Origin of the sequence: Streptomyces sp. Je 1-4 4N24, assembly GCF_026239515.1 — a bacterium.
GTDB classification, from domain to species: Bacteria; Actinomycetota; Actinomycetes; order Streptomycetales; family Streptomycetaceae; genus Streptomyces; species Streptomyces nigrescens.
This window is the reverse complement of record NZ_CP110836.1, coordinates 4168992-4226662: the sequence shown is the minus strand read 5'-3', so window position 1 is coordinate 4226662 and position 57671 is coordinate 4168992. Positions and strand designations below refer to the sequence as shown.

52 protein-coding genes, 1 tRNA gene and 1 pseudogene (2 of these 54 cut by a window edge) are annotated in these 57671 nt (G+C 67.7%); 35 read left to right on the top strand and 19 right to left on the bottom strand.

The annotated features are described in order from the left end of the window. From tmk to SLV14N_RS18135, 10 genes are all read left to right on the top strand, one after another. A protein-coding gene (tmk, locus tag SLV14N_RS18180) for a dTMP kinase (protein ID WP_263270195.1) crosses the window boundary here: on the top strand, positions 1-2645 show its 3' portion. The gene continues 673 nt to the left of window position 1, outside the view; the window shows 2645 of its 3318 coding nt (coding positions 674-3318); the start codon falls outside the window, past its left edge; it ends in the stop codon at positions 2643-2645. Between the two features lie 235 nt (positions 2646-2880). Further along, positions 2881-4131 (top strand): DNA polymerase III subunit delta', encoded by a 1251-nt coding sequence (locus SLV14N_RS18175; RefSeq protein WP_208681944.1) that lies wholly within the window; start codon positions 2881-2883, stop codon positions 4129-4131. 403 nt (positions 4132-4534) lie between these two features. Beyond that, on the top strand, positions 4535-6124 hold the full coding sequence (locus SLV14N_RS18170; protein WP_263270194.1) for an alpha/beta hydrolase: 1590 nt from the start codon (positions 4535-4537) through the stop codon (positions 6122-6124). A gap of 103 nt (positions 6125-6227) precedes the next feature. Next, positions 6228-6301, top strand: a tRNA-Thr gene (locus tag SLV14N_RS18165). A 256-nt stretch (positions 6302-6557) separates the two neighbouring features. Beyond that, complete coding sequence (locus tag SLV14N_RS18160; RefSeq protein ID WP_263270193.1) at positions 6558-7196, top strand: hypothetical protein; 639 nt, start codon at positions 6558-6560, stop codon at positions 7194-7196. Positions 7197-7596: 400 nt separating this feature from the next. After that, positions 7597-8574, top strand: coding sequence for an L-threonylcarbamoyladenylate synthase (locus SLV14N_RS18155; protein WP_263270192.1), 978 nt, complete (start codon positions 7597-7599; stop codon positions 8572-8574). Positions 8575-8906: 332 nt separating this feature from the next. After that, positions 8907-9557: a carbonic anhydrase gene (locus SLV14N_RS18150; RefSeq protein WP_263270191.1), complete on the top strand. Its 651-nt coding sequence runs from the start codon at positions 8907-8909 to the stop codon at positions 9555-9557. Positions 9558-10515: 958 nt separating this feature from the next. Further along, positions 10516-11109, top strand: a complete 594-nt coding sequence (locus tag SLV14N_RS18145; protein ID WP_263270190.1) for a carbonic anhydrase — start codon at positions 10516-10518, stop codon at positions 11107-11109. Positions 11110-11182: 73 nt separating this feature from the next. Beyond that, positions 11183-12640 (top strand): SulP family inorganic anion transporter, encoded by a 1458-nt coding sequence (locus SLV14N_RS18140; protein WP_263270189.1) that lies wholly within the window; start codon positions 11183-11185, stop codon positions 12638-12640. Positions 12641-12796: 156 nt separating this feature from the next. Next, the gene (locus SLV14N_RS18135; RefSeq protein ID WP_263270188.1) at positions 12797-12982 is read left to right on the top strand and encodes a hypothetical protein; all 186 of its coding nucleotides are present in this window, start codon (positions 12797-12799) and stop codon (positions 12980-12982) included. 317 nt (positions 12983-13299) lie between these two features. Here SLV14N_RS18135 and SLV14N_RS18130 read toward each other — a convergent pair whose 3' ends face one another. From SLV14N_RS18130 to SLV14N_RS18120, 3 genes are all read right to left on the bottom strand, one after another. Beyond that, positions 13300-14142 (bottom strand): hypothetical protein, encoded by an 843-nt coding sequence (locus SLV14N_RS18130; RefSeq protein ID WP_263270187.1) that lies wholly within the window; start codon positions 14140-14142, stop codon positions 13300-13302. A gap of 136 nt (positions 14143-14278) precedes the next feature. Continuing rightward, on the bottom strand, positions 14279-16414 hold the full coding sequence (locus SLV14N_RS18125; RefSeq protein ID WP_263270186.1) for a toll/interleukin-1 receptor domain-containing protein: 2136 nt from the start codon (positions 16412-16414) through the stop codon (positions 14279-14281). Positions 16415-17678: 1264 nt separating this feature from the next. After that, positions 17679-17858, bottom strand: coding sequence for a hypothetical protein (locus SLV14N_RS18120; RefSeq protein WP_263270185.1), 180 nt, complete (start codon positions 17856-17858; stop codon positions 17679-17681). A gap of 239 nt (positions 17859-18097) precedes the next feature. On the opposite strand from SLV14N_RS18120, the gene SLV14N_RS18115 reads away from it, so the two are divergent. The 4 genes from SLV14N_RS18115 to SLV14N_RS18100 all read left to right on the top strand — a co-directional run bounded on the left by SLV14N_RS18115 (position 18098) and on the right by SLV14N_RS18100 (position 21353). Continuing rightward, positions 18098-18547, top strand: a complete 450-nt coding sequence (locus SLV14N_RS18115) for a hypothetical protein (protein WP_263270184.1) — start codon at positions 18098-18100, stop codon at positions 18545-18547. A 280-nt stretch (positions 18548-18827) separates the two neighbouring features. Continuing rightward, positions 18828-19748, top strand: a complete 921-nt coding sequence (locus tag SLV14N_RS18110) for a DUF6192 family protein (protein ID WP_263273207.1) — start codon at positions 18828-18830, stop codon at positions 19746-19748. A 241-nt stretch (positions 19749-19989) separates the two neighbouring features. Next, entirely contained in the window at positions 19990-20493 is a 504-nt protein-coding gene (locus SLV14N_RS18105) for a hypothetical protein (protein WP_263270182.1), read from the top strand. A gap of 320 nt (positions 20494-20813) precedes the next feature. Next, positions 20814-21353 (top strand): hypothetical protein, encoded by a 540-nt coding sequence (locus SLV14N_RS18100; RefSeq protein WP_263270181.1) that lies wholly within the window; start codon positions 20814-20816, stop codon positions 21351-21353. Between the two features lie 52 nt (positions 21354-21405). On the opposite strand, the gene SLV14N_RS18095 is transcribed toward SLV14N_RS18100, so the two are convergent. From SLV14N_RS18095 to SLV14N_RS18065, 8 genes and pseudogenes are all read right to left on the bottom strand, one after another. Then, complete coding sequence (locus SLV14N_RS18095; protein ID WP_263270180.1) at positions 21406-21876, bottom strand: hypothetical protein; 471 nt, start codon at positions 21874-21876, stop codon at positions 21406-21408. A gap of 195 nt (positions 21877-22071) precedes the next feature. Further along, complete coding sequence (locus tag SLV14N_RS18090; RefSeq protein ID WP_263270179.1) at positions 22072-22953, bottom strand: DUF6192 family protein; 882 nt, start codon at positions 22951-22953, stop codon at positions 22072-22074. Between the two features lie 304 nt (positions 22954-23257). Continuing rightward, a complete protein-coding gene (locus SLV14N_RS18085) occupies positions 23258-23419 on the bottom strand; it encodes a DUF397 domain-containing protein (RefSeq protein ID WP_317633735.1) in 162 nt (53 codons plus the stop codon). Beyond that, positions 23409-23459 (bottom strand): annotated as a pseudogene (locus SLV14N_RS38820) (hypothetical protein); the annotation flags it as partial. The gene SLV14N_RS18085 and the pseudogene SLV14N_RS38820, both read right to left, overlap by 11 nt. Before the next feature lie 31 nt (positions 23460-23490). Next, entirely contained in the window at positions 23491-25827 is a 2337-nt protein-coding gene (locus SLV14N_RS18080; protein ID WP_263270177.1) for a tetratricopeptide repeat protein, read from the bottom strand. Between the two features lie 8 nt (positions 25828-25835). Then, entirely contained in the window at positions 25836-26261 is a 426-nt protein-coding gene (locus SLV14N_RS18075; RefSeq protein ID WP_263270176.1) for a hypothetical protein, read from the bottom strand. 111 nt (positions 26262-26372) lie between these two features. Beyond that, positions 26373-28028 carry a site-specific integrase gene (locus SLV14N_RS18070; RefSeq protein WP_263270175.1) on the bottom strand — a complete coding sequence of 552 codons (1656 nt, stop codon included), beginning with the start codon at positions 28026-28028 and terminating at the stop codon, positions 26373-26375. Positions 28029-28030: 2 nt separating this feature from the next. Next, positions 28031-28669, bottom strand: coding sequence for a helix-turn-helix domain-containing protein (locus tag SLV14N_RS18065; RefSeq protein ID WP_263270174.1), 639 nt, complete (start codon positions 28667-28669; stop codon positions 28031-28033). A 116-nt stretch (positions 28670-28785) separates the two neighbouring features. Here SLV14N_RS18065 and SLV14N_RS18060 point away from each other — a divergent pair, with 116 nt between their 5' ends. Then, positions 28786-29013: an integrase gene (locus SLV14N_RS18060; protein WP_263270172.1), complete on the top strand. Its 228-nt coding sequence runs from the start codon at positions 28786-28788 to the stop codon at positions 29011-29013. A 136-nt stretch (positions 29014-29149) separates the two neighbouring features. On the opposite strand, the gene SLV14N_RS18055 is transcribed toward SLV14N_RS18060, so the two are convergent. After that, complete coding sequence (locus SLV14N_RS18055) at positions 29150-29368, bottom strand: helix-turn-helix transcriptional regulator (protein ID WP_263270171.1); 219 nt, start codon at positions 29366-29368, stop codon at positions 29150-29152. A gap of 421 nt (positions 29369-29789) precedes the next feature. Here SLV14N_RS18055 and SLV14N_RS18050 point away from each other — a divergent pair, with 421 nt between their 5' ends. Next, a complete protein-coding gene (locus SLV14N_RS18050; RefSeq protein ID WP_078969834.1) occupies positions 29790-30830 on the top strand; it encodes an AAA family ATPase in 1041 nt (346 codons plus the stop codon). Next, complete coding sequence (locus SLV14N_RS18045; RefSeq protein WP_263270169.1) at positions 30827-31378, top strand: guanylate kinase; 552 nt, start codon at positions 30827-30829, stop codon at positions 31376-31378. Before SLV14N_RS18050 ends, SLV14N_RS18045 begins: the two co-directional genes overlap by 4 nt. 24 nt (positions 31379-31402) lie before the next feature. Here the strand turns inward: SLV14N_RS18045 and SLV14N_RS18040 are convergent, their stop codons facing one another. Then, positions 31403-32272, bottom strand: coding sequence for an NAD(P)-dependent oxidoreductase (locus tag SLV14N_RS18040; protein ID WP_263270168.1), 870 nt, complete (start codon positions 32270-32272; stop codon positions 31403-31405). A 12-nt stretch (positions 32273-32284) separates the two neighbouring features. Continuing rightward, positions 32285-32935: an HAD family hydrolase gene (locus tag SLV14N_RS18035; RefSeq protein WP_263270167.1), complete on the bottom strand. Its 651-nt coding sequence runs from the start codon at positions 32933-32935 to the stop codon at positions 32285-32287. Positions 32936-33412: 477 nt separating this feature from the next. On the opposite strand from SLV14N_RS18035, the gene SLV14N_RS18030 reads away from it, so the two are divergent. From SLV14N_RS18030 to tyrS, 6 genes are all read left to right on the top strand, one after another. Then, the gene (locus SLV14N_RS18030) at positions 33413-33874 is read left to right on the top strand and encodes a DUF4254 domain-containing protein (RefSeq protein WP_265873739.1); all 462 of its coding nucleotides are present in this window, start codon (positions 33413-33415) and stop codon (positions 33872-33874) included. Positions 33875-33913: 39 nt separating this feature from the next. Further along, positions 33914-35596, top strand: coding sequence for a pyridoxal-dependent decarboxylase (locus SLV14N_RS18025; RefSeq protein ID WP_263270164.1), 1683 nt, complete (start codon positions 33914-33916; stop codon positions 35594-35596). After that, a complete protein-coding gene (locus SLV14N_RS18020) occupies positions 35593-36657 on the top strand; it encodes a hypothetical protein (RefSeq protein WP_263270163.1) in 1065 nt (354 codons plus the stop codon). The genes SLV14N_RS18025 and SLV14N_RS18020 overlap by 4 nt, the downstream gene beginning before the upstream one ends. Next, complete coding sequence (locus tag SLV14N_RS18015) at positions 36654-37607, top strand: phosphotransferase family protein (protein ID WP_263270162.1); 954 nt, start codon at positions 36654-36656, stop codon at positions 37605-37607. The genes SLV14N_RS18020 and SLV14N_RS18015 overlap by 4 nt, the downstream gene beginning before the upstream one ends. Positions 37608-37611: 4 nt before the next feature. Beyond that, a complete protein-coding gene (locus SLV14N_RS18010) occupies positions 37612-38754 on the top strand; it encodes a glycosyltransferase family 4 protein (RefSeq protein ID WP_263270161.1) in 1143 nt (380 codons plus the stop codon). A gap of 135 nt (positions 38755-38889) precedes the next feature. Further along, positions 38890-40158 carry a tyrosine--tRNA ligase gene (tyrS, locus tag SLV14N_RS18005; protein WP_263270159.1) on the top strand — a complete coding sequence of 423 codons (1269 nt, stop codon included), beginning with the start codon at positions 38890-38892 and terminating at the stop codon, positions 40156-40158. Positions 40159-40323: 165 nt separating this feature from the next. Here the strand turns inward: tyrS and SLV14N_RS18000 are convergent, their stop codons facing one another. From SLV14N_RS18000 to SLV14N_RS17990, 3 genes are all read right to left on the bottom strand, one after another. Next, positions 40324-40983 carry an HAD family phosphatase gene (locus SLV14N_RS18000; RefSeq protein ID WP_263270158.1) on the bottom strand — a complete coding sequence of 220 codons (660 nt, stop codon included), beginning with the start codon at positions 40981-40983 and terminating at the stop codon, positions 40324-40326. A gap of 69 nt (positions 40984-41052) precedes the next feature. Further along, positions 41053-41772, bottom strand: coding sequence for an HAD family hydrolase (locus SLV14N_RS17995; RefSeq protein ID WP_263270157.1), 720 nt, complete (start codon positions 41770-41772; stop codon positions 41053-41055). Next, on the bottom strand, positions 41769-43274 hold the full coding sequence (locus SLV14N_RS17990) for a helix-turn-helix transcriptional regulator (RefSeq protein ID WP_263270155.1): 1506 nt from the start codon (positions 43272-43274) through the stop codon (positions 41769-41771). Before SLV14N_RS17990 ends, SLV14N_RS17995 begins: the two co-directional genes overlap by 4 nt. A 348-nt stretch (positions 43275-43622) precedes the next feature. Here SLV14N_RS17990 and SLV14N_RS17985 point away from each other — a divergent pair, with 348 nt between their 5' ends. From SLV14N_RS17985 to SLV14N_RS17970, 4 genes are all read left to right on the top strand, one after another. Next, positions 43623-43817 (top strand): hypothetical protein, encoded by a 195-nt coding sequence (locus SLV14N_RS17985; protein WP_263270154.1) that lies wholly within the window; start codon positions 43623-43625, stop codon positions 43815-43817. A gap of 164 nt (positions 43818-43981) precedes the next feature. Beyond that, positions 43982-44926: a hypothetical protein gene (locus SLV14N_RS17980; protein ID WP_263270153.1), complete on the top strand. Its 945-nt coding sequence runs from the start codon at positions 43982-43984 to the stop codon at positions 44924-44926. Between the two features lie 79 nt (positions 44927-45005). Then, positions 45006-46532 carry an amino acid permease gene (locus tag SLV14N_RS17975; RefSeq protein ID WP_263270152.1) on the top strand — a complete coding sequence of 509 codons (1527 nt, stop codon included), beginning with the start codon at positions 45006-45008 and terminating at the stop codon, positions 46530-46532. Positions 46533-46820: 288 nt separating this feature from the next. After that, positions 46821-47873: a phosphotransferase enzyme family protein gene (locus SLV14N_RS17970; RefSeq protein ID WP_263270151.1), complete on the top strand. Its 1053-nt coding sequence runs from the start codon at positions 46821-46823 to the stop codon at positions 47871-47873. A gap of 454 nt (positions 47874-48327) precedes the next feature. Here the strand turns inward: SLV14N_RS17970 and SLV14N_RS17965 are convergent, their stop codons facing one another. Next, a complete protein-coding gene (locus SLV14N_RS17965) occupies positions 48328-48741 on the bottom strand; it encodes a pyridoxamine 5'-phosphate oxidase family protein (RefSeq protein ID WP_263270149.1) in 414 nt (137 codons plus the stop codon). A gap of 95 nt (positions 48742-48836) precedes the next feature. Continuing rightward, positions 48837-50222 carry a helix-turn-helix transcriptional regulator gene (locus tag SLV14N_RS17960; protein WP_263270148.1) on the bottom strand — a complete coding sequence of 462 codons (1386 nt, stop codon included), beginning with the start codon at positions 50220-50222 and terminating at the stop codon, positions 48837-48839. A gap of 1104 nt (positions 50223-51326) precedes the next feature. On the opposite strand from SLV14N_RS17960, the gene SLV14N_RS17955 reads away from it, so the two are divergent. The 8 genes from SLV14N_RS17955 to SLV14N_RS17920 form a co-directional block, all read left to right on the top strand. Next, positions 51327-51581 (top strand): hypothetical protein, encoded by a 255-nt coding sequence (locus tag SLV14N_RS17955; RefSeq protein ID WP_263270146.1) that lies wholly within the window; start codon positions 51327-51329, stop codon positions 51579-51581. A gap of 2 nt (positions 51582-51583) precedes the next feature. Beyond that, the gene (locus SLV14N_RS17950; protein WP_263270144.1) at positions 51584-52603 is read left to right on the top strand and encodes a hypothetical protein; all 1020 of its coding nucleotides are present in this window, start codon (positions 51584-51586) and stop codon (positions 52601-52603) included. Further along, positions 52603-53388 (top strand): ATP-binding protein, encoded by a 786-nt coding sequence (locus SLV14N_RS17945; protein WP_263270142.1) that lies wholly within the window; start codon positions 52603-52605, stop codon positions 53386-53388. The genes SLV14N_RS17950 and SLV14N_RS17945 overlap by 1 nt, the downstream gene beginning before the upstream one ends. A gap of 102 nt (positions 53389-53490) precedes the next feature. After that, the gene (locus SLV14N_RS17940; RefSeq protein ID WP_263270141.1) at positions 53491-54090 is read left to right on the top strand and encodes a WhiB family transcriptional regulator; all 600 of its coding nucleotides are present in this window, start codon (positions 53491-53493) and stop codon (positions 54088-54090) included. Beyond that, a complete protein-coding gene (locus SLV14N_RS17935) occupies positions 54087-55097 on the top strand; it encodes a DUF2637 domain-containing protein (RefSeq protein ID WP_263270139.1) in 1011 nt (336 codons plus the stop codon). The genes SLV14N_RS17940 and SLV14N_RS17935 overlap by 4 nt, the downstream gene beginning before the upstream one ends. 103 nt (positions 55098-55200) lie before the next feature. Further along, positions 55201-55425: a hypothetical protein gene (locus SLV14N_RS17930; protein WP_263270137.1), complete on the top strand. Its 225-nt coding sequence runs from the start codon at positions 55201-55203 to the stop codon at positions 55423-55425. A 269-nt stretch (positions 55426-55694) separates the two neighbouring features. Further along, positions 55695-56045, top strand: a complete 351-nt coding sequence (locus SLV14N_RS17925) for a MobC family plasmid mobilization relaxosome protein (RefSeq protein WP_263270136.1) — start codon at positions 55695-55697, stop codon at positions 56043-56045. A gap of 2 nt (positions 56046-56047) precedes the next feature. Beyond that, positions 56048-57671 carry the 5' portion of a relaxase/mobilization nuclease domain-containing protein gene (locus SLV14N_RS17920; protein WP_263270134.1) on the top strand. Its footprint extends 125 nt past the window's final position, so only the first 1624 of its 1749 coding nucleotides appear in the window; its start codon is at positions 56048-56050; the stop codon falls past the right edge of the window.

Below are 57671 nucleotides of genomic sequence, written 5' to 3'. Positions count from 1 at the left end.
GCAAGCTGCTGGGCACCGGCATCGACTGGTTCCACCTCCACCAGGCCGCGCTCGGCTCGTACGTCGCCGCCGGGCTGTTCGCCGCCTCCGTATCGATCCTCTACTTCATCGAATTCCCCGGTGTGCCGACGCCGCGGCCGCGCTCCCCTCTGGAGGGGCTGCGCCGGCCCAAGGCCGCAGGAGCGAAAACCGGACAGCCGGCACCGGGCGAGAAGGCGGAGAACGGCACCGCCCGCCCGGCCGTCGACAAGGGCCGTACGGGCGCGATCCCGCTGCTGGTGGCGGCCTGCGCCGCGGTGGCCGCGGCCCTCGCCGCGGCCGTCTCGCTCGCTGTCCTGCACGGCTACGACCTGGCCGGCGGGCCGGCCGCCTTCGCGCTGCTGGTGCTCGCGCTGACCGGTGGCACGGCCGTCGGTATCCGCGGCGCCCACCGGGTGCTGCCGACCCTCTCCCGGCGCCGGCTGCTCGCCCTCGCGGTGGCCGCCACGGGCCTGGCGCTGCTGGCCATGGGCCTGGTCCCGGACCCGACGACGGTGCTGGTGCTCGCGCTGCTGGCCGGTATCAGTGCCGGGATCGCCGCCAATACGGGGCACGTCCTGCTGGACCAGGAGTCCGAGGAATCCCGTACCGCCCGTACGACCGAGCATCTGCACGCCGTCGTCCGGCTCTCCATCGCGCTGGCCGCCATCGTCGCGCCGCTGCTCGCGGCCGTCATCGGCCCGCACCACGTCGGCGACGGCCCCTTCAGCTTCGCGTACGGCGGCGCCGCCTACACGCTGATGCTGGCCGGTGCGCTGCTGCTGCCGGTCGCCGCCCTGGTGCTCGGCAAGGCCGACGACCGGCAGGGCGTACCGCTGCGGCGTGATCTGCGGGAGGCGCTGCGCGGCGGCGACCCGGCGCAGGCACCCGCCCCCACCGGCTTCTTCATCGCCCTGGAAGGCGGCGACGGCGCCGGCAAGTCCACCCAGGTCGAGGCGCTCGCGGAGTGGATCCGCAGCAAGGGCCACGAGGTCGTGGTGACCCGCGAGCCGGGCGCCACCGCCATCGGCAAGCGGCTGCGCTCGATCATCCTGGACGTCTCGACGTCCGGGCTCTCGGACCGTGCGGAGGCGCTGATGTTCGCCGCCGACCGGGCCGAGCACGTCAGCAGCGTCATCCGGCCGGCCCTGGAGCGCGGCGCGGTCGTCATCACCGACCGGTACATCGACTCCTCCGTCGCCTACCAGGGCGCCGGGCGCAACCTCGCCCCCACGGAGATCGCCCGGATCTCGCGCTGGGCCACCGACGGTCTCGTCCCCCATCTGACGGTGCTGCTCGACATCTCCCCGGAGACCGCACGGGAGCGCTTCACCGAGGCACCGGACCGGCTGGAGTCCGAGCCCGCCGCGTTCCACCAGCGGGTACGGGCCGGCTTCCTCACCCTGGCCGCCGCCGACCCCGCGCGCTATCTGGTCGTCGACGCCGGCCAGGAACCGGAAGCCGTCACCACCGTCGTCCGGCACCGCCTCGACCAGGTGCTCCCGCTGTCCGAGCCCGAGCTCCAGGCGCAGGCCGAGGCCCGTAAGGCCGCCGAGGAAGAGGCCCGCCGCAAGGCCGAGGAAGAGGCCGCGCGCAAGGCGGAGGAGGAGCGCCAGGAGCGCGAGCGCCAGGAGCAGCTCGCCAGGCTGCGCGCCGAGGAGGAAGAGCGCAAGCGCCAGGAGGCCGAGGCGGCCAGGGCGCGCGAGGAGGCCCGCCAGGCCGAGGAGGCCCGCAAGCGCGCCGAGGAGGCCCGGCAGGCCGCGGAGGCGGAGCGGGCCCGCCGCGAGGCGGAGGAACGGGCCCGCCAGGCCGAGCAGGAGCGGCTGCGCAAGCAGCACGAGGAGGAGGCTCGGCTGCGCAAGGAGGCCGAGGAGCGCCGCCTGGAGAAGCAGCGCAAGGCCGAGGCGGCCCTGGTGCGCGCCGAGGAGGCGCGGAAGGCGGCGGCCGAGGCGGCTGCCGCGGCGGAGGCCAAGGCCGCGGCCGAGGCGGCGGAGGCGGCCGACGCTCCCACGGCGGAGACCTACGTCGCGGATCTGCGCAAGCGGTTCGGCGAGAGCGCGCCCGACGACGCGTCCCCGTCCGCCGGTTCCGGCTCGGACAGCGAGCGGACCGAGGAGTCGCTGCCGCGGCCCGGGACACCGGGCGGTGACGTTCACCGTGCGGCGGACGAGACGGCGGTGCTGCCTCCGGTGCGTGACGCGCAGGACGCCTGGCACGGTCATGGCGCCGACGTGGAGGAGACCGCGGTGCTGCCGCCCGTACGGGGCGACGTACGCGGTGACGACGGGCGCAGCGGTGACCCCGCCGACCGCGTGCCGCCGTGGATGTTCCGCAAGGAGACACCGGACGCGGCGGCCGGCGGGAACGGCCCGGGGTCGGGACAGCAGTCCGCCCCCGCGGAGTCTCGCGTCGAGCGCACCCGCGAACTCCCGCAGATCGACCCGGCGACGGGCCACCCCGTGGAGATCCCGCAGCGCAGCCGCCCCCGCCCCGAATGGGCGGAGGAGACCCCGCTGGATGATCTGCCCACGCTCGCCGACGAGCTGCTGGGCCCGCGCGGGGACGAGGACGCGGACGACGGCAGGGGCGAGGACGGCCGTCGCGGCGGCCAGGGACGGCGCGGCTAGCCGGCCGGGACGCCCGTACGACCGGCCGTGGCCGCAGCGGAAAAGCTGCGGCCACGGCCGTTCTCCGTTTCCGGAGGGGGCGTCCGGCCACCCGGCGCCGGCTTCCGGATTCGTTTGTCAGTGGGTTGCACCACAATGGGTCAGGCGCGGAGCGCTGCGCGGTGTGCGAGGCCGGGCGCACCCGCACGCCGCGCGGCACGGGCAGGACGGAACGGCACAGGAACGGCGGACAGCGATGGCGGTATGGGACGACGTGGTCGGCCAGGACCGGGTGACGGCGCAGCTGGCCGCGGCCGCGCGCGATGCGGACGCCCTGGTCTCCGCGGAGCGGGCCGGGCAGGAGCCCCCGCCCGGTGAGCGGCCGGAGCCGCCGTCCGCGGACAGCGGCGGCGCCTCCCAGATGACGCACGCCTGGCTGTTCACGGGCCCGCCCGGCTCCGGACGCTCCACCGCTGCCCGTGCCTTCGCCGCCGCCCTGCAGTGCGTCAGCCCGGACCGCGCCCTCGGCGGCGCCCCCGGCTGCGGCTTCTGCGACGGCTGCCACACCGCCCTGATCGGCACCCACGCCGATGTCGAGATCGTCCGTACGGACCTGTTGTCCATCGGTGTCAAGGAGACCCGCGACCTGGTCCGCCGGTCCTCGCTCTCCCCGTCCGGCGGCCGCTGGCAGGTGATCGTCCTGGAGGACGCCGACCGCCTCACCGAAGGCGCCGGCAATGTCCTCCTCAAGGCCGTCGAGGAGCCCGCGCCCCGTACGGTCTGGCTGCTCTGCGCCCCCTCCGTGGAGGACGTCCTCCCCACCATCCGCTCGCGCTGCCGCCTGCTCTCCCTGCGTACACCGCCGGTCGACGCGGTCGCCGATGTCCTCGTCCGCCGGGACGGCATCGAACCGGAGGCCGCCGGCCGGGCCGCCCGCGCCACCCAGGGACACATCGGCCGGGCCCGCCGCCTCGCCACCGACGAGCGCGCCCGTGCCCGCCGGACGGCCGTACTGAAACTCCCCCTCCGCGTCGACGACATCGGCGGCTGCCTCAAGGCCGCCCAGGAGCTGATCGACGCCGCGGGGGAGGACGCCAAGCAGGTCGCCGAGGAGGTCGACACCAAGGAGACCGAGGAGCTGCGCGCCGCGCTCGGCGCCGCCGCCGGCACCAACGGACGGCTGCCGCGCGGCACGGCCGGCGCCATGAAGGAACTCCAGGACAAGCAGAAGCGCCGCTCGACCCGTACCCAGCGCGACAGCCTCGATCTGGCCCTGGTCGACCTCACCGGCTTCTACCGCGACGTCCTCGCCCTCCAGATGGGTGCATCGGTACCCCTCGCCAACGACGAGGTACGCGACAGCGTCCAGCGCATCGCCACCGCCTCGACCCCCGAGCGCACCCTGCGCCGTATAGAAGCCGTCATCGCCTGCCGTGAGGCCCTGGACCGCAATGTGGCCCCCCTCCTCGCGGTCGAGGCGATGACGGTGGCGCTCCGCGCCGGCTGACCACCACCCACCCAGGGCACCGGCCCCCGCCGGTCACCCGGCCACCTACTCCAGGAGCCGCACACACCACGTCCTCACCCGGATACTCTCCGTGCGGGAGTGTTCACGTCACCCGCCCACAGCCATCCGCCCTACCGGCCGAAGTTCGGCTCTCTGCCCGAAAACGCGCCCCCGGACCGCCCCTACCGCTCACCGCTCCACCCCCGCACGGCACGCCGTACCGAAGTACCTGCACTCCATCCACCGCACTCCATCCACCGCACTCCATCCACCGGACTCCATCCACCGCACTTCATCCACCGCACTTCATTCACCGGACTCCACCGCACTCCACATCCAGGGACCGACTCCGCACTCCACACCCCACACTCCACTCCCAGGGACCGAGACCAAGGGACCGCCCATGGCCACCAGCCGCCTGCTCCGCACCTCTGCCGCCGTTCTCGCGGCCACCGCTCTGCTGATCTCCGGCTGCTCCTCGGGGAGTTCGTCCCCCGGCAGCGAGGCGTCCCCGGGCCACAGGACGGAGGCCGGTGTCCAGCGCCCCGCCGAGGCCGCCTCCCTCGCGCCCCTCCCGGCTGCCACCCCATCCGGCCTTCGCCCGTATTACGACCAGAAGCTGAGCTGGCATCCCTGTAAGGTGGCGGGCTTCGAGTGCGCCACGATGAAGGCGCCCCTCGACTACGCCAAGCCCAGCGCGGACACCGACCTCAAGCTCGCGGTGGCCCGCAAGAAGGCCACCGGCCCCGGCAGCCGGATCGGCTCCCTCCAGGTCAATCCGGGCGGCCCCGGCGGCTCGGCCATCGACTACCTCCAGCAGTACGCGCCCCAGCCCGCCTCGGTCCGCGCGCGCTACGACCTGGTGGCGATGGACCCGCGCGGTGTGGACCACAGCGAACCGGTCGAGTGCCTGACCGACAAGCAGATGGACCGCTACACCCAGACCGATGTGACCCCGGACTCACCGGCCGAGGTGAACAAGCTCATCAGCGCCTACCGCAGCTTCGCCAAGGGCTGCGCATCCCGCGCCGGCAAGCTGCTCTCCCATGTCTCCACCATCGAGGCCGCCCGCGACATGGACGTGCTGCGCGCCGTCCTGGGCGACAAGAAGCTCACCTACGTGGGCGCCTCCTACGGCACCTTCCTCGGCGCGACCTACGCCGGCCTCTACCCCTCCCGCGTCGGCCGCATGGTCCTGGACGGCGCCATGAACCCGACGCTTGACTCCCGCACCGTCAACCTCAACCAGACCGCCGGCTTCAACACCGCCTTCAGCGCCTTCGCCGCGGACTGCACCAAGCACAAGGACTGCCCGCTCGGGACCACCAGCGTCGAGGACGCCGGCCGGCAGCTCTCCGCCCTCTTCAAAAAGCTGGACGCCCATCCGGCGAAAACGGGCGAGGAGCGCAAGCTCACCGAATCCCTCGCCACTACGGGCGTCGTCGCCGCCATGTACGACGAGCGTGCCTGGCCCGTCCTGCGCGAATACCTGGCCCAGGCCAAGGCCGGCAACGGCCGCGGGCTGCTCGCCCTCTCCGACAGCTACTACGAGCGCGACCCGAACGGCACCTACGCCAACCAGATGTACGCCAACCCCGCCGTCAACTGCCTCGACCTCGCCTCCGCCTTCACCGGCCCCGACCAGGTCCGCGCCGCCCTGCCCAGCTTCCGCAAGGCCTCCCCGGTCTTCGGCGAAAACTTCGCCTGGGCCGCCCTGAACTGCGCGTACTGGCCGGTCAAGCCCACCGGCACGGCCCACCGCATCGAGGCCAAGGGCGCCGCCCCGATCCTCGTCGTCGGCACCACCCGCGACCCGGCCACCCCCTACACCTGGGCCAAGGCCCTCGCCGCCCAGCTCTCCAGCGCCACCCTCCTCACCTACGAGGGCGACGGCCACACCGCCTACGGCCGCGGCAGCAAGTGCATCGACACCGCGATCAACAACTACCTCCTCAAGGGCACCGTCCCCCCGAAGGGCAAACGCTGCAAGTGACCCGCACCACACCCGTCCCCCTCTCCCCCCGCCGCCCTCTGACCAGCCCCTGAACGCGTTACAGAGCACCCCTCCGCGATGTGTAGACTGGGCCGCGCACCACGCCGCCTTAGCTCAGTTGGCCAGAGCAACGCACTCGTAATGCGTAGGTCTCGGGTTCGAATCCCGAAGGCGGCTCCGACGAGAAGCCAGGTCAGACCCCCTCTGACCTGGCTTTTCTCTTACCGGAGGGGTTCACCTTGGCCGGTGGCGGCGCTTCGATTCGTGCCGCCAAATCCAAGGGGAGCGCAAGGGGAGCGCATGAGCGCAGAGCTTGTGCAGAGGGGTGCGCGAGAAAAACCGTCGCCGGGCCGCCGAACGGGCCGGCGAGGTTCCTTGGCGATCAAACCGGTTTTGTAGAAACGCTCCAACGACGGCTTCTAGGCTGGGCAACGTGGCAGACCCAATGGACACCCTCCCGTTCAAGACGCTCGTGGCGCAGGCGAGCGCCGTGCTGCTGACCCACGGAGTCGAGGTGGAGCCGACGGCCGTGCAGGGTGTCGCGACCCACCTCGTCGAGACCATGGCCAAGCAATCGGGCATGGATTACGAGGAAGTTGTCCACCTGGTGACCGCAGAAGCAGTGGCCGAGGTCATCATGCAGGCGGCTGCTGCGGATGATCAGAGAGCTGCGCCACCGCATGCCATTCGCCCGGTACGGATCGAGGACAGCGCGGTCAGCGTGCCCGTCGAGGTGCTCGGCCACCTGGTCATGGCCGCCTCGCAGGCCGGCAAATACGCCAGCGTGAATGACGACGGTCCAGCCGCGGCCCACCTCCTGGACCTTGCCACCGAGATCGGTGCCGCCCTCGTGAAGCGCCACGCGGACGGCTCGGCGGACATCCCGGTCGGAATCCTCGACGAACTGGCCGAACTGGTGGACACGGTGGCCGAACGGATCGAGGAGGACGGCTGGAGCATTTGCCCCTGTGGCGAGGACCACGACCAGAATGAGGTGGACGCTGGCACCGTGCCGGTCATGCGACATCACGCCGCGCTCGCCCGTGGTCTCCGCGAACAGGCTGCCGGATAGGCTCGGCCGACCGGGGAGGGGCAGACGGAGCAGTGGCAGCGCGGACCGGCTGTGCGAGCGCGGATGTGAGAGCGCGGCGAATTCTGTTCGCTGAGAGACCTATCTGAGATCAGGCAGGCAGGGCCCGAGAGGTGGCGCCCGGCGGCAGGCGTAGCGCCCCACAGTGTCATGAGACCGGGGCCGGCGAAAGCGTGCACGGTGACACGTGCAACTGAGCTGTCACGCGATCGAGCAGCAGCCAGGAACGGCGCACCACCTGCTGCGTAGCTCCGCGCCGGGGCAACGACCAGGACAGGGCCGCTACTTGAGCAAGTTCGGCCACCGTCGAGCGGCTCGGCGAGGCTCGGCCGTCGACGCGACCACGGAATGTGGAGAGCGGCACAGTGAGAGGATTGTGAGCGTGACGGCAAGGACGACGAGTGACATCGAGAAGGCGGCCGGTGTGCTGCGCGCCGGCGGCTTGGTGGCCCTCCCGACCGAAACGGTCTACGGTCTGGGCGCCAACGCCGAGGATCCCGCTGCTGTCGCGCGCATCTTCCAGGTCAAGGGGCGTCCGCCCTCCCACCCGCTGATCGTCCACATCGGCGGCGCGGAGCAGCTGGACGACTGGGTTGAGGACGTGCCCGCGGCGGCGCGCGTTCTGGCCGAGCGCTTCTGGCCGGGGCCGCTCACGCTGGTCCTTCGGCGCGGTCCCCGCGTGCCCCTGGAGGCGACCGGCGGCCTTCAGACGGTGGCTGTGCGGGTGCCCGACCATCCCGTCGCGCTCGCGCTGCTGGCGGCCTTCGGTGGTGGTGTCGCGGCCCCGTCCGCCAACCGCTTCGGCTCGGTCAGCCCCACAACGGCGGACCACGTTCGTGCGGAGCTCGGTGATGCCGTCGACTTCGTGCTGGACGGCGGCCCCTGCGAGGTCGGCGTCGAGTCGACCATCGTCGACGCCACGGGCGAGATCCCGAGCGTCCTTCGGCCCGGCGGGGTGACGCGCGAGGACCTCGAAGCGGTGCTGGGGTTCCCCCTCGCGGTCCCCTCGACCAGCCGGGTCCGGGTGCCGGGCCAGCATCCGTCGCACTACGCGCCGCGGGCACGGGTCGTCCTCGTCGAACCCGAGAAGGTCATCGCCCAAGCGGAATTCTCGCAGGAGCTCGGTCACCAGGTGGGCGTCTTCCTTCCCCCTTCGCTCGCCGACGCTCCGGTCAAGGCGCACGCCGTGGTGGCGGTCCCCGATTCGATGGCCGCCTACGCGCACGGGCTGTACGGGTTCCTGCGCGAGCTCGACCAGCAGGGGTGCGACCTCATCGTCGCGTCCTTGCCGGTGGAGGAGGGGCTGGGACTGGCGATCGCCAACCGGCTCCGCCGCGCCGCGGGCCCCCGGCCCTCTTAAGTAACCAGCACCACGGCACAACAACCTGCTCCAGCCCACCCGTTCAGCGGGCTTCATGATCGCAATGCTGTCGTTGTGCACTGCATGGCGGTGCACAACGAACAGCGCCTCCGTGGCACGGCGCCGGACGATGCGCAGGTGACCGGTAGCTACTGGCCCTATCGGGGAGACCGGGCCCGCCACGCGCTCAGACTCCTGCTCGAAGCCGCCGTCGCCCAGCGCCTGGGGATGCCCGACGACACGAGGGCGCTCAGTCCGCAGCCGCCGCGTCCTCGGCTGCGTCAGTGGCCCCCGACCTAGCGGTGAGCTGGGCTCGGCCGTACCCTGCGGCCATGACTGACGCACCGCCCCTGACTCCCTCCGAAGCCTTCGAACTGCTTCTGGCCGGCAACCAACGCTTCGTTGCCGGCACACCGGAACACCCGAACCAGGACGCCGCCCGCCGCGCCGCAACCGCACCCGGCCAGCGCCCCTTCGCCGCGCTCTTCGGCTGCTCCGACTCCCGCCTGGCCGCCGAGATCGTCTTCGACCGGGGCCTGGGTGACCTGTTCGTCGTCCGCACCGCAGGCCACGTGGCAGGGGCCGAGGTGCTCGGCAGCATCGAGTACGGAATCAGCGTGCTCGAATGCCCGCTGGTCGTGGTGCTGGGCCACGACTCGTGCGGCGCGGTCGCGGCCACCCGCGCCGCCCTGACCGACGGCCTCGGCACCACCGGGTACGTACGCGACGTCGTCGAGCGCGTCACGACCAGCGTTCTGGCCGCCCGCGCCGCCGGACTCACCGAGGACGACGACATCATCGACGAGCACATACGGCACACCGTCGACCTCCTCCTGGACCGCTCCCGAGTGCTCGCCGACCAGGTCACCGCCGGAAAGACAGCCGTGGTGGGCCTGTCCTACCGGCTGGCCGACGGCAGCGCCCGACTCGTCACGTCCCGCGGCCTGCCGGAGGAAGCAGCCGCCCCAGGCACGGCCGCCTGAACCATGCACATGCAGACGACGACAGCGACCAACTCCACAGCGTGACATCCCTAACGCTGAGTGATCGCACGAATTCCATGGCCGCCCCTGTGGCCGCACTCGCCGTCCTGGGGATGGCCTGAAATCTCGGCCTCGTCAGCGGCACCGCCCCGTCACCGGCGCGGTGCCGCCCGCCATCCGCGCTTCAATCCAGGGCCTGATCGACGTTGGCACAGCGTTCATCCGTGTCACCGGCGGGGATGACCTCGGGCATGGCTGCCGCATCCGTCAGACACTCCGCCACTGGCAGCCGGAACAGCATCAGCGCTGGTAACTCTTGCCCCTCGCCCTGGCCACTCGGCCGCATACCGCCCCGACACACATGCCGCTGAGCCCGCTTAGCACAAGCGAACGATAAGCGAGCAGGGCGTGCCAATTTGATGAAACCTGATTCCGAAGAGTCGGGGCACTCGTGGAAGCCCGCTTCCGCTCTCGCCTTATAGGGCGTACGCCTGGGCACATCACAGTCGGCAATGCGCCAATCACCCGTATGGTCCGTTGCTTGACCGTGACTTGACCTTCAGTCGTGAGGTAATCTCCGTGCAAAGAGGTGTTCGCGGTTGCACCAAGCGAAACGGCCTTGACGCAGTGGCAGGCATGTGGCCTGGCCAACGGCCACGTTATCCGGGGGGAGATGTGCTGATGGAGAGACGACGGGTTCCATGCGATTCCGGCCACTGGTCGGCATGGTCCCTCCCCGACCACAGACGTCCCCGCTCCTGCCGCTAGCGGCGGTGACGCGTTCCGCCCTGTAGGCGCGGGCGCCATCCCGTCTCGGATTACCTCTTCGCGTCGACGACGACGCACCAACCCACCGGCTGTCCCGCTCTTCGGGCACGCCGACGTACATCCCATCGACTGATGACCTGAACACACCGCTCCCACAAGCATCGCTTGTGGGCGCAGGAGAAAGGCCACCATGAAGTCCCTGGTTGACAACGCACGTTCCTTCACGACGCATGTGGCAGAGCGCGCTGAGGAGTTCAGCGCCCTTGAGGCCGGGCAGAGCCCCGAGGTCCTGTTCATCACGTGCTCCGACTCGCGCGTGGTGCCGTCCCTGATTACCGGCGCACGCCCCGGTGAACTGTTCGAGCTGCGAACGGCGGGCAACATCGTGCCCGAGTACAGCAGCGACCACCCCGCCGCCGAGACCGCCACCATCGAGTACGCGGTGCGCGTGCTCGGCGTCCGCGACATCATCGTGTGCGGCCACTCCCACTGCGGCGCGGTCAACGCCCTGGTCAGCGGAGGCGATCTTTCCAACCTGCCTGCCGTGCAAGGCTGGTTGGAGCGGGCGGCATCGCAGCCCGAGACGACCGCACCTCTCTCCCCGGACGTTGCAGAGGCGGTCCAGCTCCACGCGGTCGCCCAACTGGAGCGGCTGCACTCCCACCCTTGCATCGCGGAACGGGTCGCGGAGGGCACCTTGGCGGTGCACGCCTGGTACTACGAGGTGCACACCGGAGCCGTGCAGCAGTACGGGCCGGACGACAAGTCTTTCCGACCGCTGTGACCCGCATCCGCCCGCCTCACGGGCCGCCGAGTACCTCTCCCCTTCCGCTTCCGCTGTGCGAGGAAGTCCACTGATGCTCTCCACCCTCACCAAACCCGCCCACCTGCGGCGTGACCTCCTAGCCTCCCTCGTCGTCTTCCTGGTCGCCCTACCCCTGTGCGTGGGAGTGGCCGTAGCCTCCGGAGTGCCCGCCGAACTCGGCCTGATAACCGGCATCGTGGGCGGCCTGGTCGTCGGCTTCCTGCCCGGCAGCAGCCTCCAGGTCAGCGGCCCGGCCGCCGGCCTGACCGTCCTGGTCTTCGAGGCCGTCCAGGAATTCGGCCTCGGCGTTCTGGGCGCCATCGTCCTGATCGCCGGCCTGGTCCAAATCGCGCTGGGAGCAATGCGGTTCGGTCGCTTCTTCCGCGCGATCACGGTCGCCGTCGTCCAGGGCATGCTCGCCGGCATCGGACTCGTTCTGATCTTCGGCCAGCTCTACACCATGGCCGACGTCAAGCAACCCCGCTCCGGCCTCGACAAGATCGCGGGACTCCCGCACCTGGTCACCGAGATCGCCACCTCCAGCACTGCCCTGACCGCGTTCGCCATCGGGGCAGCCACCATCGCCATTCTGGTCCTGTGGAAGAAACTCCCGGCCAAGGCCCAGATGGTGCCCGCGCCGCTTGCCGCGGTCGCCCTGGTCACCGCCGCCACTGCGGCATTCGGCTGGTCCGTGCCCCGCGTCGAAGTCCAAGGGCTCCTCTCGGCCATCCAGCCGCCGGGGATGTCTGACTTCGCCTCGCTGGGCAGCCTCGCCGCCCTGGGCACGGTCCTCGCCTTCGCCCTCATCGCCTCGGCTGAAAGCCTCTTCAGTGCCGCCGCCGTCGACCGCATGCACGACGGGCCACGCACCGACTACGACAAGGAACTGATGGCCCAGGGCGTGGGCAACACCATCTGCGGTGTCCTCGGTGCCCTGCCGCTGACCGCGGTCATCGTGCGTAGCTCGGCCAACGTCCAGGCCGGGGCCAAGACGAAGCTGTCCCGCATCCTGCACGGTCTGTGGCTCGTGCTGTTCGCCGCGCTCCTGCCGGCCGCGATCGGCATCATCCCGCTGGCCGCGCTCGCCGGGGTACTCGTCCACGCCGGATGCAAACTCATCCCGGTCAAGGACCTCCTGCCTCTGTGGCGCGAGCACCGCGGCGAGGCCGTTGTCCTGGCCATCACCGCGATCGCCATCATCGCCACCAACATGTTCGAAGGTGTCCTCCTGGGCATCGTCCTCGCCGTGGTCAAGTGCGCCTGGGAAACCTCCCACGTCCACATCGACACCCATGAGACGACCGACGGGCGGCTGCTCGTCACCCTCACCGGGTCCGCGACGTTCCTCCGGCTGCCCCGCATGCTCGAAACCCTCGAAGCGCTCCCGCACGACAGGCCCGTCGAACTCGACCTCTCCGAGGTGCGCCACCTCGACCACGCCTGCCGCCTCACCCTGGAGAACTGGGCACAACAGCGGGGAACCACCATCAAGGCGCTCGCGAAAGCCTGACCGGTCCCTCATCGAACGCGCGACCTGCGATGGCTCACATTCACAGCAGGAGCGCATGACTCATCCACTGCCGCCCCTCGCCCGATGCCGGGCGAGGGGCATCACCCAAGACACTCCTGCATCGTCCGAGGCGCGGAACACTCAAAGGGGGCAACGATGTTCGATCTCAGGACAGAGGCAGAAATGCGGCTGTACTCGGAAAAGCTGGCCAAGGAACTCGCCCTGAAAAAGCTCCGTGAGAAGGGCAGCGACAGCAACACCGACACCCCAAAACCGCCTCCGGCCGACGAAGGACACTCGCAGGGCACCGAGGCCCCGGATACCGAGCTGAAGCCCATGTAGAAGCAGCACTGCGAGGCGCGAGCCACCCGCCGATACCTGACTGGGAGCGGAGAGAAGCAGCCTGCACTTCAGAGCGGTGAACAGCGGTCAATCGGCACAACTCGCGAGGTTCGAGTGGTGACTGTGGCGCAGCCGGGAGGGGTTGCGTCGATACCCAGCGCCCGGACGGGGCACCCGTATGGCGCTCCTGCTGTGGCCGACACTGCGCGCGTCAGCGCAGTATTACGTGCGCAACACCGGCCGGCGAGGACAAGGACGGGCGACGATGGCCGAGGCCGCCGGCCCTGAGGGTGACGGTTCCGCGATGGCTTCCTACGTCAGTTTTCTGTCCCGGATTCGGGGGAAGTGGTGGCTGGTCGTGGGACAGTTCCTGGCTGCTGGCCTGTGACTTCCCTGGGGGAGGTACCCGGTGGGGCGATGCGTGCTGGGTTTTCGTGCCAGGGGACGTGAGTATCGGGCAGGGGCGCGGGACGGGATGGGGGCGGGCCCAAGAATGCCTGCGGGTTGCTCACCCCGGCGACCTTGGCAAGGCCCTCGAGATAGGGGCGTGCCTGGTACTGGAGCACTTTGAGGTCGTAACGGAATTCGTCGTTGAAGGGCCACAGGGCTTCGTGTTGTTCGGGGTGGTGCTGGGCGTACCAGGTGAGTTCGTAGTGCCACTTGGTGGTGAAGGGCCGGATGACCTTGTTGAGCAGGTCCGAGGCGTAGTGGTCGACGGTGTCGATGCCTTCTAGCCCTGCTTTGGCCGGCCCGGCAGGGCGTGTCTGCTCGCGGCGAAAAGTGATCCAGGCGTACAAGGAGTCGCTGGCCGCACAGATCGAGCCCCGACCGTCGTCCAGCGGCTGGGCGATGATCCGGTCTGCCGCCTCATGAAAGAGCTTGGCGGCGAGCAGCCGTTTGTCGCCGTCGAATCTGATGGTGACCGTGCTGCCCGGACCGCTCCACAATTGCAGGGACTCGACGCGAAAGGCGTTGCGGTAAAAGGCGGCGGCAACGGCCAGCGCGGCGCCGACGGCCATACCCACAGCCATGAACTGGTTCTGAGCGCCTTGCTGGCTGATGGCATGGACCTCAAAGCCCACAAGGCCGCCCAGCGCCAGGCCGACAAGGCCCCAGACCACGGCCCGTACGGCGGTCGGTACTTGAGCACGTATGCGCATCACTGTCCCTCCCCCTTGGCCAACGGCATCCGTGAACCGCTGTACAACAGAACGTACATGCCTCAGCCGGAAGGTGGCACTGCATGCCGGACAGGCTGCGGTGTGCGGATGCCGACCTCCTGCGGGGCAGGAGGGGTCAGGTGTGATTTCTCGACGGTAGTAGGTCGGTTCCGGACAGCTCGGCGAGTGCCATGGCGATGGAGGTGAGCGGCTCGCGCAGGGCGCCGAGCGCGTCGCGCATTTCATCGGAGCGTTCCCAGAGACGTTCGTGCTCGATGGAGCTCATTCCCTCGGGCCGCGTGGCCTCATGCATCTGGAGTGCGGCGTGCCAAGTGGCCAGAAAGGGTCGTAGGTGATCGTTGGTGAGGGCGGAGGCGATGCGGGGGAGAGTCGCCTCGGCAGGATTTTCCGCACCCATGCGGTGTAGCACTTCGCGCGATGTGCCGAAGACCGAGTGGAGTGAGGTGAGAGCTTCCCGCAGGGAGCCCTGATCGGGAGCGAGGGGCTGCACGCCGATCCTGGTGATCAGTTCGACCTGCAGGTCGAAGGCGGCCACGCGCTCGGTCTGGCTAGGGCGCCCGGACCTGCCGCCGATGACCGGCGCCGCGCGGCGTTCGACCTCGGAACGAGATGAAACCGGAGGCTCGTCGACCAGTGTGGACAGGGCATGGAGGAGGGCGCGTCGGAGATCCTCCTGGCGTGCCGTGTCGGTGTCGTGCCGTTGAACGGCCCGTGCCAGCAAAGGGTGTACGGTCCAGGCCGATTCGCCGGCGCCGGCGGGCTGTACGACCCCTTCGCCGAGCAACGCCTCAACCGCCTCGGCGATCAGATGGGGGGCCTCCCAGGGGTCGTAGGAACTCACCGTGGACAGGATCTGTTCGAGCAGGTGCTGGGTGAGCGGCGCGGGGCAGGCGAGGGCGAGCAGCCGCAGTACGTCGTCGGCAGGGGTGCGGGAGTCGAGTGCCCGGGGGAGCAACTGGGCGGTGAGGGGTCCGCGACCGGCGACGGCGCGTGCTCCGTCGGCCGGTTCCGGTACGGACAGCACATCCGTCAGGGAGCTGTGCAGGCGGCCACGGACGTGGTGGAAGCTGCTGGAGAGGGTGAGCTCGGCGACGAGGTCGAGCGCATAGGGGTGTCCGCCGAGATCGTGGACGAGAGAGTGTGCCGCCGCTTCCTCCGCTGCCTCGTGCGGGGTGCGCCGTGACGTCACCAGGTGATAGCTGTCCCGCTCGGGCAGGGGCTGGACGTCGATGGCCTCAGCATAGGAAGGGTAGCGCCGAGAGCGCGTGGTGATGAGGGTGGACGCCAGCAAGTGGGGGCCGCGCAGAAGATGCAGCTGGTCGGGAGGCAGGCCGTCCGGCACGCCGTCCACCACCCACAGGCATGCGGCATTGCGCTCTCCGATCTTCACCGCAAGGCTGCTGAGCAGACGGGGGAGAGGGGCGGAGCCGCTCTTCAGCCCGAGTGCGGACGCGACGGTGTTGATCTGCTCCAGGTACGTCTGCATGGCGTCGGCGGGTGTGCCCACACGGCAGCGATGCAGATCGAACCAGAAGACCCCGCCGGGGAAGGCAGGACTGAACCTCAGCGCGTACTCCTGGGCGAGCAGCGACTTCCCGATGCCCGGCATCCCGCGCAGTTGCGCGGTGCGACCGTCGCCGCCCTGCACGCTGACCAGCGGGGCGCGATGCCGGTGCAGCGCGGTGTGAATCCGCCATTGTTCGGCCAGACGGCCGGTGAAGTGCGGCGAGCCCGGACGAGCGGGGGCGGGTAGCCAAGGAACGAATGGCACTGCCGCGCCCGTGCCCATGGGCCCGTCGAGCGTGGCGCTATAGGCCGCAACGCTGGCGGCGAGGTCCTGCGCCGACTGCGCGTCGGCCGGCCATGGCCAATGACGCGCGTCTCGCAGTTCCACAGGATGCACATGGTCGGTTGTCGGCTCCGGATTGACCACCAGGATGCGGCGGCGCGGATCGCCCTCCCGCAGACCCGTCAGGTAGGCATAGGTGAGTTCCCACTGACAGGCTCGTCGATGCGGGTATTCCTCGGAGTACAGAGCCAGGAGGACTCGGGCGTGAGCCAGCGCGCTAGTGATGGTCGTCGTAATGGAGGCGAAGTCGTCCACGGCGGTGTCGTCGACGAATACGCGCATTCCCTGGCTATGGAGAGCGGCGATCAGCCCAGCGGCCCGCTCGGCGTCGGACCGGCTGTAGCTGACGAAGACGTCCCATCGGTCATCTGGGGCTTCGCGTGGCAGCTCCTCCACGCCCATCAGCCGGTCTCCCTCGTGCGGTCTTCAGGCGTCCTGCCCTGGCGCGGGGCGCCAGCGGCCCGAACACCACTGCACTGGTGAACCCGCTTGGCAAGTCGTGAGCATCCTGGCCTGATAAACGCTCGGGGCTTCGGAGAGACCGGTGTCCTCACAGCAACATCAGCCTGCCAGCGCTTCTCCACTCTCCGTAGCGACAAAACTAGCGGGGGGGGGGATAGCCAGCATTCGACTCAGCAGGCACAGGAACAACTGTGCGGAACGGGATCGTCACGGCAACATCATGCGTCAAGGACCGACCAAATCACGCAGCGGGTCGCGCGACAGACGCTGGTGTCAGTCAAGGCTGGCTTGCCCCGGGGTACGGCTTGGACGCTGAAACCGCGAAGAGGAAGTGCTCACCTGTCAGGACGCTGCCAGGCGGCACGAGGTACCTGAAGCGCTGACCGGAGCCGCTGCCTGGCAGCGAATGGGGCGCGCTGGCCGGCGTGGAGGCGCCCGGCGGCCACCTGCTCGGCCGGGACGCGAGAGAGTTCCAGCAGCAGGTCCATGGTGCTGGATGTACTCGGTCGGTGTCTCTTCGGTCTTCTCGCGTCCGCCGCCCCAGGCCGCCAGCACACTCGGCGTCGCCCGCTCAACAACGTGTTTGCCCTCCCTCAGACCGCTACCGCCCGGACCCAACTGTCCCGGATCGCCGGGCAGATGGCCGGGACAACCGCCGTTCTCCTCTACGACCTGGGCGACCGATGCCAGGCGCGAGCCTGGTTACGTACCGCCGAGGCAGTCACCGAAGAATCGAGCGACCGGACCCTGCACGTCTGGGTCCTGGCCCGAGGGGCGATAGTTCTACCCAACTACGGGGCCCCAGAGCCGCTACCGACCTCGCCGACAGCGCCCGCCACGTCGCCGGAGGCAGGACCTCCGCATCGGCCACCCTCGCCGCCGCCCGTGCGCCTACGCCCTCACCGGGGAAAACGACCGCGCGCATGCTGCCCTCGCAGCAGCCGACCAGGCCATGGACCGCCTCAACGCCGCTGAGCGCGCCGACACCTGGTTCGGGCACGGCGAACGCAAGCACCACGTGCACCTCTCCCACGCCCTGACTGCGCTCGGCGAGACCGGCCGGGCCCGGGAGAGCCAGAACTGGGCACTGTCCCTGTCCGGAGCCCCCACAAGCATGTCCTCCACCCTGCTCCGGATCGACGCGGCGGCATGTCTTCACCGCGACGGCGACACCGAACAAGCCTGCCGCACCGCTGCAGGCGTACTACGCGCCCTGCCACCGGCCTACTCCACCGGACTCACCCACGAACGGGCCAGGGACCTGCTGCGGTCCATCCCCGTCCAGCGCCACCGTGAGCCAGCCGTACGAGAACTCCCGGCAGTGCTTGTACGAGACCCGTCCCTCGTCCGGACGGCTGATGTTCGCCCGACGGCTGCCGCCCATTCGGGCGATGGCGCGGGCGCCATGGCCTGGCACACGGCAGTGCGTGATCTCATGGCTCGGTGCCAGCCGCAATCCGGGCCGCTTCCGGGCCGGCCGCCGGGGCCGTCGGCTCCCAGCCGGACCTGATCGCCCAGACGGTGCCCTACCCGACAGGTGGCATGGTGGAAGAAAGGGCTGGAGTCGTGTGAGCGCCCGGTCCCGATCCACGCAGGGATCAACGTGAGCGCGAGGGCTGCGGCATGGAGCCGGAAGAGCCGGACGAGGACGAGTTCGTCGACGAGAACGACGACGGCGAGCCGTTTCTGGACACCTGCGATCAGTGCGGCGGGTTGCTCCAGCTGGGGCTGTACGAGGGCGATGACCCGCTGCTGACCGTGCTGCCGGACTCATCAGCGATCTATCAGGACAATCCCAAGAGGGACGGCACCGTGATGGTCATGGTCTGCTCAGCCGAATGCCTGCAGAAGATCGAGGAGAAATTCCGGCAGAGGCCCTTCGTTCACGAGGAGCTGTGGGCGGGCAAGATCGTTCGCGCCATCATGGAGCATCCGCAGGGGCTCAGTCCGCGGGAGCTGGACCGGGAGACGGGGCTGAAGCCTTCACAGATCCTGGCGGGGTTGGCTTGGCTGGAGGAACGGCGCCGCGGTTCGAAGCGGTCAGGGGGACCCGGCGGATCGGCAGCGGGTTGACCCCTGCCCAAATTCGCTCATCCCGATAGTCCCAGTCGTTTGCGGGATGCCTCACCGCTGGCCCTTCGACGCAACGGCCTCGCGGCGTTCCAGCTGTAGCGACGGCGATCTGCACCAGCTCAGAGGTCCCGGATACCGGGCCGGCGGTAGATTGGTTCCTAGACGGCGTTCACGGCTGTCTTGGCGCCTTGTAACTCCCTACAGCTCGGTGGGCGGGGCAGTCGGCGGATGCCGGCTCAAGGTGTTCACAACACGGGTGAGGAGGCTCCTCGTGGCAACCATGACACTTCCCACCGGCTATACGAAGGCCGAATGGGAACCGATCGTTCGCAAGGGCCGGAAGCTGATCAAGCAGAAGTCCAGCATTCAGTTCGCCTTGGGCGATCTAGTGATCGACGCGCTGGTAGGCCACCCACGTGGGCATGGCGAGGTGGGAGAGGTCATCGAACTTCTCGCCCACCAGATCGGCATCAACGCGAGCACTCTGCGTGAGTACCACCAGATTGCGACGCAGTGGCCGGAGGAGAAACGGCGGCCGGATGTCTGCTGGAGCGTCCACCGGAATCTCGCCTACGTACGAAGCCGCTACATCCTGATCCGGAAGGACCCGTACGACCCGATCTCGAAAGAGAACCGCTGGACTGTGAACGAGGCACAGAAGACCGCGAACCGGTCCTTCGACACACCGAGTAACAAGGAAGAGCGGCTCGCCAGGACCCGGCGGCTCCTGCACAGCGACGAGGACGCGGCCGAAATCGTGAAGGAGGTGATCACGCGGCCTGAGGTCCGTAGTCGGGTTGTAGCCGACCGGCGCGCGCGGAACCTGCTCCGGGAAGCCCAGTACGAACACTGGCGGGAAGTCGACCGCGAGGTTGAGGCCGAGGCCGAGCTTGCGCCGGCCGAAGACGCCGAAGAGGTCGAGGAGGCTTTGGAGGAAGCGGCACCAGGGATCAGCTACCAGGAAGCTCCTCTGGAGATTCTGCGGCTGTTCGGAAGTTTCGCATCGTTCTTCGTCTCCCTGCAGCGGATCATCCCCCAGGTCCACTCCCAGGACTACAGCGAGGAGACGAAGGCAGCGGTCCTCGACAACGTCCACAAGGCCCGGATGCTCCTCGACTGGTGCGAGAGCGCCATCAAGACGGGCCGTACCGACATGGACAAGGCGTTGGCCAAGCTGCTTCAGGACGAAGAAGGTGAGTAACCGTGGCGGCGCGGAGCCGCCAGACGGCGCATGACAGCGCAGAGGACATTTGGAACCGGGTGGCCAGAGCCGGTGACGAAGGACTTCCCCGCGTGGAGGCGATGGGTCGCTACACGTCGGCCCAGTTCGAGAGGGCAAAGGACTGGATCCGCGACTGCCAGCCCGCGAACACGGGGAAATTCGTCCTGGTAGACGGTCGCTACATGATGACCAACGGTGGGGATCAAGAAGGTGAGTAACCATGCCCACGCAGCGCCGCCAGGCGGCGCACGACAGCGGAGAGGACATATGGAACCGGGTGGTCAAGGCCGGTGATGACGGCCTCCCCCGAGAGGATGCGATCGGTCGTAACACGCCGGCCCAGTTCGAGCGGGGGAAGGCGTGGATCCGCGACCACCAGTGCGCGAACAAAAAGAAGGGGTTCGTCCTGGTGCACGGTCGCTACACGGCGACGAACAACGTTGACATGTGCAAGCTGTACGCGTCGTCGAGACTGCATTCGTTGGAAAAGCAGGCCGCGCGTATCTACAAGTGCTCTTTGGCGAACCTGCCGAAGGAGGCACAGAGCGACCTGACGGTGATAGTGCTGCTCAAGACGTGCAACGACATCTTCGCCGCGCTGAAGTTCCTGAAGGACGCGGGCTTCTCGCCGCAGGCCGCAGCAGAAGCCGCCCAGCAGAAGCCCAAGGCGTCTACGGCAGCGGGTAGGGGCCGCAAGACACCTGGAACCCCTGGACGGCGTTGAATCTGAAAGGGGCGCGAGCCGGGCTCACAGGTAGGGTGGGCCCGACCCGCTTGAGTTGAGCGTCACCGTGAGGATCGCCTGCCGCAAATCAAGACCGCGATCCGCGCTGCGTCAGGGTGATAGTGGCTGGATTCCTCATGCGCCACATGGTGCGCGTCTCCGAGCGGATGCGAAACCTCAGCCTGGCCATGCCCAGCCGGTCAAGACGCCCAAGGGCAAGCGGCGCCGCTCGCGCCACATGACAACGAAAGACCTTCGTACAGGCGGGCGCCGAGATCATGACGCGATCGTCAGCTTCCCGGCCGGCCAGCGCCGCGGCCTTGCACCGCGCGCTGGCCGCACTAGGTACTGCCCCCACGCTGGACCGCACCCACCGGCCCCACGGGCCACGCCCGGAGGATGCCCCACTGCTGCTGGGCATCCTGCTGGCCAAAGCCGAACTCGATGCGACCGTGATTGCCGACCCCGGGGAAGAGCCCCCCGAAGGCATGACGTCGCTGATCGAGGGCTACAACACCCTTATCCGCTCTGAGGAGATGCGCCTGCGACTGCTTGCCCTGCGGCTGATCAGAACCGCGTTCGACATCGGCCTCTACGAAGGCGCCGACGACCCGTGCACCCCGGCAGCGGAAACCGCCGTCATGACAGCGGCCAACATGATCAACGCCCGCCGTCTCGCCTGGCACGGCAGCGGCCCGGCCGACCAGCAGGCCCTCGTCACCGCTCTCAGGTCCGCCGACCAGTTCAGCCGAAGCACCCTGGAGGACCTTGAACAGGCACGTGACCAGTTCGCACCTGAACCCCGAAGCAAGGTCGGCCCCAAGCGCTCGGCGCAAGCACGGCACCGCAGAAACCGCTGATCAGAGCGCCGTCGGCCGAGGAGGCGAGCTGACCTGCTCGTTCCTGTCCGCGTCACTGCGGCAGGGTGTGGCCGATGTGCTCCTTCCACAGGCTTCGGGCGCGGTCCAGGTGCAACAGCGATATGTACCACCACAGGTCCCCCTCACTGGGGTCGCTGCCCGTGGTGGTGCGGCGGGCAGCGTGCTGAGCTTCCTGGAGAGCGTTGCCGACCTTCCACCACTCAGGGGCAGCCATATCCAGGGAGGCGATACGACTGCGGGTGCCCTCACTGACCGCTTCCCACAGAGCCTGCAGGCTGTAGCGCAGGGAGCGTTCCTCCAACGCGGTCACTTCCGTAAACGGGAGAGTGGGATCGATGACGACCCGGCCCCAGTGATTGAGGTGCTGGGCGACGAGCGTGAGCGTGACCTGGCGCGGCGGGACGGAAGCAGCCTCGACGGGTGTTCCCGGTGCGACGGGCGTCCGCGAGGCCGGATCGATGAGACCGGCCTGCGCCAGCAGCCGCGCCGTGGGCACGCACATGTCGTCACGGCGATGGAAGGGACAGTGTTCCGGCTGCATCGGTCGCCTCTCGCTCTGGGAGCGGACCATCCTAGCCTCGGCCACATGGCGTGCAGCCTGGCCTTGATCGCTAGAAGAAAAGGGGCGATTCTCGCACTACGGTTCTGCGGCAGCTCTCGCGAGTGGCCCCCGCGTCGGCCTCGTCCGTCGGTGTCGCTAGGCGCCGTGCGTTCCGTCAGTGAAGAGGGCGTCCAGCTTTGCCTCCAAGCGGCTCCAGCTCCGGACCGGCTCCGGGTGCTCAGCAAGGAACCATTCCCACATGCCGACCAAGTCCTGGTGCGGATTGCGGAGCTCGAACCAACAGGCATCAATGTCCAAATCCCATCCAAGATTCCTCAAGTAGCCGGCTTCCTCGGCAATGCTGAGACAACAGTGCAAAGCCTCAATACCAAGTCCCACGGCCTCGGCAACATCCTCATCAACGCACGCAACCGTTATGCCCTCCTCTGGCTCATCGAATGCTGCGAGCAAGACCAGCTCGTACAGGACCGCCTGGACAACGAACGGAAGATCCGCCTCACGCACGAGGCCGATGTAGGCATCGCGCTCCGGAGCGACGCCCTCCTCGCGCTCAGCCTGCCGACGTGGTCGGAAATGCGCGGCAGGACCACGGAGGGTCTTCGAGGATTCCGTGTGGCGTGTCTGCCGTCCGAGCGCCCGATTGGCGGCATCACAGGTCCAGCGCCGCTCGCCAGTGCGAGGGTCGACGGGAGGCGCCTTGATCATCTCGAACCGGTCAGGATGGTGAGACAAGATCGAATGAACCGTCCAGCACACGTCCGAACGCCGTTTGGTCTCTGGCCACTGCATCGCGACCTGGTAGTAGTCCCGGAGCGTGTTCGCACTGATGCCGATCCGGCGGGCGAGGAGTTCGATGGCCTCAGTCACTTCGCCATGCCCACGGGAGCGGCCAGCCAGCACATCGATCACGAGATCGCCCAGCTGGAACTGGAGCGCGGACTTTGATTGCGCCAGGCGGCGCCCTCGCACGACCCACCCATCCCGGTCGGCGGAGTGATGATCAGGAAACCGGTTCATAAGCCCTCCAAGAACCACACCCCACCGATCGAGTCTATTCCGCTCACGTGTTCCCCCGGGCCGCGTACGCGCCCGGGCCCCACACCATCCCCCGACACTCAGCCGACCGTGGCGGTACCGCGACGGAATACGGCCACCGGCCAGCTCGCCTGGGACTGAACGCCATCGATGAAGTTCTCGGAATGGCCCAAGCAGCGAAGATCGCCGGCCTTCCTCGGTGCTCTGCCGAGAGGCGAATGGCCCGTCCGCCCGTCCGCACCGCGATCGGTTCGCACCTGGAGACCAGGGCCGAGCGGGCGGGTGTCTAGATCGGAAACTCGCCACGCCGGACTGCCGCTATGAAGTCCAGCCATGCTTCCGCTCTGAAAACGATCATTGAGTCGTCAGGGTCTTTGGAGTCCCGGACAGGGGCCTGGCCCGGTGGGGGGGGTGAGTATTTCCAGGCAGGCGTTCTCGTTGCCGCTATAGCTGCTCTTGCGCCAGACGCGGATGATCGGTTCGTTCAAGGCTGCGTGTCCTCACCGGGGGCGGAATCGTTCATGTGTGCTCTTCGGTGGCGGCTAATTTATATACCTCGCGGCAGTTGAGAGTGCCGGGATGCTCGGGGCCCATTACGCGTGTGCTGACCGTGAGGGTGTGGGCTGCCAGATCCCTCGCCTGCTGGCGGTGCCCGGCGCCGATGAGGATGCGGGCGAGCCGGGTCTGGATGGCCAGGGTGTGGGGGTGCTCCAGCCCGAAGATGCGTTCGCGGACTTCCGCCACCCTCCTGGCGACGTGCTCCGCCTCGTGCCAGTTGTCCTGGCGGAGCAGGATGCCGGCCAGGAGATCCTGGGCGTTCAGGGTTCGTGGGTGTTCTGGACCCAGGACGCGTTCACTGCCGCTGACTGTGGCCCGAGCGAGGGTTTCGGCCTCGTCCAGCTGGTCGTTTCTGGAGAGCAGCCAGGCCAGGGCGATCCTGCTCTGCAGGGTGTGTGGATGCTCGGCGCCCAGGGCGCATTCGCTGATTGCGAGATTGGGCCGGGCGAGGTCTTCGGCCTCCGCCCAGCGCCCCTGTTCGCCGATGGACTCCGAGAGGCAGGCCCGGCTCTCCAGGGTGTCGGGGTGCTCAGGCCCCAGGACGCGGCGGCGTCCGTCTGCCGCACGCCGCATGTGCTGCTCGTCCTCGGCGAATCTGCCGAGTCCGTACAGCGCGAGGCCGAGGGCATGGGCGCTGGCCAGGGTGTCGGGATGGTCAGCGCCGAGGAGGGCTTGCCGGGCGTCCAGGGTTTCCTGGTGGAGATCGGCGGCTTCGGTGAACCGGCCAACTCCGGTGAGAGCGCGGGCCAGTTCGTAGCGGTCGGCCAGCGCGTCGGGCGTCGCGTCGTCCCGTGTGGCGGCGGTAGCCGCTTCGCCCAGAGAATGGGCGGTGGCGTAGTCGCCGCGGGCGTAGCTCTGGAGGCGCAGCCCGCGGACGACGGTCAGCGCGGGCGCCAATGCCCGGCTGCCCGTGGCGGCGGAGCGCCGCAGCAGTGCCGTCGCGTGCGGAGCGAACAGGCGCAGGCTCTGGCTGTCGATGTACTGGCCGTCGCTCGTGGCCAGGAGCTGCGAGAGGAGTTCGGCTGCGGCGGTGAGCACGAGGTCGCGTTGGTCGAGCGGGATCCGGGCGGCGACCGTGTCGAGGAGCAGGGCATGGGCCTGCACGGTACGCACGGTGGGTCGGCCCGAATCTCCGGGGACATCCTGGAGCGAGATGAGCGACTGGGACTTCAGCCCCATGACGGCGGCGTTGGCCCGGCCGCCGGTCAGAGCCGGATCAGCTTGCGCGAGGGCGGTGGCGTCCAGGCGGGGCGGGGCAAGCAGGCCGACCGGCAGGGGATCGGGCGCGTAGCACGACAGCAGCCGCAGCACCGTGGTCGTTTCGGGGAGACCCTGCCGGTGAAGGGCGTCCAGCGACAGCTGCCAGGTGCTGCTGATCAAGCGGCGTAGATCGCGTTCGCCGGGCTCGGCGCCTAGGTCCAGGACGGTGCCCGGATCGTGCCGCAGGCGCTGGAGGTAGTCGTGGACGGTCACCGGTTCCAGGACCTGCTGGCCCAGGTAGGTGCCGGCCAGCATGAGCGCGAGCGGGTGGCATCCCAGGCTGTGGGCCAGTTGCCCCAGCGCGGCCAAGTCTGTGTCGCCGACCTGGAAGTCCAGCAGCACCTCCACGGCGTCTGACACGTCCAGTACGCCGAGGGGGTGCGATGCGGCCCCGTGCCATAGCGGAGCGGTGCCGTGCCGGGTGGTAACGAGTACGGTCCCGCGTGGGCTGGAGCGCAGCCAGCCGGGCTCCTGGAAGATGGCGGGTTCGTCGGCGTTGTCGAGAACGAGGAGCCAGCGTTCGGCTGAGCGGTCGAGGTAGTGCCAGACCAGGTCCGCCGCAGGGCGCCTGCCGGCCCGGGCGGCGTCGACCTCGTCCTGGGAGGCGCCCCGGTCGGAGGCTACGGCGAGCATTCCCGCGCGGAACGAGGTGGTGCTGGAGGCGTTGACCCACAGCCCGGTGATGTCGTGGCCGCCCACCGCCTCGTCGAACACGGTCAGTGCCACCGCGGTCTTCCCGCAGCCGGGCATGCCGTGCACGAGGTGGATGCCTTGCGGCTCCGGCTCGCTGCCCAGGATTGCGGCCAGGAGCGCGCGTCGGAGGTCTCGACGGTCCCGGATCGGTGAGTGCATCCGGGCGGCCAGAGGTACGCGTACCGAGTCCGGCCCCGCCCATTGCTGATCCCCCAGGGCGCCGAGGGTCGCGGCGATGTGGGTGTGGTACTCGGTGATGTGCTGGTCACGCTCGGCGCGGAACAGCCGGCCGTGATCGCTCACGGCGGTGCGCGGCACCGGCGCCTCGGGCGAGTTCGGTTCCACGCCCTCGGTCACCGTTCGGTGATGTGCTGGTCACGACCGGCCTGGTAGACCCGGCCGCTGCCAGAGACCTCGGCACGCATGTGGACCACCGGGGCCTGGATCTCCTGCCCTGGGGGAAGCAGAGCGCGAGACTCCTCCAGGATACGGAGCAGCTCGTGCGCGGTGTCCGGATCGGCGATCAGCAGGCGGCGCAGCCTTCCTTGCCACTCACCCGCCAGAGCCTGCTCGCCGAGAGTGTCGCCATCCTGCCGAGCGGCCAGAATCTCCGCCCGGGTCACCTCCAGCTCAGTGCCGACCTCTTCGGCCTGGCCAGGGCGCACGCGGCGCCACAACGCGACGACGCCGTCACGGGTGTGCTGCCAGACATCGGTCGCCATCAGGGCCACGACGGTGGCGCTCGCGGTCTGCGCCATCGCCGTCAACTGCGGATCCATGCTCCCCCCAAACCAGCTGTACCTCGCATCTGCCCCATGGTAAGCGGCTGTTGGCATGAACGGGCCCTGACCGGCTCCAAGGTCATGACGCGGCGGGTGTATGAACAAGCATCAGCCGGCCTCTCCAGCCACGATCATGCGTCCTTCTCGCCCAGCGGCCCCGCAGGTACACGAACAGGTGCACCCCTCTACCGTGCCGATGGAGGGTCCAGGCCGCGAAGCGCGCCGCTCGATCGCCGTACGGATCGCTCGGGGAGCACGGGGCACGAGCTTGACCACCGCTTCCGCCGCCGCGCGGGCCAGGTCGTCGAGGACGGACTGGTAAATGTCGCGGGTGATGCGGGTGTCGCTGTGGCCCAACGTCTCCGAGACGACCTTGATGTCGACGTCGGCCGCCAGCATGAGGGTCGCGGCGCCGTGGCGCAGGTCGTGGAGGCGGATCGGCGGCAGGTCGGCCTCGGCGACGAGGCGTTCGAAGAGGTCGGAGATCTTGCCTGGGTGGAGAAGGGAGCCGTCCTCCTCGGTGAAGATGCGGCCTGTGTCCTGCCAGGCGTCATCCCACTTTCGCTTCTCCTCCTCCTGGGCGACCTTGCGCAGCTCGATGAGGTCGACTGTCTCTTCGTCGAGCGCGATGGACCGGATGCCGCTGTTGGTCTTCGGGAGACCCTCAAGGATCTCCCAGCCGTCCTGGACGAGCTGGGTGGCGATCTCCAGCGACCGCGATTTCTTCGAGTAGTCGATCCAGCGCGGAGCACAGCCCTCGCCACGGCGCAGGCCACGGAAGGCGATCATCCGCCACATGGCCTCCAGACGGTCGCCGACGATGTGGTCCAGGAACTTGCCGGTCTGCTCCGGCGTCCAGACCATGACCGGGCTGGGCTTCTCGCCGGTGGCCAGCCAGTGCGCGACGCGCTCGTCGGTCCAGACGAGGGCCTTGGGCTTGGTACCGGGCTGCAGCTCGACGTGCTCGGCCGGGTTGTAGTTCGGGATGACCCGCTGGGCGATAGCCGTGTTGAGGGCCGCCCGCAGGGTGGCCTTGATGTGGTGCTGTGTGTTGACGGTGGTGACACGTCGGAAGGGCGGCATCTGGTCGATGGCGACCTTCAGCCACTTCCGGCGGGCCCGGTTCTCCGTGCCTTTCCAAGGTATGGCCTTGAGTTCGTCGACGGCCGCTCGCCGCTGGGAGTTCTGCTCCTGGATCTCGATGTTCGCCTCGTTGATGGCGTCGAACATGCGGTCCAGGTGGGGGACGTTGAGCTTGTCCAGGCGTATCTCGCCCAGGTGGGGCTTGAGGTGGACGCGGACGTCGCACTCGTACCGCTTGTGGCCGCCCACGCGGAGGCGCTTCTTGCCGGCGAGCCAGAGGTCGAGCCACTCAGCCACCGACATCTTCGAGTTCAGTGCCTGACCTGCCGACAGCCGCCGACGCGTTTCGTCGTAGTCCGGCAGCGGCTCCTTCTTCTTGGCGCAGTCCTCCAGCATGTCGCTGATCGCCAGATGCCCCGCTTGGTCGTCCTCATCGGGTATGGCGAGCAGCGCGCGGACCTTGCCCAGTTCCTTGGTGGCGTCGGTCGAGGACTCGAAACCGCTGCGGCGGAATTCCCGCCGAGTGCCGTCGGATCGATTGACCAGTTCGTGGCGTATGGACCAGTTGCCATGGCGGCGATTGGCAAGTTTGGGGCACGCCTTGCCGTAGTTCTTGCCCGTCGTGGGGTTGCGGCAGGAACAGCGGCGGGTGACCGTGCCGCCGTAGGTGGTGCTGGCCAAGGCTAGTCCTCGGGATCGTGCTCGTCGACGAAGGAGAGTTCGGTGGGGAGGGACGGTGGGGTGAGGCCGCGCTGCTGCATCGTGAGGCGGAACTCCCGGAGCTCTCTGCAGTCGTCGAAGGCGAGCTGTTCGTACGCGCCCGCGGCTTCGAGCAGAGCCTCACGGCGGCCGGAGCCGAGGGTGGTGCTGGCTTTCCGGCGGCGCTCCTTGGCCAAGCGGGTCGAAGCCAGGGCGGTTGCCACGGCGTCGCAGTGGGCGCGGAAGGTGTCCAGCACGCCGCGGGCGGAGTCCTCCGGCGCGGGCCTCTCCAGCCGTGTCTCGCCGGTGAACCAGGCCACAGCATCCCAGGTCGAGACCTCCCGGTCTGGAAGCACTTCGACGGAGGCTTCCAGGCCGAGGGGGAACAGCAGGCTGACCGGCGGGACCTTGTAGACCTCGGCCAGGACGAGGAACTCCGCGAGGTCGATCGAGCTTCGGCGCCCGGTCTCCAAGTTCGTGATCGTCGTCTTCGGGACCGCCAGGCCCAGGGCCGCGCATGCCTCGGCCGCTTCCGTGACGGTGAGGCCGGCGGCCTTGCGCGCACGGCGCATCTGCTCGGCGACGCGGGCGGTGAAGGTCGGTGACCACTCCCTGTTTGTCATGGTGACAACTTACGCCAGGGAAATGTGTTGCAGCAACATTCGTGGTACACAGTTCGCCGCCAGGGCAACTTTAGTGATCGGAATACATCATGACTACACGCAAAGCTGTACGAGGGATGACCTACGAAGAGCTGCTCGCGCTGCCGGCTGCCGTCGACCTCGACACAGCCAACAAGGCGCTGACGATCGGCCGGAGCACCGGATACGCCTTGGCGAAGAGGGACGAGTATCCGGTCACCGTCCTCAAGCTCGGGAACGCGTACCGCGTGGTTACTGCGGAGCTGCACCGGCTACTCGGCGTACAGCCTGAGGAGGCGGTCGGGTGCGGTGCCCCTTCCACGTAGCCGTCGGGGACGTTGCCCCCTGGCCTGGATGCCGGAGCGCGGAATGCGGGGCTCGCGGAGGCGAACCCTTCCATGGGGTGGGCATGCCTGCGGAGGTTTGTGGGTGCCATGCTGCGACCTCGTGCCCGCGGCCGGGTCAGGACACCGCTTGGAACGGTGGGGTCGGCGCGAGGGGGACAGGACGGAGCATCGGGCCTGTGAGATCAGCGGGTGCATTCAAGCCGTCCAGAAGCACGATGATGCGATCGATGTTCGTGAGCCGCCGCTGCCCAGACTCCAGCATCGACAGGAAAGCCTGGCTCAGCCCCGTCAGGAACGCCATGTCCTCCTGACGGAGATGGCCGCGTTCTCGCACGAGCTGGCATAGCCTGCCGAAGTCCCGCTGAACTAAGGCGTCTTTGACGTCCTCGTACGCCCAGACCTGGGTCGGGATGAAGGGGCATGTTGTCTGTGCCGCCGTCCCACTGCGGTTACAGACGGAACAGACGGTTTCGCTGTTATACCGGCTCAAGCGGCACCGGCAGGCGGTACACCGGCGACCGCCCCACGCAGCAGCTACCTCGGTGGTTCGCCGTCTTGACACTGTGATCGTCTCCCTCGCCGAGTGATCAACCTTGGCTCCGGCAAGTACTCCGCCGGGGTGGGGCCCATCACATCTGCGTTTGGTGCCGCGGAGTATCACTGGTGCTTGGCCAAGCCGCTCATCATCGGGCGACGTGACTTTTCAACATCCGCTTACACATGCGTTCGCGCGGGGCAGACTTAGTGTCCCGATCATGGTGAGTAACGGGCAGGCGGTAGCAGTCATGGCGAAGAGCCGTGCGGGGTGGCAACCGGGCCAGCTTCGCTCCATGCGCGAAGCACATGGCCTGACGCTTGAGGGCGCCGGTGAGCGGCTACGTGAGGTGGCGCGCGCTGCCGGACTCACCGTGCCGGCGGCGAACTTCCAGACCTTGTGGCAGCACGAGCAGGGTGAGGTGTACCCCGGCCCGCATTACCGCCGGGCCTACTGCCTTCTGTACCGGGCTACCGAGCCTGAGTTGGGGTTCCGGAAGGCGTTGCCGGGTGAGCAGACTCAGCTCCGGCTCACGCCCTCGAAGGTAGAGCCGCTCGGCGACCATGTGCTGGCCGTTGAGCGCGCGGTGCTGCAGATCGCTCCGGGTAATGCCGACAGCAACGGTCAGGAGGTTCAGCAGCGCATCATTGATGCGTGGAGACGCCGTCACACGGGCGGCGACCCGAATCAGCCCACGCTATTGATGGTGGGCGGCCTCGCCGGCAGTGGGAAGTCGGAGTTCTCACGGTTCATCTCGCGGCTCACCGGGTGGCCGGTCCTCGATAAGGATCCCATCACCCGTCCGCTTGTTGAGCGGCTGCTCGTTGAGATGGGAAGCGATCCAAACGACCGCCATTCCCCGGTATATCGGGAGAAGGTGCGGCCCTTGGAGTACCAGTGCTTGCTGGAGACCGCCTACGCCAATGTGGACTGTTCGATCAGCACTGTGCTCACCGCACCGTTCGTTGCTGAGGTGAGCGACGAGCGGTGGATGCGCCGGTTGATCAACCGGTGCGAGGCGCGGGGAGTGACGGTGGCGGTTATCTGGATCCAATGTGACCTTGAGACCATGCACGAGTACATCAGCTTCCGCTCGGCAGCCCGCGACAGCTGGAAGTTGCAGAACTGGGATGAGTACGCGGCGACGATTGATCCGGAACTACGGCCGGTCGTACCGCACTTGGTGGTCGACAACCGTCTCGGTACCGCGATATCCCTCACCGATCAGGTTCGGCAGGTCTTCGGGACGGTGTTCGCATGAGCCAGGGCATTCTGCTGTACGGTCCACCCGCATCCGGGAAGGACACCATCACCACGGCACTGTGTGACTTCAACGACGCCTATCGCGCGTTCATGCGTCTCAAGATTGGTAGTGGCCGTACTCGTGGCTACCGGATGGGGACCGCCGATGAGCTCGGAGAGCTTGAGGCACGCGGAGACGTGATCTACCGCAACGACAGGTACGGCAACATCTACCTCGTAGACCGTCCCGGCCTTGCCCAGGCCATGCAGGACGGGTGCATTCCCATCCTGCATCTCGGACAGATCGCAGGTATTGAAGCGGTGGTGGAGAAATTCCCCACCTCGTGGACCAGCGTGCTCCTGTGGTGTTCGCGGGAGAGTACCGCGAACCGCTCCAAGGGACGCGGTGACAGCGATACCGAGGCCCGCCTCTCCGCCTGGGACGCGACGGCCCAGGACATCGAGACCAGCACGGATTTCGCTTGGGACCTACGGCTCGACACCGACGCCATCTCGCCTGCAGAGGCGGCGCACGAGATCGACCTGCTGATTCGCCGCGGCATCTGACCGCGGGTGAACCGCACGGACCGGCTACGGTTCGTCATGCCCCTCACGACCGTGGTCGACATGCAGGAGCGCGAGCGCCTCGGCGACGGTGAGTTCACGGTCTCGGGCGCTCGCCCACTGGTGAAGAACTCCGCTGGATGCGCGCATCAGCTCGTCCGGCAGCCCGGCCTCCCGCAGCAGAGCTGCTGCATCGTCCAGTTCAGGGCCCCAGCGCCAGGCACGGGAGGCAGTCTTGGGGATGTAGCCGGTCTCGGTCAGGTAGCTGCCACCCCGTTTCCCAGCGATCTTGACGAGCTCGTCGGCAACGCCGTTCGCATCAGCGACGCCGTAGGCGAGCGCCGCCAGGATGCGGGAGACCTTCTGGTAACTCGAGTACGACAGCTTCAGCGCAGAGGCCGTACCCACCTCGGCGCCCAGCACATGGGGTTTCACGTCACTCGCGGCGAACAGGGACGCGACCTGAGAGCAGCCGTCAGGGGCTCCGGACAGATACAACGTGGGCTGCTTGCCACCCACCGGCGGGGAGCCGACCACCGCGCCATCGATGACCACGGCGCCAGGAAGAAGCCCTGAGACCTCCCTGACGCGATGCGGCGTGATCGCGTTGGCCTCGATGTACAACCCGCCGTCGAAGCCACAGGCCGCCACCTGCTGCGCGACATCCACCGCGGCGGCAGGCGGGCACAGAGACAGCAGCACATCGGCACGTGCCACGAGCTGCGCAAGGTTCTGTACGCCTTCGAGGCCGGCATCCTCGGCCCGCGCCCGGGACCGGCTGCTGCGGCCTTCCAAGCACCACAGCACCCGCACGTTGCGCCGTCGCAACTGGGCGCCGAAAGCGGCGCCCATGCTGCCGGGATGCAGCAGCCCAACCGTGATCGCTTCAGAGTTCACGACGAGGTCCTCTCAGCTCACGGTGGTGAGCAGCAGATCGATCGCTTGGCATACATCAGTGGTGGCGTGGTCCGGCTCCGCGTCGTCCCCGGGCCAGGACCTGCCGCCGCTGATCCAGATGGTGCGTAGTCCGGCCGCTCTGCCGCCGCGGATATCGGTGTCCACGCCGTCGCCGATCATCCAGCCACCGAGTGCGAGGTCGGCTCCGCATGAGGCGGCCGCCTTCTCGAACATCGCTACCTCCGGCTTACGCACTCCGGCTGCCTCAGAGGCGCACACCGCATCAACGTGATCGACGATCCCCGACATGGCCGCTTTCTCGGTCTGGATCTCATTGGCGCCGTTCGTGGCGACGGCGATCTTCCAGCCGGTACGTCGGAGCGTGGACAGGCCCTCAAGCACATCAGCAGGGCAGCTGACTGAGCGAGCCATGTATACGCAGTAGTCACGCCACAACGCCTCGGCCGAAGGGGCAAGGCCGTACTGCGCACGGATCGTCTCGAAGGCCGAGGGGTAGGCACGTGCGTGCACCACCTGGAGCAGATCCGCTCGGTCGTGATCATTCAGGGCGTACTGCGAGGAGAATGCCGAGACCCAGTCCGTCAGGGGACCTTGGCGGTCAACAAGGGTGTTATCAAGATCGAAGATCGCCAACCGCTGCATGGAAGCAGACCTTACGGGACCGTGAGTTGCCCGGAACGCGCAGTTGGGCGCCATGATGACGAGGTCTCGCGCAGCGTGGGCTGACCGGCCGGCGGGCGCGTCGATGACGTGGCGGACCCGATTCGCCAAGTCCTGCTCTATGCCGTGACGTTCACAGCGTCGCTGCTCAGCCCTTCAGCGATCGATTGGCGCGCAGGGCATGGGCGTATCACAACGGTGATGTGATCGACTCGCGCCGATGAGCCACTCTTGCATCCACCCTCCGCTCGCGCTCACGGCTGTCTCCCATGACCGTCGGCAGGGGCTGATCCAACGAGGTACCGAAGGGGGATACCGCTGATGACGAATATGCCTGCTCAGCTGGATCTAGATACGGGCGAGCGGGATCCAGACCCGCGAACTGTAATGATTCAGGTTAAGTCCTGCCTCGACATACAAAATGGGCAACGCGGGTGGTGCGAGGATGCTCTCGCCGGGATGCCGTTTCCTCGCTCGCCGGAGTTGCTGGAGCCGCTGAACCGGCTGCATGCGAACAACAGCCGGCAGTGGGACGCCGAAGATCGGGTGCGGCGAGCTGGAGACGGGCAGATTCCGGCCATCAAGCGGGAGATCGACGAACTCAACAGCCGTCGCCACGAACTCATCGAGCAGATCGATCGAATCTTTGATGCGGCGTGGGGTGCGGACCAAGACGTGCCTCCCCTTACTGAGTCGATCGGCTCGGCGCTGGATCGCCTGTCGGTGGAGACGCTGCGGATCATGCATACCGAGCAACTCGTCGAGGATGACGCCGGCGCGGCGGAACGTGTCGCGATTCTGCGTCGTCAGCGTGACGATCTCGTGTGGTCTATCGCAGTCGCTTGTGAGGACCTTGCCTCCGGCCGACGGCGCACGCCCCGACCTGAACGCATGAAGCTCTACGGGAAGCCCGGACGATGAGCGCGGTCGGGTTGCTCCTCCAACGCACTGGGGTCCACCATGACAACTGATTGCTCCGGGTATGGGGATGATTTCGCAGACTGGCGCAATGGCCTGTTTCTGCGCCCCGATGGCGACAACGCCGACGTGCTTGTCGAACTCATCCGCTGTGCCCTCGATGAGGCGCTGAGCCATCAGGGTGCAGGGCCCGTGTATCCGCGCTGGGACCAGGAAGACGGGCGTTCACCGGTGGGTGGCGGACACCTGCTGGAGAACCCTGTCGCCGCGGAGACGGTTCTCAGCCAACTGCGTTGGTGGCTGGCTGGATCGGTCAAGGTGCACCACCACATGTTCGCCAAGAACGTCGTTCCGCCGCCGTCGTTCGTCAACCTGGCGGCGCTGTGCGCGGTGTCGTTGTTCATGCCGAACGGCGTCACCGGAGAGGACGCCGCCGAGACCCTTACCGCCGAGCTGTCCTGTGCCCAGGCGATGGCGCGGCTGGCGGGGTACGACTCGGATCAGGCAGGTGGCCTGTTCACGTTCGGGGGCACTGCGACCAACCTGTACGCGATCAACGTCGGCATCTCCAAAGCGCAGCCCGACCACGCCGAGCGGGGCATCGAGCCTGGGATGGCCGTCGTCGGTTCCTGGCCGGCGCACTACTCGCAGAAGTCCGCCTGCGCGTGGCTTGGGATCGGTACCCAGAACTACATATCCGCTGCGTCGTTGCCCGACCAGACCACAGACCTGGAGTCGATGGAAGCGGCCTGCCGCGACGTGCTGGCACGCGGGCACCGACTTGCATGCATCATGGGCGCTGGCGGGACGACCTCCAATATGGCTGTCGATGACTTCGTCGAGATCGCTGCGATGCGGGATCGGCTGGCCGCCGAATATGGACTGAACTACACGCCCCATGTGCATGCAGACACCGTTGTCGGGTGGGCCTATCTCTGCTTCATCGATTACGACCTGCATCGCAATCCCCTCGGATTCAGCCCGCCCGTGGTGGCCAAACTGTCACGTCTTGTGGAGCGCCTGAGAACAGTGCGGCACGCCGACTCGTTCGGAACCGATTTCCACAAGACCGGTTTCGCACCGTACACGTCCAGCATGATCATCATGCGAGACGGGCGAGACTTCTCGCGGCTACGTCGCGACGGCGGAGTCATGACTCCGCTGTTCCATGACAAGGACGCGTACAACCCCGGGACCTTCACACTGGAAACCTCTAGGTCAGCGGCGAACATGGTCGCGACCTGGGTTGGCCTGCAGGCCCTGGGCAAGCAGGGAATGCGGAAACTTCTCGGTCACGCGCTTGAGACAGCCGAATCCCTCCGACGCCACGTTGATGCCGTGGCAGCTGGCAACGTGACAGCCATCAACAAACATTCGTACGGCCCGGATGTGTTCTTGCGCTGTTACCCGCCGGACGACCCGGCCGCTTCCGAGGAGGACTTCAGCGACACCAGCGCGGTGCGCCGAATAAACCAGTACACCTCTGACCTGTTCGCGTGGCTATCGCGGCAACGTGTACCGGAGGCCGAGCAGATCGCGCTGAGCAAGACCTCCGCGGCCTTCTACACGCCGGCCGGCGAGCCGGTCGTGGCTCTGCGGGTGTACTCCCTCAACCCGTACTTCTCCGATTCTCACGCCAGGGAGCTGGTCGCGCGCCTCCTCAAGGGCAAGCGACAGTTCGACGCCATTCATCCGGATACAGATGTGTACGAGGGGGCCCAGTGAACGGACCATCGATCAACGGACGAGAAGAGCTGCCGACGCACTTCGCCGCCGCCGACCTCCCTATCCGTGACTGCGTCGAGTTGACGGCTGGCCTGGCCTCCTACGCCCGGAGACACGGACTAACCCAAGTCGAGGTGAGCGGGCCACCAGCGATCGGTGAACTCATCGAGGAATTCGGATTCGATGAGGTGCGCTTTGTCGAGGCCCACGGGAAGCCCGCTGCGGATATCCCGGCGGTTCCACGGACTTGGCGCTGCGGCCAACGTGGGCTGCGCTGCCTAAGCGAACAACTCGCGGACGCGGCAAGACTTCCGTCCGAGGCAGACAAGGCGCCGCCGACGACGCTCCCCGGCGGATCCGTGATGCGGTTCGCCCGGCACAATCGTCTCGGCGATGCCCTGGGCATTGTCACCGGCCTGGAGCAATACTGCCGCGACAACGCCATAGCATCAGTTGCCGTAACCGGTTCGCCCATCCTCGCCGAAGTTGTCGAGGTGTTCGCATGCGGGCGAGTGAGCTACGTCCCTTCGCCCAGCGAAGCGATCAGTGGCGACGCGATCTTCGCCCGGTCTTCATGGAGCCTCCCGTGGCTTGACCGGTTCAACCACGCCGTGACCGACGCCTTCGGGGGACGAGTCCGCCACCGAGTGCCGCCGCTTCCCCTCCGTGAAGCTCCAACGCCCAGTGGCCAAGAAGACGTGGTGTATTGCCAGCTCGATGCGCGTTCCAGCACCCCGCTGCCGCGACAGTCAGCCCGACGGCTTCTGAACCAGGTTGCAGCACACGGCGAAGTCCAGATCCTCGGCGGCCCTGACACCCAGGACTACCTCGGCGACGACCTGACCTACGTGCGGGCAGACCTTCCCGAGATGGTCACCCGCCTCCTGTCATGCCGTCTTTTCGTGGGGTGCGACAGCGGCCTGGGCCACCTCGCGGGTTACCTCGGCGTTCCCGGCCTGATCGTCAGCACCGACGACTTCGAGACGACCTGGGCATTCTTCCGTGGCTACGCCAGCCTCAGCGTTATCCCGCTCGCGGCAACAGAATTGCTCCTGCCATGAAGCCCCCCACAGAGCAGGAAGCCCTGAAAGCGGCCAGTCGGTGCCTGCGCCAAGAGGCCGTGACCGCCCGCCGAATCTCGATGGGCCGCAGCCACTTCGTGTTCACGGTGGGGCTGAAGTCCGGTGAGTCCGTGATTGCGCGGATCACTCGACACGACCGCGCCGAGTGCTTCGCGGGATTCGCGTATTGGCGGCGCCAGCTCGCTCGGGTGGGAGTGCCCGTCCCCCGCGTGCTGTCCATGGACCTAACCGGGACCGTACTGCCCTGGCCGATCATGCTCCTTGAGCAAGCCCCAGGGGATGATCTCTGCAACGTCTACACCGACCTTACGGCCGCGGAGAAGCACGCCGTTGCCAACGACCTGCTCGCAATCCGGCACCGCATGAGCGGCCTTCCACCCGGTCCCGGATACGGCGGCATCGCCAGCTACAGCGACCTGCGCTGCCACTCCCGCTGGTCGGACGTTCTCTGGGAGTACTTCACCGGCGCAATCGATCAGCTGACGCCCTCGCAGCGGCAGAGGCCGGCCATCGGAGAAATCCGCAGAACCATCCGCGAGCTACGCCCCGAGTTCGAACGCATCGATCCGTTGCCCTACCTGATCGACGCCACCCACCAGAACGTGCTGGTGGATGGCGGGAGAGTCACGGCGATCGTCGACCTCGACGAGCTCGGGTTCGGTGACGCCCTATACCCCCTCGGCGTCGCTCGCGCCGGCCTTTTGGCCCGTGGACCGGAGGCGGACTGCATCGAACGAGTTGCCGCACCACTGTGCGTCGGCCCCATTAGGCAGCGCATATTCGACCTGTACTCAGCGGTCGCCAGCCTCAAAATGCTCTCCCCCAGTCCCCTCAGCGTCACCGGCCCGCCCTCGGCTGACAGCCCGATCGCCACCCGGCTCTGGACCTTGGTCGATTTCTTCGCCGCCGCCGCGGCCCACAAGGAGTAACGCCATGCCCGGCACCGTCTTCGTGAGTCTCGACGACTTCACCCGCGAGGGCTTCACCAATGGCCTGTTCCTTCAAGTCCGCGAACTACTGCAACGCGTCAAGCGCCGAGGGCACCCAGCCAGCCTCGCCTGCGTCGCCCAACACAGGAATCCCGGAATCGAACGCAGAACCCGGACCGTCCAGGGCAGCACTGTCCACGAAACCTTCATCGGTGCCCCGGGGCCAGCGAGCGCGTACCGGCAGGCGCTTCGAGATCTTCTGAAGGAGCTGGACCCCGACGTGATCCTGCTCAACTCCTGCGCGGTCCGGCTCAACGAAGCGCATCGTGCCGTGCTGGACGAATGCCTCGCGAGTGGTCGGCATGTAGCGGTGCTCGTGACCGACCAGCTTTACCCCACAAGCCATGACCACCCCGCCGACGAGGTCCGGGGTTACTACGATCTGATGCGGCAGGCCAGTGTGCACGCGGTCAGCCAGACGATCGCCGACGCCTTCCACAGCCAGACCGGCGTGCCGGCGCAGGTGCTCCCTAACCTCCTGCCTGAGCGACGAGTCAGCCCGACGCCCATAGGCGCGGCGGGTCGATCCCTGACATTGATCAACCACCACCCCATCAAGGGCCGACGTGTCTGGGACGCACTCATTCGTCAGCGCCCCAGCGACGCCTACCTTGTCGTGGAGACCTGGCCCGACGTCCCGCCGTACGCGCCGCCCTCCGCGAACGTCCAAGTGGACTCCTTCAGCCCGGACCCCACCGCGATTTACAACCGCACCAGGATCCTGCTCATACCGTCCCTCGGCCCGGAAGGTCTCCCACGAGTTGCCCTTGAAGCAATGGAGTCAGGAGTACCTGTCGTGGCTCACCGAATAGGCAGCCTGCCTGAGCTGGGGAATGCCGCGATGTTCGTCGCCCCGCCACCAATCGCTGGCTACGAGCTCGAAGGCAATGTGCTGTATCCCCTGGTGTCTCCCAACGACATCAACCGGGCCGCACGGGATTTCGGACAGATCATCGACGCGATCGATCATGACCCCGCGCTCCGTACCCGACTCGTCGCCGACGGCAAAGCACTCGTGCGTGATTATCGCGATCACAGCGAGGCTGTGATCAGTCGACTACTCGACGTATGGTTCGGGATGGTGTGAACCAGGACACTCCGGGTGTGCGGCGACCTGGTCACTGCACGTAGACGGCCGCTGACCAGTACAAACACGAATGGCAGCCTGGAGCACTACACTGGCCGCCACACTGACACACGCGACTCTAGGAGACACAGGACCGTGACGGCCATCGTCGACGAGTTCCAGTGGCGTGGGCTGATCGCCCATGCCACTGACCAGGATGCACTGCGCAAGGCTCTCGCGGATGGTCCCGTCACGTTCTATTGCGGCTTTGACCCGACCGCGGCCAGCCTGCACGTGGGCCACCTGGTCCAGGTGCTCACCCTTCGCCGGCTCCAGCAGGCCGGGCACCGGCCGCTGGCGCTCGTGGGCGGCGCGACCGGCCACATCGGCGACCCTCGGCCGACCGCCGAGCGCACCCTGAACGACCCGGAGACCATCGCCCAGTGGGTGACCCGGCTGCGCGCGCAGATCGAGCCGTTCCTCTCCTTTGAGGGCGACAATGCAGCGACCATGGTCAACAACCTGGACTGGACCTCGGGCCTGACCGTGATCGGATTCCTGCGGGACATCGGAAAGCACTTCCGGGTGAACAAGATGCTCACCAAGGACTCGGTCGCCCAGCGCCTGGCGTCCGACCAGGGCATTAGCTTCACGGAGTTCAGCTACCAGTTGCTCCAGGGTATGGATTTCCTGGAGCTGTACCGGCGGTACGGCTGCACCCTCCAGACAGGCGGCAGCGACCAGTGGGGCAACCTCACGGCCGGCCTGGATCTGATCCACCGCATGGAGCCGCACGCCGAGGTGCACGCCCTCGCGACGCCACTGTTGACGAAGGCGGACGGCACCAAGTTCGGCAAGACGGAGACCGGCACGCTGTGGCTTGACCCGGAGATGACCACGCCGTACGCGTTCTACCAGTTCTGGCTGAACACCGACGACCAGGACATCTCCCGGTACATGCGCATTCTCTCCTTCAAGTCCCGCGAGGAGCTTGAGGAGTTGGAGAAGGTGACCGAGGAGCGGCCGCAAGCCCGTACCGCGCAGCGTGCGCTCGCCGAGGAGCTGACCACGCTGGTGCACGGCGCCGACCAGTGCGCCGCGGTGATCGCCGCGTCGAAGGCGCTGTTCGGGCAGGGCAAGCTCGCCGACCTCGACGAGGCGACGCTGGCCGCTGCGCTCTCCGAACTCCCGAACGCCAAGGTGAGCGAGCTCGGCCTGGTGACCGATCTGTTCGCGGAGGTTGGCCTTGTGGCGAGCAAGTCGGCCGCCCGCCGCACCGTGAAGGAGGGCGGCGCCTACGTGAACAACGTGAAGGTGGCCTCCGAGGACACGGTGGCCACGGCTGATGAGCTGTTGCACGGACGCTGGTTGGTGCTTCGCCGGGGCAAGAAGAACCTGGCGGCGATCGAGGTCACCGGGGTCTGAAGCAGCCCGGGAGATGGAAGCTCAGCCGTGAGCTGGAGGAGTACCTCCGGCTCACGCACCTGGGCTACGGCTACCGTGAGGTAAGAGGCCCGTCGGCAATAACCCGCGGACCGGTCGTGAATGGCGCAGCGGCCGGTCCAATTGCCTGCGAGGCACTGCTGAAGTTCAGTGCGTAGGGGTGGCCAGCAGCTTGGGCAGGTCGCGCATATCGTCGAACAGGGTGGTGCCTGGGCCTTCCAGTCGCGTGGCCGGCGTGAGGCCGCCGCAGTAGCCAAAGGACCGCATGCCAGCGGCACGCGCTGCCTGAACTCCGTACGCGCTGTCCTCGATCACCGCGCACCGCTCGGGCTTCACGCCCATGGAGCGAGCAGCGTGCAGGAAAAGGTCGGGGGCAGGCTTGCCTCGGGGGACGTCGTCTGCGCTGAAGATGCGCTCCTCGAAGTGGTCGCTCAGCGCGGCGATCTCCAGGTTTCTCCGGATGCCGGCGTGGTGAGTGTTCGATGCGACGCAGACGGGTGTGGTGAGGCTGCTCAGGGCTTCTGCGACTCCATCGACAGCGGTCAATTCCGCGTCGAAGGCCGCCTGGTACAGATGCTCGTATTGCTGCAGCCAGTCCTTCTCCAGACGCCGTCCAAGCTGTTCCTCTACGGCGGCCGTGTAGACCTCGGTAGACGAGCCGACGAACTTCTCGATGATCTCTTCCTCGGTGAACGTGCATCCCAGGTCAGCCATGATCATCGCGTCCACTTCGACGCATATCCGCTCGCTGTCCACCAGCACGCCGTCACAATCGAAGATCACCAGCTCGACAGGGCTCTGCGTCATGATCGGCAGTGTAGACCCGTGGCGTATGGGCCTGACAGGACTGTCGCTCTCCGGACGAGGGGTGCCTGTTCAGGGTGTGACGGAAGAGATCGCAGCCACCAACTGCTGTACGTTTTCCAGGCTGTCGAGAACAACATCGGCCCCCGCTTCCTTGAGGTCCTGTGCGGAGGTCTTGCCCGAGGGCACACCGAGAACCGAGGCGCCGCCCTCAAGGCCCGTGCGGACATCCTCAAGGGAGTCTCCGATGATCACGGTGTTCGAACGCGTGAATGGCGTCCTGTGCTTGGCCTGTGCGCGTCCCTGTGCGATGCCCACGAGCGCGGGCCGATGGTCGTCGTCGGAGGCGAATCCGCCGATCTCGGTATCGAGGTAGGCGTCGAGGTCGAAGGCCGCGAGCTTCAGCAGCGCATTCGGCTTGAGGTTCCCGGTGACGGCCGTTGGCACCAAGCGCGGGTCGTGGTGGACGGCTTGGAGTGCGGCCCTCGCACCGGGCATGAGAACCCCTTGCTGCCGTAGGTCTTCGCTGTGGGCCGCGAGCCGTTTGGGCAGCAAGTCCACGATGCGCGGCAACAGGTCAGGGACGGCTGCCTCGGGCACACCGTTGTCCAGGAGCAGCGACCGGATCGCGAGGGGCATGGTGACGCCCGTACCGCGGGCCGGCAGGTGTTCGGCTGGGCGGCCGACGACTTCGGCGAAGGCTTCGCGGTACACCTGACGGTCGATGTCACCAACGTAGAGCAGCGTACGGTCAATGTCCCAGAGGACGAGGGTCTGTTGGTTGTCGGTCACGTGCGATTCCTCGCTCCCGTCACGGCGGCGCCACGGTCCAGTAGATCTTGAGCGTATGTGGCGTCCCCCACTGCTTCGAGGTCGCTGAGCATCGACTCAACGTGCTCGTTGAGTCGCGCGGACTGGAGCTGCTCGGCCAGGTCGAGAGCCCGGTGCGCGGTGTCACACCCTGCTTCAGCGTCCCCTTGCCGTACGTGAGCGGACGCGGCCCGCGACAGGAACAGGGCCCGCGTGCGCTGGTCTGAGGGGTTCAGCGAGTCATGCGCCTGCGTGAAGCTGGTGACGGCTTTCTGCGGCTCACCCAGATCGAGGTAGCAGCTGCCGGCTTGGCCGTGGATCTCACCTTCGTTGATCCAATACAACCAGTGGGGATCGCGTTCGGAACGTCCTTGCGCGCACAGGTCGGCCGCCTGTCCTAGCGCGGTGAATACCTCCTGCCGTTCGCCGAGCCTTGCGTGCCCGCGGGCTTGCCGCGTCAGCAGCATTGCCTCCAGGGCTGGGGCGCCGAGGTGCTTGATCTTCTCGCGAGCAGCTCGTGCTGCGGTAACCGCATTGCGTGGTGCACCCGTGGAATAGCCATGGATGGCCAGGTAAGAGAGAGCTCCGACGCCGAGCCGCACGTCGCCGGATGCCTTCGCGGCGCGGAGCGCAGCGAACAGGTAGGTAGGGCTTCGGTCTCGATCTCCGGAGTCGAAGGTGAACCATCCTGTCTGGATGGCGGTATCCGCGGTGATCGCAGCGAGTCGCTGCCCCGTGCCCTCGTCGTAGGAAGCCTGCTCAACAAGTCGCTTGAGGAGTAGCAGATGAGCGTTGCCGAGGTCGGCCAACGTGCCGCTGCCAGCGCTCGCGTCCATACTGCGCAGGTTGTCCGTGGTCTCCTGGAGGCTGTCGAGGAGCTTGTGTGTGAGCCGACTGCCCTCCGCGGCGCGGACGAGCGGTTCCGCTTCGGCAGTGCTCCAGTGGTGCACGAAGGCGGTGAGCGCCAGGCCGCTCACCGCAAGGAACCGTCGGCGGTCCATCGCGCTCCCTCCAACTGCAGTGCCTAACGCCGTCACCATACGACTTGCCGTCCATGGCAAGGCCGGGTCGAGATCGCCGGAGTACAGGTCCCGGGAGGGACGGAGGGGGCGGGGAAGCGGGAGCGGGGCCAGTTCGGGGGGAACGCCGAGACCAGTGAGGAACTCGACGATCTTGTCGATGTTGGTGAGACGGCGATGCCCTGACTCAAGCATGGAGAGGAACGCCTGGCTCAGGCCCGTCAGATGGGCAATGTCGTCTTGACGCAGCGACCCCTGCTGGCGGATCAGGCGGGTGGCCTTGCCGAAGTCCCAGGAAGCTAGGGCTTGTTGGATCTCTTGGCTGCGCCACACGCGTTCTGGAACGGAGAGGGCGTGTTGGTTCAGGGTGCGGGAGCGAACGCAGGCCGAGCACAGCGTCCCAGAGTTGTACTGGCTCAGTCGGCAGCCGCACTGTTCGCAGCCTCGCGGCGACTGCGCAAGCACCTATGCCTCCCCCTTTGAAGAGATTCATGCGACCTCAACTTGCCCTGGCAAAACCGAAATCACTCAAGTGATATCACCTCGGAAATGTGTGCACCGGGCGTTTCCCCATCACTCTGGGACTCCCGCAGTGCACGGCGCTGGCGAACCGCCCGAGAGTGGATGATTCGGACGGACTCGTAGCCCTCCTGCTGTGGATCACCTGTTGTCCCTGAACTCGTCCACCGGAGTCGAAGGTGTCCTCGGTCCCGTACGTACGGATGGCGCAGTACCTGCCGCTGGATCGCCAGCGGAAGACGGCGTGGCGGCCCCTCCCGCGTTGTGGCAAGCGGATCTCCTCAGAGGTGGCCCGTGATCGTTAGCTTCTCAGCCGTGGTGTTCCTGGGCGTGATCGTCTTTCTCCTGGTGAAGAAGGGCGGCCTGAACATGGGCCACGCCATCGTGTGCGTCCTGTTCGGCTTCTTCCTGGCAGGGAGCTCCGCAGCGCCGAGCATCAGGGACGGTGTGCAGGGCGCGGTCGAGCTGATCAAAGAGATCGACTTCTAGACCGGCCGTCGGGGCGCTGGCGAGGTTCTGGATCCCCTCCCTTTACCCCTGGGCCCTGACGGTCTTTCCACTTCCGGACGTGACGCGAGGACTCTTGATGAAGCCGATACCAACTGTGCCTCTGGGCCTGGCTGTGGGTACGGCCACCGCCGAGCGAGGGCGTCGTGAGTAGTCGTAAACCGGCTCTGGACCGGCATCCGGCCCGCGACGACGCTCAGTTACGGGTGGTGGTCGAGGACGCGGCGATGGGCCGCTGGGAAGGGGCCCGGGGACTGCTGGCTGCAACGGGCGCAGACTGGGACCGGCGCATCTTCCGCCTTCAGGTCCTCGCCCGTGTAGGCGCGCGGCTGACGTTTGCTGACACGTGGGCGCAAGCCGAACCGCAGTCGCCGCACGCTCTTGCCCTTCTGGCCCATGTGCTTGCTCTGCGGTCGATGGCCGGAGGTCGAGGACGGGGCCGCAGTGAGGCGATGGAGCTGGCATGGGACGCCTGTGACGCAGCCGCCGACGGGATGCCGAGCGACCCCTCGCCGTACGTGGTGATGCTCGCATTGACCCGCTTTCACTCCCCTCCCCAGGATCCCGAGTGGCGCGCGACGGTGCGACAGCTGTGGCAGCAGGTGATAGAGCGCGACCCGTGGAACCGGGAGGCGCACCACGAGCTCCTCACCTACCTGTTCCCCTCCTGGCACGGCACCGGAGGGGAGATGTTCCACTGGGTGCAGGAACGGTGCACTCACGCCCCGCGTGGCGTGCCGGCGCATGTCCTGCCCCTGGTCGCCCTCGCAGAGTCGCACCGGCAACGGATGGAAGTGGAGGGGCACCGGTACGGACTGACCGTTCACCCCTGGACGGACAATCCGTCGACCTGGCAGGCGTGGGACAACTGGTGGTCCTATCGAGCCCCGAACCGTCCTCACGCCGCATTCCACGAGGACGCTAACTACCTCGCCCACGCACTGTCGTTCGCGAACCGGCATCGCGAAGCCGGTGAAGTCTTCGACGCCATCGGCCCGTACGCCACCGACGTGCCGTGGAGCTACTGCGGAGACGCCCCAATGCTGTTCAACCGCCACCGCGCCTGGGCTGTCAAAGCCTACGCGCCGTAGTCCGTACCGCCGGGACAGAGCCGGAGCCTCTGTTGCCGTCCCACCAGTTAGCGCCGACGAAGATGAAGGAGTCATCCGAATGCCCCTGGATATACCAAGCGTTACGCCTTCGGAAGAAGAGCGCCTCGCCGAACTCGGCATCACCCAGACCCTGGACCGCTCGATGTCCGGGCGTCAGAACTTCGCCGTCTCGTTCACCATCATCAGCATCCTCTCCGGCTGCCTGACCATGTATGGCTTCGGCATGAACACCGGCGGACCTGCCCTGATCATGTGGGGATGGGCCATCGTTGGGCTGATGACGCTCTTCGTCGGGCTGGCCATGGCGGAAGTCTGCTCCAGCTACCCGACGAGCGCCGGCCTGTACTTCTGGGCCCACAAGCTCGCTCCCCGCGGGTCGGCGGCCGCCTGGGCATGGTTCACCGGCTGGTTCAACACCCTCGGCCAGATCGCCGTAACCGCGGGCGTCGACTTCGGCGCCGCTTCGTTCCTCAACGCCTACCTGAACCTTCAGTTCGGCTACGCCGCCACCCCCGGGCACACCATCACGCTCTTCGGCATCATCCTGGTGCTGCACGCCCTCGTGAACACCTTGCGCGTACGCATCGTGGGCTTCTTCAATACGGTCAGTGTCTGGTGGCACCTGATCGGCGTGGTAGTGATCGTCGGCGTGCTCCTGCTCGTCCCCGACCACCACCAGTCCCCGAAGTTCGTGTTCACCGAGTTCGTCAACAACACTGGCTGGGGATCTGCCGTCTACGTCGGCTTGATCGGCTTGTTGATGGCCCAGTACACCTTTACCGGGTACGACGCCTCCGCCCACATGACGGAGGAGACGAAGAACGCCTCTGTGGAGGGACCGAAGGGGATCGTCCGCTCCATTCTTGTCTCCTGGGCCGCCGGATTTGTCCTGCTGTTCGGCCTGACCTTCGCCATCCAGTCCTACACCGGCGCGCTGGAGTCGAAGACGGGGGTGCCGCCGGCGCAGATCTTCATGGACGCTCTGGGCGAGAGCGCGGGCGAGATGATGTTGCTCATCGTGATCGGCGCCCAGCTGTTCTGCGGCATGGCATCGGTGACGGCCAACTCCCGGATGATCTATGCCTTCTCCCGCGACGGTGCCCTGCCCTTCTCCAAGGTGTGGCACAAGCTGCACCCGGGGACTCGGACCCCGACCAACGCGGTCTGGCTCGCCGCCGGCGGCGCCTTCGTCCTCGGCCTGCCCTACCTGTTCAACAGCACCGCGTACGCGGCCGTCACCTCTATCGCGACGATCGGCCTCTACATCGCCTACGTCATCCCGACGCTGCTGCGGCTGCGTCAGGGGGAATCCTTCCGACGCGGCCCGTGGCACCTGGGCCGCTGGTCCAAGCCCGTCGGCGTGCTCGCGGTGACCTGGGTCGTAGTGATCACCGTGCTGTTCATGCTGCCGCAGGCCGCCCCGGTGACCATCGAGACATTCAACTACGCGCCCATCGCGGTCGGCGTCGTGCTCGCCTTCTCCGGCACATGGTGGCTTGCCACCGCCAGAAGGTGGTTCCTCAACCCGACCCACCCGAAGAACAGCACTCCGCCGCTGCCAGCCTCGCAGGGAGCGACACGTTAGCCGGCACGTTGATCCACCTCCTGTAGGTGGCAGACGGCGGGGCGGCGGCGTTGCACTGCCGCCGCCCCGGCAATGCCGCGGCCTCCCGTTCGTGGGGCTGACGAGGCAACCGTGACCTGGACGACCCCGTGCGGCAGCTGATTCCAGTGGCGCCATACGGGTCTTGTTGTGAACAGAAAGGTGCACCACCGTGAAGCCCCTTCCCACCGCGTACCGCAGCCTGCTGCCCACGGTGACCGACACCCTGCGGGCCGAGCGCCCCCACCCGACTGCCGCCTGGTGACGCACATGCACGACGAGACAGTGCGCGGCGACGAGCTCCTCGCCAAGGTCCTGTCCGATCGGTACGGCGTCGAAGTGGGCTCCGCTGAACTTGTGCCGATCGGCACTGAGACCATCAACCGGCGCGTCATCCTGTCCGACTCTCGTCGGATCTTCGTCAAGCAGTACCTCTCGTCCGCCGACCTGCGACAGGCCAAGATCGCGTGGACCATGTCGGAGTTCTGTCGCACCGCTCACGTGCCCGCCCCACGAGTCTGGTCCAACCGGGACGGAGAGTTCCTCACCCGCGTCGATGGCACTGCGTGGGTGGTGACTGACGAGATGACCGGCCGTGTCGCGACTGAGCCGATGACCGTATCGCGCGCCCAGTACATCGGTCTGGTGCTCGGCCGCATGCACTACGTCCTGGCCTCGTATCCACCGCCGGCGCGCATCCGTCAAACCAGATGGCGAACCGCGTCCGTCGACACCGCACTCGCGGCGACCGAGGCGGTCCTGGCCCGCGCGACCGAACAACATGATCCGCGGCTTTGCCAGCTGCGTGAGGAGCTGGAGCAGCGGCGAGACGACCTGCACAGCCATGTGCCTCGACTCCGTAGCGGCTTGCCTGACCATCTTGTGCTCCAGGCCGGGCACGCCGACTTCACGCGCACGAACCTCCTGGCTCAGGAAGATGTGATCACTGCGGTCCTGGACTTCCAGGGAGAGACCTGCCTGCCGGCATGGGAGTTGGGGCGCGTAGCGTTCGACCCGCGGACCGTGGCGAATAGCCCGTCCTGGCGGCAGAGAGCGATCCGGCTGGTTGGGGCCTACCTGGTAGAGAACCCGCGACTGCCCTATGCCGACGTACGGGCCTGCGCCCGCGTCACTCTGCTGTATCTGCTGTTCAGCCTGTACGGGGCCACCACAGCCGAATACGGGCTGCCTGCCCCGGCGGAGTTCGACCTGCGGCGCCACTGGGCCGAACGGCAGGTCACCATCCGACGACTTCTCGACGAGCTCGACGACATCGAAGCCGCGCTCGCGGAGATCAGGCCAGGCAAGTGGGACAGGCCATGACCAGAGCCCGTCCTACCGGAACGGTTCGCCGATGGTGAGTTCGCCGCTCGGATGCGGTCCGCGGTCCACGCGCCACTGGCGTACTCCGTCTCGGAAAGCCTTCGGTCATGGGGCCCTCGATGTTCCCCTTCCTGCGGAGGCACAGGTGGTGGTCAGCGCGTTCAGGCCCAGTTCACTGCCGGACGGTCTTCCGCCGAGCGCGATGACGAGCAGGTGAGGGTGTGGAGAGAGGAGGCGTGGGCGCACCTGGGAAGAAGGCGAGGAAGCAGGACGCGCGGCGGGTGTTCGAGGACGAGTCGGGACAGGGACAGGCGCACCGACCGCTCAAAGCCTGCACTTGGTCTCGGACCGGTCGGATCGGTGGAGCTGCACTCGGAGCTGGCGCCGGCGATCGGACACTGGAATGGCGTCGTCTCGGCGGGCCGAACTACCGGGACTCCGGTGGCTGCGGTGGTCACCAGCCTGGTGGTTTTGCCGTGCCCATAGCCTTAGTGACCGTGATCTCGATGACTACGCGTTCAGGGTTGAGCCGTGGCTGCTTGTACCGCCGGGCGTAGCGCGCTTCGGCGTCTGCGACCGATTGCGGGTCGTCTTTGATGACGGCGGTTCCTTCCAGCGTCGACCAGCGACGTCCCTCGGCCTGGCTGACCGCGACGGTGACGTCCGGCCCGGCGGCGAGGATGTTGCGGACCTTTTTGCTGGTGCGGCTGCTGATGACGCGGGCGATGCGAGTCTCCGGGTCGTACGTCACTCCGACCGGGACGAGGTGCGGGGTGCCCTCGGGCCGCGGCGTGCTCAGGAAGCAGATGCGGCGTTCCTGCCAGAAGTCCAGCTCGGCGTCGGGTTGTGAAGGAGGTTGTGCTGCCATACGGCCATCTTGCCTGGCGACGCCCACGCGGTTGTTCAAGGGGCAGCAGCCCAGGTCCGCCGCCCTGTGAGTCGACGGACCTGGGCTTGGCGGGATCAGATTTCGTCGACCGGGTGCCAGATGTACGGCACGTTCTTCGGGTCGGCTTGGTACTCGTCGCGATGTATCTCCTCCAGCACCTCGATGCGTCGGCGCAGCTGGGCGACGAGGCCCTGGATGCGTTCGACTGCCTCAGTGGAATCGGCGGGGAGGATGGCCCGGGTGAGGACTTTGTACTCGTCCTTGGCGCCGTCCACGTGGATGGCCTGGGGCATACGGACGACGATGGTGTAGGGCTCGACCTCGGCGATGCCCCAGCGACCGTCGTCCTGGCGCGTCGCCCAGATGACTGTCCGCGTGGACGGGGAGTAGGCAAGCCGGGAGTCGTGTCCGATGAACTTGCTGAGGATGGGCAGCTCCGCGCGGTCGTCTCCCGCCAGTGCCATGGCTTCGTCCGCTGAGGCGACGGTGACATGTTGGGAGAGGCGGCGGGCGATACGGCGGCGGAGCGCCTGGTCGGCGTCGGATGCGGCAGGCAGTGGCGCGAGGGGGTGGCCGGCGTCCGTGCCGCAGGCTTCGGCGCCGTCCTCGCCGCGGGTCCAGGTGATGACCGTCAGGCGGCAGTCCGGGAGGCTCGCGGGGTACAGGACGTGGCTGACGAGATCGGCGGTCTCCCAGTTCATTGCCGGGAGCGTCATGCGATAGGTCGCGCCGTCCCGGTTCTCGGCGATCTCGGTGCTGGAGTCCCAGATCTTGCGGACCTCGTCATCCTTGCGCAGCTCGGTGATCAGCTGGGCGAGTTCGGGGTTGTCCGGGTGCCGGGGGATGGCGAACTTCAGCAGCTTGATGTACTCGGCCGCATGACGGGCCCAGTCGTGGAACTGAGTGCGGGCCTCGCGAGAGAGCAGGGCCCAGCGCATGAGGTTGGGCTTGTCCTCCAGTACCCAGGGCCACCACTCGGCCATCGCGGCGTTGTAGCCGATGACGTTCCAGGTGGCGTCCGTCAGAAACGTGGGGCTGGGCATCTGCTTGTCGATGAGCAGCTGCAGCGCGCGGCGGGTGGGGGAGTCGCCGGCGGGTGAGGGGCTGGTGATGGCGCCGCCGTGGCCGTAGAGGACCAGGGCTTGCAGTTCGTCGCGGCCCAGCATGAGGACGTTGCCGAGGCCCTCGCACAGCTGCCGGTCCAGGCGGACCGTGGCGCCGTTCTCCAAGTCGCGGTACCAGCGTGTGGAGCGCTGCAGGGCGGATGCGACGTCCTTCTGCGTGAGCGGCTTGCCCAGCCGTTCACTTGCGGCAGTCCTCCAGGCCCGCAGCAGACCAGCCAGCCCCATCAGCTGGCCGGGGGCGAGCGGCGAGGCGTCGTCGCGCTCTGCCGATGTCGTATCGCGGGTCGGGAGCGATTCCTCGTCTCCACGCTCGGGTCCGCCGTCGGCGATGCCCATTCGAATCCTCTCTGACTTCGCTTGGTGTGCCTGCGGTGACGCCCCGAGCGCAGGCACGAAAAAGGGGCCGTCCACTGGCAGGCCCCACTTAGTTTTCTTGTCCCCATCGACGATACGTAACTCTTATTTGATCTTGATGCCCTCCCTTGATCGAATACGGAGGAATCGTGAGCCAGGCCACAGGAATCGCCGAGGATGGTTTATTTTCTTACTGCATTGCTCGGGCAAGCCGTAATCTAGGGCCGCGATTCGGACATTACCGGCGGAAATTTATTTCCCCTCCAGGTGAGGGGAAATAAATTGCCCCTCCCTATTTTCCGAGCCGTGCGGGCCCTGTGGTCAAGTCGCAAACGTCAAGTGGGTTCAGTGTCGTGCGGCTGGATTTGCCTTGTGCGTCAGGGGAGTTGGGTGACTCGGCGGCGAGCGGAAGGCATCTTCTACCTCCTGCCGTCTGTGCCCGTTTGTGTGGGTTTGTGGACGCGTTGACTAGGTCCAAAGGGCCGGGATTAAATCCTCCATGAGCGCTGATTTGAACCATCACTCGCGGCGCTGAGTAGCGAGGAGAACGGAAGTGAATGCTGCGCCGACGAGAATCTTTGAAGTCCTGCGCGCTACTCCTCGCATAGTGACGGCGACTCTTTGCACAGTGGCGGATCCCACCCCTCGCCCGCCGACGGCATGGGGCCGTTAGAAGCCCGAACATCTCGCCGTTTGCGCGGTGCAGAGATACAGGAGTGGATCTTGCGAGGGTCTCCGCATATGTTGCTGGTGCGCTCGGCGAAGCCACCGGGCCGAACTAACCGCAGGGGAGGACTCAGGAGCATCCCCAGCGCCAAGTGCGCATAGTCCCAGGGGAAATGGAACCGGCGCCCAGGAGTTAGCAGCTCCTGAGCGCCGGACCGCCACCCCGAAGGGCGCGGATTCATAACTGGAGCGGGTCGGCTGGCCTTTTCGACGAGAACGGCCGCCCCGCCCCACCTACGATTAAGGGATTCTTGCATGCCCAAGTACTGGAGCGAAAGGGCGCTCCCGGCGCAGACGCCCAAGGCTGATGCGCCTGCAATCGGCGCACGCCAGCAGCGTCTTGCCCGCCTGCTTGCAGACATGGTGCCCGGAGCCGCCACCATCCGCGTCTCGCAGCGCCAGCCCGGCCAGAACTGGCCGAGCCCCTACGCCCGTGCGTACGACGCCCAGGGGCAGCTCATAGCCCTCAACCGGGCCCAGCGCGTGACGGTTGCTCGCTGGGTGATCCGCGCTCACCCCGACATGCTCTGGGACGAGACGTACGACCTCGATCTGGCCACCGGCACCCTCCGGCTCGCCCTCGCGGCAGCCACCGGGACGGGCGGGGGCCGCTGATCATGGCCAGGATCCGCACCATCAAGCCCGAATTCTTCACCAGCGAGTCGCTCGCCGAGGTGAGCGTTCACGCCGAGCGGACCTTCGCCGGCCTCTTCACCCTGGCCGACGACCACGGCCGCTACCGCGACCACCCGGCCATCATCGCCGGCCGGCTCTGGCCGCTGCGCGCCGAGCACACCGCGGTGCACGTGGAGGACGACCTGCAGCAGCTGGCCGATGCGGGGCTGATCTGCCGATACACCGCCTGCAACGGCCGCCGGTACCTCCACATCGTCACCTGGTTCGAGCACCAGAAGATCGACAAGCCGTCGCAGACCCGCATCCCGGCCTGCCCGGACCACCACGCCACACAGCGCTGCGGGGTCTGCAAGGGCACCTGCACCGTGTTCACCGAAGGTCAGGCGAACGCTCCCCGAGGACTCCCCGAAGCCTCGGCGAAGGCTCCCCGAACCCTCGATCGGCCGTCGAAGGCCCCCGCGGCGCCTCCCGCCGCCCGATCCGCGAGTACGAGCGCCCAGCAGTCGACGCTCGACGGCACCATCGATGCCCCCAAGCGAATCGCGAAGAAAACCGCAGGTCACAAGCCTGTCAGGGAGGACTCCCCGAAGGCTCCCCGAAACCTCCCCGAGGGCTCGGCGCCTGGATCTAGGATCTTGGATCCTGGATCTACTAATCCTTCGGGGCGCACAGCGCCCGCAGCCATGCCCTCCGCGCAGGATCTCGTCGGCGAATACGTCGCGGCCTGCCAAGAGCGTCCGCCGGGCGACGTGGTCGGCCACCTTGGGCGCATCGTCAAAAAGCTTCTGGGCGAGGGCATCTCGCCGGACCACATCCGGGGCGGCCTGCAGCGCTTCGCCGCCAACCCCAAGCACCCCAGCGTGCTGACCAGCATGGTCAACGAGGCCATGAACGCCTCACCGGCTGGTTTGGTGCGGCCGGAATCGCGGTCTAACCTCCCCGGTCACCGGGCCTGGGCCAATCCCGCTGACCCTGCCGCCGCCTACGCCGAGGAGCTGTGATGCGCGACCACGACGCCCAGCCCGTCGGCGGTATCGCCCGCCGCCTGGCCCACATCCTCACTTCCCGCGGCATCGACCCGACTGCCCAACTCACTGACCCGGCCGAGCCGCTCCCCGCTCTACAGGCGGCACAGGCCCGCATCCCGGCCCGCTACCAGGAGGCCGTCGCCGACCACCCCGCGGTCGCCGCCTGGGTCCGCGAGGTCGCCCAAGCAGGCCGCCCCGGGCCGAAGGGGGCCCCGGGTATCGCCCAGGGGCGCTCGCTGCTGATCGTCGGCACCACCGGCACCGGCAAGACGCACCAGGCGTACGGCGCGGTCCGGTCCCTGCTGCTGGCCGGTGTCCGGTTGCGGTGGAAGGCGATCACGGCCGCCGACCTGTACGCGGAGCTGCGGCCCCGCCCCGGCCACGACGGCGAGCGGGAGCTGATGGACCTCTCCCGCTGCCCGCTGCTGATCATCGACGACCTCGGTGCGGCCAAGAGCAGCGAGTGGACCGAGGAGATCACGATGCGGCTGATCAACCGCCGCTACAACGAGATGCTCCCGACCCTGGTGACCACCAACCTCGGCATGGCCGACCTGCGCGCCCACATCGGTGACCGCGTCGCCTCCCGCCTGACCGAGATGACCGACAAGGTCATCCTCGACGGCCCCGACCGCAGAAGAGCTCTCGCAGCCCAGCGCCGCAGCCCCGCTGCCACCACTGCGCCGCGGACACGCACTGAACCCGCTGCACCAGCTGCTGCCACCGCGGTATCGGCTGCTCGCCACTTCAGCCGCTAACGGCCAGCTCGCGACCGCCGTTACCGGTCGCCTCCCCTCACGCACCAATCCCCACGACGCGGCTTCCTGCCCGAACGCGCCCTGGGGGCAACGGAGATACCCATGCACCACACCGAGAACGACATGCTGCGCGCCCTCGGCGACCTGACCTGGCATGACGAAGCCGCCTGCCGTGCCAGGGGCCCCCACCAGGTCGATCCGGATGACTTCTTCCCCGAGCCGGACGAAATGGACCGCATCCGCGCCGCCAAAGCCCTGTGCGCGCAGTGCCCCGTCCGCAACACCTGCCTGGACGCCGCCCTCGAAAACGGCGACAGCATCGGAATCAGGGGCGGCATGACCGAAGAGGAACGGGCCGATCTGCATCGCAAATTCCAGCGGCGCCTCAACTACGCCCGCGTCAATGCTGTCCTGGCCGGCCAGGACGTCCACCTGACGCACGCCGAGCGCGACGCCGTCGTCCTTGCCGCCTACCAGGCCGGAACTCCGGCCGAACAGCTCGCCCGGATGCTCAAGATCACGAAGGAGCACGCCCAGAGGCGGTACCGCAATACCCGCCGCCAGATCCGCGACCGTGAGGTCGAACAAAAGAAGAAGGCGAACAAGGGCAAGAAGAAGTCGATAAAGCCCGAGAGCCGGACCATGGTGCTCAAGGAGCCCAAGACGAAGACGTCCCGCGGCGACCTCGGGACGGCCGCGTGAACCACATCGCCCCGATACCCGCGCGGATCACCGGCTGGGACCGGGCCGCCATCGTCGCCCTCGGCGGCGCCGGATGCGCCCTGTCCTATGACGCCCTCCAGCAGATGGCCATCGCCATCCACATCCGCGGATTCCTCACCTACGTCTTCCCCCTGGTCATCGACGGATTCATCGCCTACGGCGTACGCGCCCTCCTGGTCCTGCGCACCGCACCGCTCGCCGCCCGCTGCTACGTCTGGCTGCTCTTCGGCACCGCAACGGCCGCCAGCATCTGGGCCAACGCTCTGCACGCCGTACGCCTCAACCAACAGCGCCCGGACGGCACGGGACTCCGGCTCGGCGACGTTACCGTCGGCATCCTCTCCACCCTCGCCCCGCTCGCCCTGGCCGGAGCAGTCCACCTGTACATCCTGATCGCCCGGGGAGTCACCGAGCCCGCTGTCCCCGGACACCCGGACACCACCAGCGTCCGAGCTGACCGGGTCACCGCCGACCGCCAGGACACTCCCGTAAGCCAGGACGAGCCCCGTCCGGCGCCGGTCACCTCCGGACACCAGGTCGAGCTGCCCGCCCAAGAGACCAACCGCCCAGCGGTCACCGTCGGCCAGGACACCCAGGAGGCGGGTGCCTCGCAGGACCCGTCCGGACAACAGGACGGTCTGGCTGAGCCGGAGCCGGAGCACAACGGCCGAACCACTGACCTGGGCGGACACCCGGCCAGCAGACCCTCCCCGCTCACCCGCCTTCATCCGGCCACACAGCCGGAGACTGACCCGGTCACCACTGCGCAGAACGAGGACAACCACACTCCGGACACCGACCCGGTGACCGAAGAACTCCTGCCGATCGCCCGCCAGGCGGTCACCGAGGCGGGCAAGGCCACCCGCCAGGTCGTCGCCGACGCCATCCGCGGACAGAACCTCCCGCTCAGCAACGACCGGCTGACCGTCCTGATGCGCCGACTTCGCACCGAGACCCACACGAAGCCGGTCACCAAGACGGGCTGACCGAACGCACGACGCACAGCCGGTGACCTGACCGATCCGCATCGCCAGGTCACCGGCCCCGCACGCCACACCATCGACTTCCCCACACAGCGGAGGCACCACGATGCGCACCACACCGGCCACCCCCGCCGAGGCCGACGCCTGGATCACCGTGCTTCGCCACCACGGCCACCTCCACCGCGCCGAACCCGGCCCCGACGGCAGCTGGACCGTCCAGCAAACCCCGGAATGCATCCCCCGAACCCTCCACCACCCAGTCCTCGCGCTCGACTACGTCGCCGAGATCCTCCGCGACGTACGCGGCCACACCGCGGAGACGCCCCGATGAACCCCTCCGAACCGTCCAGCACGACCCCTGAACTGCAGCAGGACCACTGCCCGGCACGAGGCCGAGCAAGCTGTACATTCCGAAACTCCTCCGCAGCCCCTGGCAGCGGAGGAGTTTCGGAACGGCATGCCCCCGCCCTAGAGGGAGCGGGGGAAGCCCGGCACCAGGGGGTGCCGGACTCTGGGGCTGCGACCGAGGGCGGACCGCAGCCGGGAGGGGAACCGAACACACCCGCCGCGCCACGCACGCGTCCTCGCCTGCGCCAGAGCGTGCACCGCGACCAAGTCCGCAGCGTCCGCCTGACCCAAGACGAACTCGACACCGTCAAGCGCGCCGCCGAAGCCGCCGGCCTGAAGACCGCCGGGTTCATAGCCGACGCCGCAGTCGCGGTCGCCCAGGCCCAAGGCAGTTCCAAGGCGTGGCTGTTGGATCAGCGGGGCCGGGTGGAGGAACTCATGGCTGCCAGCGCACAGCTCGCCCGTGTCGGCAACAACGTCAACCAGATCGCCCGCATCCTCAACTCCGGTGGCCACGTCGATTATGTGGACGAGGCGGTGGCCCGCGTCCTGCGAGCCGCGGTGTGCGTCGAGGCTGCGGCCATCGAGATCGCGAGGCGCTGACGGTGGTGCCCGACATCTCCACCGGAAGCCGCACGTACGGATTGCTGAACTACCTCTACGGCCCCGGTCGCAGGGAGGAACACACTGACCCGCACCTGGTCGCTGCCTGGATGCCGGGCCTCGCCCCCGATCCGGGACGTGATCCGGCTGCCACCCTCAAGCAGCTCACCGACCGGCTCGATCTGCCCGTCCTCGCCCTTCCGAAGCACCGCCGCCCGGCCCGGCACGTGTGGCACTGCCCTGTACGCACGGCCCCCGGCGACCGCCACCTCACCGATGCCGAATGGGCCGAGGTCGCCCGTCGGATCGTGCACGCCACCGGCATCGCCGAGGAGGGCGACGACAAGGCATGCCGGTGGATCGCCGTACGCCACGCCGACGACCACATCCACATCGTCGCCACCCTCAAGCGCGAGGACGGGCGCAGCCCGCGCCGCCACGAGGACGGCATCCGCGCCCAGGCCGAATGCCGCAAGATCGAAGCCGAATTCGGCCTGCAGATCCTCAACGACGGAGACCGCACCGCCGCCCAACGCCCCGCCAGCGCCGAACGCTCGAAAGCCGAGCGCGCCGGACGAGTCGAGACGCCCCGCGAGACCCTGCGCGAGCGCGTCCGCCAGGCGCTGGCCGGGGCCACGACCGAGGAGGAGTTCTTCCGCCGCCTCGCCGAGGCTGGCCTCCGCGTCGAAAAACGCCTCGCCCCGTCCGGCGACACCCTCGGATACAAGGTCGCCCTCCCCGGCGACCGCAACCGCGATGGCGAACCCATCTGGTTCTCCGGCTCAAAGCTTGCCCCGGACCTTTCCCTCCCCAAGATTCGCCAGCGCCTTGATTCCGGGCTGCCCGACGACGACGCATCCGCCATCGACCGCCCCGGTGAACGAGTGCCACGTCCGGCTCGTGTTCGGCGTGAGGCAGCTCCCGCCGTCGAGCGGGCCACTTCGGTACTGAGCGGCGACGACGACGCAGACTCCGCCGCACAACTGGTCGGCCTCGGCGAACTCCTTGACGGCCTCGCCCAGACCTCCCCGGCCTCAACCCGCAAGGAACTCACCGAGGCAGCCCGCGCCTTCGAACGCGCAACCCGCTCCCACACACGGGCCGAAGGCGCCGACAACCGCGCCCTCCGCTCCGCCGCCCGCGGCATCATCCGGGCCGGCAACGCCCTCGGCAAGGGCGAGGACGGCGGGGCCACCGCGATGCTCCTGTCCACGATGGTCCTCGTCACCATCGCCGCCGCCCGCTGGCACTCCGCCCGCGGCCACGCCCAGCAGGCCGCCGCAGCCCAACAAGCCGCCCAGCACCTGCGTGCCGCCTACCGGACCGCTGCCACCACCCCCATGAACGCTATGCGCGAGCACGGCCGCCGCCTCCCCGAACCCATACGACAGCGGTACGCCGGCACCCTCGAAGCCACCCTGCCCGAACAGGCCGACCGCCTGCTCCGCGAACCAAGCTGGGACGCGCTCGCCGCCACCCTTGACCAGGCCGAGCGAGCCGGACACGACCCCGACGTCCTGCTCCAGCAGGCCATCGCATGGCGCGAACTGGACACTGCCGACAACGTCACCGATGTACTCGTCTGGCGACTGCGACGGCTGGGCAAACTCCCCGCCACGGTGAACC

Coding starts and splice junctions, on each gene's coding strand:
- SLV14N_RS18135 (WP_263270188.1), top strand. CDS start 12,797: ATGTTCGATCTCAGGACAGAGGCAGAAATGCGGCTGTACTCGGAAAAG.
- SLV14N_RS18025 (WP_263270164.1), top strand. CDS start 33,914: ATGACAACTGATTGCTCCGGGTATGGGGATGATTTCGCAGACTGGCGC.
- SLV14N_RS18095 (WP_263270180.1), bottom strand. CDS start 21,876: ATGTGCGTGCCCACGGCGCGGCTGCTGGCGCAGGCCGGTCTCATCGAT.
- SLV14N_RS17970 (WP_263270151.1), top strand. CDS start 46,821: ATGCACGACGAGACAGTGCGCGGCGACGAGCTCCTCGCCAAGGTCCTG.
- SLV14N_RS18075 (WP_263270176.1), bottom strand. CDS start 26,261: ATGGATCCGCAGTTGACGGCGATGGCGCAGACCGCGAGCGCCACCGTC.
- SLV14N_RS18010 (WP_263270161.1), top strand. CDS start 37,612: ATGCCCGGCACCGTCTTCGTGAGTCTCGACGACTTCACCCGCGAGGGC.
- SLV14N_RS18150 (WP_263270191.1), top strand. CDS start 8,907: ATGACTGACGCACCGCCCCTGACTCCCTCCGAAGCCTTCGAACTGCTT.
- SLV14N_RS18030 (WP_265873739.1), top strand. CDS start 33,413: ATGCCGTTTCCTCGCTCGCCGGAGTTGCTGGAGCCGCTGAACCGGCTG.
- SLV14N_RS18060 (WP_263270172.1), top strand. CDS start 28,786: ATGACCTACGAAGAGCTGCTCGCGCTGCCGGCTGCCGTCGACCTCGAC.
- SLV14N_RS17960 (WP_263270148.1), bottom strand. CDS start 50,222: ATGGGCATCGCCGACGGCGGACCCGAGCGTGGAGACGAGGAATCGCTC.
- SLV14N_RS17940 (WP_263270141.1), top strand. CDS start 53,491: ATGCACCACACCGAGAACGACATGCTGCGCGCCCTCGGCGACCTGACC.
- SLV14N_RS18090 (WP_263270179.1), bottom strand. CDS start 22,953: ATGAACCGGTTTCCTGATCATCACTCCGCCGACCGGGATGGGTGGGTC.
- SLV14N_RS18130 (WP_263270187.1), bottom strand. CDS start 14,142: ATGCGCATACGTGCTCAAGTACCGACCGCCGTACGGGCCGTGGTCTGG.
- SLV14N_RS18000 (WP_263270158.1), bottom strand. CDS start 40,983: ATGACGCAGAGCCCTGTCGAGCTGGTGATCTTCGATTGTGACGGCGTG.
- SLV14N_RS18145 (WP_263270190.1), top strand. CDS start 10,516: ATGAAGTCCCTGGTTGACAACGCACGTTCCTTCACGACGCATGTGGCA.
- SLV14N_RS17955 (WP_263270146.1), top strand. CDS start 51,327: ATGGTGCCCGGAGCCGCCACCATCCGCGTCTCGCAGCGCCAGCCCGGC.
- SLV14N_RS18045 (WP_263270169.1), top strand. CDS start 30,827: ATGAGCCAGGGCATTCTGCTGTACGGTCCACCCGCATCCGGGAAGGAC.
- SLV14N_RS17965 (WP_263270149.1), bottom strand. CDS start 48,741: ATGGCAGCACAACCTCCTTCACAACCCGACGCCGAGCTGGACTTCTGG.
- SLV14N_RS18050 (WP_078969834.1), top strand. CDS start 29,790: ATGGTGAGTAACGGGCAGGCGGTAGCAGTCATGGCGAAGAGCCGTGCG.
- SLV14N_RS17945 (WP_263270142.1), top strand. CDS start 52,603: ATGCGCGACCACGACGCCCAGCCCGTCGGCGGTATCGCCCGCCGCCTG.
- SLV14N_RS18115 (WP_263270184.1), top strand. CDS start 18,098: ATGGAGCCGGAAGAGCCGGACGAGGACGAGTTCGTCGACGAGAACGAC.
- SLV14N_RS17950 (WP_263270144.1), top strand. CDS start 51,584: ATGGCCAGGATCCGCACCATCAAGCCCGAATTCTTCACCAGCGAGTCG.
- SLV14N_RS18105 (WP_263270182.1), top strand. CDS start 19,990: ATGCCCACGCAGCGCCGCCAGGCGGCGCACGACAGCGGAGAGGACATA.
- SLV14N_RS18035 (WP_263270167.1), bottom strand. CDS start 32,935: ATGCAGCGGTTGGCGATCTTCGATCTTGATAACACCCTTGTTGACCGC.
- SLV14N_RS18140 (WP_263270189.1), top strand. CDS start 11,183: ATGCTCTCCACCCTCACCAAACCCGCCCACCTGCGGCGTGACCTCCTA.
- SLV14N_RS18175 (WP_208681944.1), top strand. CDS start 2,881: ATGGCGGTATGGGACGACGTGGTCGGCCAGGACCGGGTGACGGCGCAG.
- SLV14N_RS17930 (WP_263270137.1), top strand. CDS start 55,201: ATGCGCACCACACCGGCCACCCCCGCCGAGGCCGACGCCTGGATCACC.
- SLV14N_RS18065 (WP_263270174.1), bottom strand. CDS start 28,669: ATGACAAACAGGGAGTGGTCACCGACCTTCACCGCCCGCGTCGCCGAG.
- SLV14N_RS18125 (WP_263270186.1), bottom strand. CDS start 16,414: ATGGGCGTGGAGGAGCTGCCACGCGAAGCCCCAGATGACCGATGGGAC.
- SLV14N_RS17975 (WP_263270152.1), top strand. CDS start 45,006: ATGCCCCTGGATATACCAAGCGTTACGCCTTCGGAAGAAGAGCGCCTC.
- SLV14N_RS18170 (WP_263270194.1), top strand. CDS start 4,535: ATGGCCACCAGCCGCCTGCTCCGCACCTCTGCCGCCGTTCTCGCGGCC.
- SLV14N_RS18110 (WP_263273207.1), top strand. CDS start 18,828: ATGACACTTCCCACCGGCTATACGAAGGCCGAATGGGAACCGATCGTT.
- SLV14N_RS18015 (WP_263270162.1), top strand. CDS start 36,654: ATGAAGCCCCCCACAGAGCAGGAAGCCCTGAAAGCGGCCAGTCGGTGC.
- SLV14N_RS18120 (WP_263270185.1), bottom strand. CDS start 17,858: ATGGGCGGCAGCCGTCGGGCGAACATCAGCCGTCCGGACGAGGGACGG.